Raw genomic sequence first — 44,619 nt, 5'->3', positions numbered from 1 at the left:
AAATCTGCCGCAACGGTGCCACTGGATGCGAATTATATTGGAGTAGACGGCACTCAATACAACGGATCGGTTACATTACAACCCTATACTTCTAAAGTGCTGATTAAAAATGGCGCTTCAACTGTTACTGCAACCCCGTTAGCGGCCACTTCATCTGCCGGACCTATTGCCTGTTATGGTGGAACAGCTAATGTAGTTGTAAGTGCTAGTGGCGGTACGGCGCCATATACGGGAACGGGAAATTTTTCCGCTACCGCAGGCTCACAGACTTATACGGTTAAAGATGCGGCAGGCAATACGGCCACCACGACCATACTGGTAACACAACCTGCTGCTCCATTGCAAATCCAGGTGACTGCCGGTACGATATCCACGACTGGTGGTACCACTGATGTTGTGGTATCTGCTTCTGGCGGAACCGCACCATATGTAGGCGCAACAACTTATTATGGTATTGTTGCCGGAACCTACACATACTATGTTAATGACGCCAAAGGGTGCTCAGTTTCTTCAACAATTACAATAAGTAGCCCAACTCCCGTAGTTTCGCCAATTGTTTCGCCTATCGTTTCGCCAGTTGTATCTCCTGTCGTTTCTTCTCCGAGCCCAACGGTTGTCAATGGCAACACGGTGGTCAATGGAAGCAATCCTTATGGAACGCTCCAAAGCACCGCTACAACTACAGCCATCCGGTGTTTTGGAGATTATTCATCTGTCACAGTAACGGGTACAGGAGGAACAGCTCCTCTTAGCACTGTTGGTACATATAATCTTTATGCTGGTAAAGGCTCATTAAAAGTAGATTTTCCTTCAGCTGTAGATAATTATACTTCTATTTATTCAGGTATGGGAGCAGTGAGTTCATCCAAATACTACGTATTACGCTTTACTACATTAGGCACCACCGAGCAAGGATTATTGAGGGTGTATATTGGTGATATGACAAGTATTCTAACCAATGAGCCAAGCGCATCATTCGGAACCTCAAGAGTGGATCATCAATTCATTTTCTCCCCAACAGCTAATAGTTCGGCGGCACATGTTGAAATAGAAGTGAATCAAAATTCTGGAACTACTTATATTGATAATATTGCAGTATTCGAATGTACTGCTACAGGTACCTTAATTGGTGCCAATCTAATCAGTGGGGGTCAGTTTGAATCGGGGATTGATAACTTTACAGTTTGGAGTCCAAATCAAAATCATGTAGCCAGCTGGGACCAGACTGCAAAGATTAATGGCACCCACTATATTACTACGTATGATGCTGTTGGTTTGACGTCTACAACGATTATAACACTAAGCCAACCCGCTCAATTAGTGGCGCTCTCAGAAGCATTACCTATTAGTACACCAGGCGGATTTACTACGATAGGAGTTAATGCTGTCGGCGGTACTGCTCCGTATACCGGAACGGGCTGGTTTTATGTCAATGCTGGAACATATACTTATACGGTAACTGATGCCAATGGTTGTAGCGCATCTACAACTTACACAACAACTCAGTCAGGAGCCAGAATTGCGTCGGGTACCACAAGTGTCGGCACTACTGCTGTAGCTTCAGCCCAGCCACTTTCAAGCACTACCCTCTCGGTGACCACATTCCCTAATCCTACTACAAGTGAATTTGGATTGTTGGTTCAAGGTGGAACAAATGAGCCTGTTGAAATAACAGTGACTTCAAGTGATGGTAAGGTTCTCTTAAAAAGAAAGGGCACTTCTAACCAAAAATACCATTTTGGTAACGACTATTTACCAGGAATGTACTTTATCCAGGTAATTCAGGGTAAGACTTCCAAAACTTTAAAAGCAATTAAAACCCGGTCTTTTTAATGTATTGAATACTCGTTGAATAGGATGAGGGTTTTTAAATTATTCCCGGTTGCCTCAGGCAGCCGGGATTTTTTGTATGTGTACTTTATTTGATTTTTTCATATTTAACGATAAATACGGCCTACGGTGGTTCTAAAGTTCGACGGCTGCTGCTGCTAATTGATTAGCTTGTTGTCTTGTAGAGATTACGGTCCCCGATTCAAATTTGTCTTTTAATATTCTGTTCATTCTTTCTGCTGGGGCATTTTCATAAGGGTCCCATTGTCAGTCATACTAATAAAGATATTGTTATCAGTTAATTGATTTACATAGTCACCGTTGCAATTTTGAGCGCTGCAGTCAGAATTTGAACAGCCTATTTTTTACCTCTGGTCATAGGCAATATGTTATGCCGACGATAACTGAATTTATTACACTTCTTTGCAATGCTGTCTTGCGTTGTTGTTCTATGCAAGGTATCCCGACAGCCAGCCACATCTTACAGGCGTTGATGGCTGACTAATACCTCACCGTCAAAATTATTTTAGATGGAAGCAAACACAAACCCGGGATCAGCATTTTGCAATGATGGCCCTAAGGACGCAAAGTGAACAAAGTCAAAAAGCAATTCTGCCTGCAAAATAATATTGTCTTCCATTTGTTTCATTACTGGTATAAGGTGGCCATGAGCAGTAATCTGCCTGCAGTTTTTTTTGTTGCGCTAAACCTTGCACCAGCACATCAGGATATTGACCTACACCTAACCCTTGGCAGGCGGATTATTTTCATCAAACGGTGAGTACTGATTTTTAAAAGCATTTTTCTAAATTTTGCCGCATTTAGATTCGTGTGTTCAATATTGCTTTGTCAACGAGAGCTAACATTACAAAAACACCAGCTAAAGCATATTTGCAAAAAAAAATCCCGGATGCCTTGGGCAACCGGGAATAATATAAAACCTGTTAATCTATTTTATTTAGGACTACTTAACTCACTGAAACTTTTCTTAAAGCAATTAAAATTAACCTGCCCATACAAATAACTTATTTAAACCAGACATATAAAGTATCAGCAACTAACCTGGCGATATGTTTAAAAAACCGTCCTGGTGCGTATCTCAGGATGCTCCCGCCAAAATTGCCCAATAGCCAGGGGTAATATTTCATGTATACTTTTCTCTCGTTTTTTCCCCTAACACGCTGAATGTCACTTATACCATTACTTGTGGTGTAATATTTACGTAAAGCCTTATTGTAACAAATGACATCGTACTTTTTACTGAGTGTAAACCAAACATAGTTTTCAGGGTAATTGGAATGACGTACTTCGGGAAATGGATGCTTTTTCAACAAATCCAGTTTAATACATCCCCACTTTTCCCCCTGGAGGTTTAATTGATACTCTAACTTAAAGTTATTTGTCACGTATCCGTCTTCAGGATATAAGTCTCCAACTATGTTTTCGGAATCATTGTCTAGACATTGAACGTTGATACCACTGATTTTATCGAGCTGTTCAGGGCTAAACAAAGTAATCTTTTTATAAAAGAATTCCAGCGCTTCCGGTAAAAAACCATCGTCGGCATCGGCAGGTACAAAAAATTTACCTCTACCCAGCTTCACTCCTCTATTCCAGACACTGTGTTTCCCCCGATTTTCGAATTCCTGAAAAATGATATTAATGTCGGGAGGACCTTCGGTTTTAATTAGATTTTTTATAACTTCTGAAGAGTTGTCCTTAGATCCATCGTTGATAATTATCCACTCAAAATTCCTGAAAGTCTGTTTCGCCACACTTGAAAAAACACGCTGAATTGTATTTTCGCAGTTATATGCGGGTGTAAATACCGTAAAGAAAGGATTTTCCATAGACTAAAAAAAAATGATCATTATTAGTTATAATTATTGAAGTTGAGCAAAATATTACAGTTTCAATTACCCTCCATATCTTTCAACTTCTCACACCTTTCGCTCACCATTTGAAAGATCTAATACCGATTGAAATAGCTTTTACATAATGACCAGATCACTTGTAATCATTTCTTTCACAAGCCCTGCTAAATCGTACTTAGGTTGCCATCCTAATTTAGTTTTAGCTTTCGATGGGTCTCCTATCAATAGTTCAACTTCAGTAGGTCTGAAATACTCAGGATCAACAGCTACTACAATCTTACCTTCCGGCAATTGGTATAATGAATTGGAACAAGTCTTCACAACACCAACTTCATTCACTCCATCTCCTGTGAAATTCAGTTCGATACCTGTTTCATTAAACGCAAGTTTTATAAAGTCGCGAACAGTGGTGGTAACCCCGGTTGCAATTACGTAATCCTCGGCTACTTCTTGTTGCAAAATTCTCCACATGGCTTCCACATAGTCTTTTGCATGTCCCCAATCCCGTCGGGCATCGAGGTTTCCTAGGTATAGCCGGTCCTGTTTTCCTTTTACAATTGACGCGACCCCCCTTGTAATTTTCCTCGTAACAAAAGTTTCGCCCCTGAGTGGACTTTCATGATTAAAAAGAATACCATTACAGGCAAACATATTATAAGCCTCCCTGTAATTCACGGTAATCCAGTAAGCATAAAGCTTTGCAACTGCATACGGACTTCGTGGATAGAATGGAGTCGATTCACTTTGTGGAACGGCTTGTACCAATCCATATAGTTCAGATGTGCTGGCCTGGTATATTCTCGTCTTGTTTTCCAATTTCAAAATGCGAATTGCTTCCAGAAGCCGGAGAGTACCAATTCCATCGGCATTTGCGGTATACTCAGGTTCATCAAAACTTACTTTTACGTGGCTCATTGCCGCCAGATTATAAATTTCATCAGGCTGGGTCTCCTGAATAATTCTGATCAGGTTGGAACTATCAGTCATATCGCCATAATGTAGTTGAAAACGCACATTCTTTTCATGCGGATCCTGATATAAATGATCAATTCTTTGAGTGTTGATTAACGAAGAACGCCGTTTGATACCATGTACGATATACCCTTTTTCCAATAATAGATCGGCCAGGTAAGCCCCGTCCTGGCCTGTAATGCCAGTAATCAGTGCAGTTTTGCCGGAGATGTTGGTTGTTGTATTCATTTTTGATTTGAATTGTTATCTGTGGGTTATTAGTTGAAATGATAAATAACAGTCGGGCGCAAACATATTTGCAGCCTGGCAGTTTTGTATTTACATTACTGTTTACTCAGGAAATCCCTGTACGCGAGCCTTACACCTTCTTCAAGTTCAATTGTATGTTTCCAGCCAAGTGAATGTAATAAGGAAACGTCCATTAGTTTTCTTGGAGTTCCATCAGGTTTCGAGGTATCAAATACCAATTTACCTGGAAATCCAATTGTACTTTTTACTAAAGTAGCTAATTCGGCAATGCTAAGATCATGGCCTGTGCCGACATTTACAAGTTGCTCCTTATCATAGTTTTCCATCAGGAAATAGCAAGCGTTTGCGAGGTCATCCGCAAAAAGAAATTCACGTTTAGGCGTGCCGGTACCCCATACAACCACTTCTGGCTTGTTGGCAAGCTTGGCTTCATGCACCTTCCTGATCAGCGCCGGCAATACATGACTATTGTTTAAATCGTAATTATCGCCAATACCATAAAGGTTGGTGGGCATTATACTTATAAAATTGCAGCCATATTGGCTTCGATAAGCTTCACAAAGTTTGATACCAGCTATTTTTGCAATGGCATAAGGCTCATTTGTTTCTTCCAGTAACCCGGTGAGTAAATATTCTTCCTTTAATGGCTGAGGAGCCATTTTGGGATAAATACACGAGCTTCCTAAAAACATTAACTTACTGGCACCGTTTTTCCAGGCAGCGTGAATAACATTGGTTTCCATCATCAGATTGTCATAAAGAAACTCCGCTCTAAAAGTATTATTGGCATAAATACCTCCCACTTTTGCAGCAGCCAGAAATACATAGGCAGGTTTTTCTGTAAAAAAGAAATCATTCACGGCCTGTTGATTTCTAAGATCTAATTCACCTGATGTTCTCGTTATAATATTTGAGTACCCTTTTGCGGCTAAATTCCTAAATATTGCGCTACCGACCATTCCACGATGTCCCGCTATATAAATTTTGCTGTCTTTTTCCATATTATACTTAATACATTTTTAATATCACCTTCCAAAAAATCTTTCGTTTTAAGACACCATGCAACCCATTCAAAAAATACCAAAGGTAATGACGATTTATTTAATATCTTGAAGAGCGGGTTTTGACGCCACGTATTGAAAAGCCTTCAATGCCTTTATTCTTGTAATAACATTTGCTGTAAAAATTTGTGCACCGTCGTCATTCATATGCCGCACATCTTTAAAATAATTTCTATTATTTAAATAGGTCGTATCATTTATGTAATTCCAGAATGGAATTTGATTCTTTTCTGAAATCCTTTGCAATGTCTCAGTTGTTGGATTATATCCACCTTTATATACTTTATAGGCGGGAGAAACAATAACTACCAGGTTGATATTATTCTCCCGGGTTAACTTTATAATTTCTTCGAACGCTTTGATTCTGACTGAATCCAGCAGCTGACCATGACTTTCTATTGTTTTAATTGTACCATTCCATTTTTCAGTTAAAGGCACATATCCTGCATATTTTTTTTCACTTTCTTTGCGGTTATTAAGGTCAATTGAACCAGACAAAGCGGGAAGTAACACTGTATTAAATGAATAAAGAGTTGACATCAATTTATATTTCTCAAAAGGGCTCTTTAATTCTACAATGTCCCTGATTTCCGGATGCCGCTGATAGTAAGGAAAAAGAATTGACAGTCTATCCTCGGTTTTATAGGTATTTTTTTCAAACTCATCATCGTTTAAATCAAGCAGAAGTAATTTCGGAATGTATTTCCTCTTTAGCATGCATCGCAAGCTGGCCTCTTGATAGAGTATGAAATAACCATCTTCTCCAGCATTAAAGCAACTATGTTTCAAACTGTCCGTAATCATTTTTGAAACATAATGGTGTGATGCTTTTGAAGCCCCAAGGATAATTATGTCAGGGGTTGCCTTTTCAAAAACGTAAGTCGTACGATAATAGTAACCATGGTCCTGACTAAAATAAATTTTTTCAATAAAATATCCGATGCCTTTATCTAAAATTATCAACAGAATCAGAAAAATTCCCAACTTGACGAATAGCTCTTTTAACATGAATTAACTGTGCGGTTGCAATTGGTTTTAAAATTGAAAGTATATAAATTGGCCGCCATCAAAAACGCCCAATAACAGAATTAAGATAGAAACTGCAAGGTAAGCTGAATACCGTACGATTATATTTTGATGACTGAAATAACCCCAGGCAGAATGACTTCTATTTTCCATCCACTCAACAAACAACATGATGCCTATACCAAACAAGGGATAAAGCACCATATATTGTTCAGGAATAAAAAGACTTCCCTTGAAGTGGCAAATACCTTTGATTATATCAAGTGCGGCAGTAACACTGTTTGCCCTAAAGAAAATCAGGGAAAACGCAAAATAACAGAATGTGAAAATCACTCCCAAAGTATTATTTACGGCTCCTGGAATTTTTTTACGCAGATTTTTTCTGATTTTTTTTGTGAGAAACTCAATCGTTAAGATAGCACCCTGTAAAAATCCAAAAACTATGAAAGTCCAGTTAGCTCCATGCCAAAATCCAAGTACAATAAAAGTGATGAATGAGGCGTAAATAACCGCCCACTGTCCCCAATCCCTTTTTGCAATTGCAATAGGATTATAAAAATAATCTCCGAACCAGGTAGAAAGCGAAATGTGCCATTTTCTCCAGAATTCGGTAACAGATTTCGCCGCCAAGGGACGATTGAAATTCGGCATTAAGTCTAAGCCCAGTAATTTTGAAAATCCCAATGCCATATCTGTATAGCCCGAAAAGTCAGCATACATCTGGAAGACATAGAAAATAGCACACAATGCCAGTGTATATCCTGAATGCATAGCGGTATTGTCAAATACAGTACTTATATAAATGGATAGCCGGTCTGCAATCACTAATTTCTTAAAAAGACCCCAAAGAATTTGTTTCAATCCCGCAGAAACACCTGCAAAATCCAGTTTCTTTTGGAGGGTAAATTGAGGGAGGAAATGGTGCGCCCTTTCAACAGGGCCTGCTATAACTTTTGGAAAATACAGTAAATAAGTAGCAAAGTACCCAATATTTTTTTCTGCTAACTGATTGCCTCTTTTTATTTCAATTAAATACCCAATTGCCTGAAAAGTAATATAGGAAATTCCCAGAGGTGCGAAAATACTGATCAAAAAAATATTGTGAACAGAAGCCTCCACATGCAAAAGGTTTTGCCGGATATAATTGGCAAAATCAACCAGCATATTTGTAAAAAAATTCGTGTATTTGAAAAAGACAAGCGTTCCAACATTTAAAATTATACAGGTTAAATAAAATATCCTCCTTTTTGAAGCAGATGCAGCTTTTTCAATTTGAATCCCTCCGAAGTACGTTACAGCAATAATAAAAATTGGCACAAGTATATACAAAGGCGCAACATACATGTAAAAAAAAATGCTTGCGGCCAAAATCCAAATCCATCGCAGGGCTGCGGGCAGTATATAATTAAGACTTGCAACTATTACAAAAAATATAATAAAAGCAATTGAATTAAAAATCATTGTGGCTAATTTTTTCCAAAATTTTTACTGAACAATAAGGCATTCAATTTTAATATTAAATGAATCAGGGCTTAATATTATTTTATTTTACCTTCAATACTTGTAATAAGTTCTCCTACATTTTTCCATGTTTGAATCTCTTTTGAAGTAAACCGGATCTTGAATTTTTTTTCAATTGCAACCACCAGTTGAATATGCGTCAACGAATCCCATCCATTTACATCAGCGGCGGTTGTTCCTTCCGTTAATATTACATCTTCATCACTGTCTAAAGCATCTGTAAAAACCGTGTTGAGCGTTTTCAGTATTTCAATCCTGTCCATATTTTATTTTGTTTTTATGTAACAATTTCTATTTGTATAATTAACTACATTCAGTAGCCAGGTGTCGCCCGCTTTTTCAAAATCAAGCATTTCATAGTGTGTTTTTACCATTTCGTTTTTGGCGGTTGGCAAATATTCCCCTTTCAAATAGGTATACCCTTTCTCTTTTGCAAAATTTGCAATGGTATTAAGCACAAAATTTTCCATACCTCTTTTTAAAACCCGGCAACTCATAAACCAGGTATCTATAAATAGTGTATCGTTGTCTTCCTTTTTCAGAATTATTACACAAATCATCCCATTGTCACCAAATTTATCTTCCAGGGTAAAAGTAAAGGTAAAACACCCTTCTTCTGACCAAAGTAGTTCAATGTCAGCCTCCGTATATCTTACCGTTCTTAAATTGAATTGATTAGAGCGTTGTGATAATTGTGCTACTCTTGGAGTATTAAACTTGTTGAAAGGCTCTACCAGAGATTGCATATTGAGACTGCGTAAGAATTCATCCTCGTTAGTAAAGTTTTTCTTCAGAACTGCGCGCTGTGCTTCCACCTGATATAGTTTGGTACGTTCAGCATCCTCATTTGAAAATGAAATTGTTTCAAATAAATTTAAAGGATAAAGAAATTCAAGGTAATCGGCAGGATCTTCCGGCAGTTCCGGAACATATATTCCAGGAACATTTTCCCTTACAATATTTCTTTCAAAAGGATTATCATCTAAAAAAACCATTGAATCAAAACCAATATTGAGTATGTGTTGAATCTGACGAATATTATCCGCCTTATTTTCCCAGTTGGCGATAAACACGGCGATGTCTTCAAGACGCAAAACCATATCAGGGTGCTTTTCAAAAGGTTCTTTTGCAATTGATTCAGTATTTTTGCTGCATACAGCCAAAATAATCCCTCTCTGTTTTAATTTTTTAATCCAATACTGAAATTCAGTGAAAGCTTTACCAATCCCCAGGCCGCCTATCTGAATGTTTTCAAGTCCATCATCGCCAATCACCCCACCCCACAGCGTATTATCTAAATCCAGTACAAGGCATTTTTTAATTTTCCCATACATAGATGCTATTAATGAAACGGTTTTGTATGCAACTTCAGGCAAGATATCGATGCTCAAAACCATTTCAGTGTTGATGTATACAGACGGTTGGAAAAAATTAGTTTTTCCGAATTGGTTTTGAACAGAGGATAAATCACAGCAATAGAAGTTCACCTGTCTGGCACTATATAACATTAACTCATAATTAAGTTTTCTTAACTGGTATAGAAAGGATGAAACAATTCTGTTGGCCAAACTTCCAAAAACAGAATCGTCTATTTCTGTGTAGTTGAACCAAATAATTTTTGTTTTAAGTAAATTATTAATAGTTGAAACAACGGAGTCTGTCTGCTCAAGATGTTTATCGGCAAAACTGCTTTGCTGCCCCGGGTCCAACTTATTGTATTTCCCAAGCAACTTGTGAGAGGAATAAAATACGATAATAATTTCCGGATTAAATTCATAAAGCTCCGAGGAGGGATCAAATACCTGCCTTTCAATCTGGTTAAAATCCGCCTCCCACACATCCAAATTTAAACCTGCCTCATAACCTGCACCCCGAACTGCCTGTGACAGGAATTGCGTGGCAGAATCACCCAACAAGGCAATTTTAATTTTAGTAAATCCGCTAAAATCTTTTTTCAAATTTCTTTTTAATTCGCTAAATGTCTGCATAGTTACTTCTTGCTGTCAAATTGATGTATATAATTTGCTGTGCTGACAATATTTGGTTTTGATGATGCGCCAAATAATATTGACTCAATATTGGGCAAAGAACAAACATATTCAATTGCCTCCCCTGGATGAATGGCACCACCTCCCAATACCTGCATGGCAATCACCCTTACTTTTTGATTTTTGAGCGTTTCTTCGTAAACCTCTTTTCCTCCGCTCATGCGGAAACCAACTTTGTTGATTGACGTGCAAATGATAGGATTCTCAACACCACCTTCCTGGAGAGCTTTTAATAACTTTGGCATATTCATCGTTATAAAACCCGCATCGGCATTGTGCTTCTTCCTGATATAATGGTGAAACGCCACGAGCATATCAGTGGCCCTTAATCCCAGCAACAAATCAGTTATAACGTTTTGTAAAAAAATCACCGGGGTGTGTATATCCTTAAACATTTTCATTTCCGCATCAATCATCAACTCCATAATTGATTCAAAGTCTTTGGTTATGTACGCCATTCCGCCCTTAAACAGCGATCCAAAGAAATTACCCGGAACATATTGTTTCAGGGTTCCGGCTATACCCAGTTCCGTAACCGCATTGGCATATTTGTGTGCATAAGGCATGCATGGAAAAATTTTAAAATCTTTGTATTTTTCCGGATCCGCCCTGATGATGTCGCAAATAGCACCTATGCGATCATGTGTAGTACACATGAAAGTGTTAATGCCAGCTGCCCTTGCATCATCCAGCACCTTTATGATGGCCGAATCATCTTTAAATTTAATTGACTGAGCCCTTGATTTATCATCCGAAATATGGTTAACAGCAAAAAACTGATTGTCTCCAAAAAGAATTCTTTCCATCTTATTTAAATTGAACTTTTTTTAATGATTGAAATGGCTTTGTCTGTATTTGCTGCACTGGCAAAACTGTTAATTGTATTAGGGACTTTGCCTTCTGCCGCTTTTATAAAATAATCGAGCTGTGCCGAATATTCTTCGCCCCTTAAATAAAAGTCAACTCCCTCCTGCAAATCCGTAATGTACTTGACGTTCCAACCTTTGCTGTAACCATTCAAAGAATTGTCATCTTTCAAAAATAATTTTAATTCATTGGCATCAGAGATCAATTTGCCTTTGGTGCCAACCAATGTTATTGACGTAGACATTTTCCGGTATGTATCGTCACTCCAGTTTACGGAGAGCACTCCAGACTGCCCGGATTGCAGTTCAAGCAAAGAATATACTGCATCTTCTACCTGGCCTGAATAAATCGATTTTAACAAAGTTCCCTTGCTGCTTTGCACCGGGGATAAAATGTCACTTAATAAATCAATTACATGGGAGGCATAATCCATCAAACAGCCCCCACCTTCTGCAGGATCAGAGCGCCATGTATCCGATTTCTTTTTTACCACTACAGGCCCGTAAGATTCTCCAATAAAATGATAGATATCACCCAGGGCACCACTTTGTGCAATGCGCTTAACTTCCTTAAAGGTCCCGATGAATTTATTATGATAGCCGACCTGGTTAACCAGTTTTTTTACTGAAGCAAGCTTTACTAGTTCTTCGCTCTGTTCGTAGGTGAGACAAAAAGGCTTTTCTGCAAAAACATGAATATTCTTTTCCAGTAAATCCTTTATGATACTATAATGAAATTTGGTCGGTACAGCCACAACTACTGCATCCGGTTTGGTTTCAGCAATCATTTTATTGTAATCCGAGAAACAATTAAATCTGCCATGTTTGGTTAAAAAATCGGTAACCATTTTAGACGTATCGCATACCCCAACAATATCAGCGTTAGCATATCCACCAAGAATAGACAGATGCGATATTCCCATTTTACCTGCTCCTATTAATGCAACTTTTAGCATAGTTTTTTCTTCTTTATTTTTTTAATAATTCAATATATTGGTCTGTAATAACATCCCAGTTAAACCGGTTTTTTATATCCTTTTCTCCTTCTGCCGCCTTGTCTGCTATACTCAATGGATTATTTAATGCCTCTTCGATTTTTTGTGCAAGACTGCTGGATTCGCCGGAAATAAAAGTAGTTGCATTGTCGCCACAAATAAATTTGTTTTCTACGATGTCGGAACAAATTAGCGGGGTGCCGAGTGCCATTACTGTAAGAATAACGGGAGACAAACCTTCTATCAAAGAAGGCTGTACATAAGCATATGCATTTTTCATCAAAATATTTGTGTCATCTCCATATACATATCCAGGAAAAATAATCCTTGTGTCATCTGTCTTTTTAATAGCTGATTCATACTCGCCGGGATTCGGTGATCCGCCTACCAATACGAGCCTCTTGTTCGTATGCAGCGTTTTAAAAGCTTCTACTAAAAGATGTAAACCCTTGTCTGGAATAAATCTTCCTACAAATAAAAAATATTCTCCTTTGGCAACACCTATTTTATTAAGAATATCAATATTGGCAGGGGGCGTTTTTACTTCTGAGCCGTACGGAATAAATTCATATTTACGATGGAACCTTTTTTCAAAATACTCTTTCGTAAAAACGTTATCAAATGCAACGGCATTGGGACAATAGGCTGTGAGATAATTGGAAATTAAATAAAACAGCTTGCCATACCATGGCCATTTATCTCTCTTCCAGTCCATTGCAAACTGGCTCACAATAACTCTTTTTCCTGCAAGCCTTAAAAACATGGCCCAAATGCTATTTGCCCCACTGTGCAAATGAACAACATCCGCGGTATTGTGGAAAATAACATCAAAAGTTGCCTTGGCAGAATGAACCAAAGTATCAAATCCTGCCTTTTTTACCGTTTTAAAATATTTGATTTTTACACCTTCGTATTCATAGTGAAGGACGTCTTTATCATTCGGATAGATCCTGCTGTAAGCCAGCAGCGAGTGCCCTTTTGCAACTATTCTCGGGTAAAGTTCAAATGCAAATTTGTCTGAACCAGCTGCACCAGCTTTAGGAGGAATTGATCTAAATCCGCCAAATGCTGCAATTCTTAATTTTTCCATTGGTTAATCTAAATAGCCTTGGTAATACTTATCCAAATATTGTTTTAAAGCTACTTTCCAGTCTTGCATCAGGTTTAATTTTCTAAGTTCCAGCTTCCTGTTTACAAGTCGCTCGCATGGAGGTCTTTCAGCAAAATATATTTCTTTAAAATAGTCTGACTTTACAGTGGTAATTTTTACTTTTTCAGAAAGATTAAGCATCACCAATAATTCATTGGCTACCTCCAACCTGCTTGTTTGCCCACCGCATACCATATTGTACAAGCCCCAATATTCATTTTGAATGAGCGCCTTTACATTCCTGGCAAAGTCGTGGGTGTAAGTTGGTGTGCCGTCTTTATCATCTACAATAAATAATTCTTTTTTCCCGTCTTTTAATTGTTTCATTAACTTTTGAATGAATTTCTTGTCTTTCTTTGGTCCGGCCCCCATCATCCACCCGGCGCGGCATACCAAAAATCGCTTTGCATTTTCTGCAACATATCTTTCCCCCATGTACTTCGATCTTGCATATACCCCCAATGGATTGGGCAGGTCCCAATCATCGTATAAATCTTTTTCTCCGTCGAAAATGCCCGCAGTACTTATATATAAAAGCGGAATATCGTGCGCATTTGCAATATATACGGCATTTTCAACAGACATAGTATTAGTTGCGTAAGTATCTTCTGCATTTTGCTCACAAAATTCCAAATCAGTATAAGCTCCTAAATGAAACAAATAGTCTGGTTTAAAATCAGCCACATCTTTTTTATATGCATTCAAATCTCTGAAGTCTAAAAAACTGAGCCAGGATTCATTTACGTCTTTATCTGAACATTTTATTTCATACTCATCTTTAAATTGATGATAGAATGCCTCGCCAAGCATTCCGCCAGATCCGGCGATGTAGATTTTTTTTTTCATGCTACTTTTATTTGATTACTATTTTTTCTCTGATTAAAAAACTTTTCAATTCACGATTAAGCATATCATATCCTGCCCGGTTTAGATGCAAATCATCTGCCTGGTATTGTTTCAATAAAACTCCTTTTCCATCACTTAACGTGGAATAAGTATCAAATATTGATACATTTTTTGATTTACAAAAATCCGACACGATTTTGTTGACATAGGCAACTTTATCTTTTATTTCGCTGGTCCAAACGGGTCTCCGAAATAGCTGAACATCGCCCGGGGGAATGATGGTGCAAAATACAGGATGTATATTACATTTAATGCACGTATCTATTAACAATTCGATATTTTTAATGCATTCGGCGATAATGAAGTCCTTTTTCTCCGGAAAAACACCAATCGCTTTTATATCATTGATTCCGGCTTGCAGAAATAGAAATTCCGGAGTTCCCTGCTGTAAGTGCAGGCCGAGCCTGTATAATACCTGTGCAGTAGTTTGGGCGTTCACACCTAAATTAGCATAGTTAGCAGCGGGTATTATGGTATCAGGTATATTCCATTGATATATCCTTGAGTCCCCCAAAAACCAACACGTAGTTTTTTTTACGGAAAGCGATTGATTTTCCGTTAACGGCGACAGCCTGAGACTTAACTCCCTTGTATAAAATCTCTTAAATAAAAAAAACGACAACGATGCTGCTACACAAACAAATAGCGCAAAAAAGATAAAAAAATATTTCGCCATCATTTACTTTAAAACCACCCCTTTTCGATCGACCAATTCATCAGTTCTGCAGCACTGTTCATCCTGATTTCCTCTCTTATAACCCGTGCCGGGTTACCTGCCACAATACAATTGTCGGGCACGTCTTTCGTAACTACAGATCCAGCTCCTACAATTACGCCGTTGCCAATTTTTACTCCCGGAAGTATGATAGCTCCTACTGCAATAAAGCAATTTCGTCCAATGTAGGTGTCAGCCAGTAATGGCTGATTGTTCACCCTTTTGCAATGATCGTGCGAAAGGATCGTGGTTCCGGAAGCTATTAAACAATTTTCTTTTATATGGATGCCAGCGGGATAAAGTCTGTCAAGGTGTAACTTTCTTTCGAAAATTACACTTGGATGAACGTCGTAACCTTTAATCCTGTACCGCAGATTTCTTGCATATTGAATTTTTTTTGCAAAAAAAGTTCTGATTGCAAATTTGATATACAGTTTTTTATTACTCATTTCCTTAGTCGTGGATTTAGCATATTATTTTGAACATTACAAACAATACCATTACTTTTTAGCAGTTTTTATATGTTCACCAACAGGGGGAGCCTGGCTAAATTAATGCAGCTTGGCTGACTGTTGCAGATCTGTAAATGGACATCAATTTTTCGTAATGAACTTCGTCGGAGAAATTATCCTGAGCGAATTGTCTTGCATTGACAGAGAATTCCTCAAAACAATCCGGTGTGATATTATTTGCAGTTGATATTACCTCAGCCAGCTCTACATGATTACCCATTTCATATTGGTAGCCGGTTTTACCGTGCTCAATTAATTCAGGAATACCCCCCACCCGGCTGCCAATCACGGGTTTCCCATATGAATAACCTTCCACGATTGTCATTGGGTTATTTTCATAACACTCAGATGAAACAATGATGAAAGAACAATTTGCTATCAGCGTTTCGAGTTCCTTTCCGGTTTTGTACCCCAACATTTCGATATTCGAAATATCCTCCGTCAACAGCCGTTGCTTCAATTCTTCTTCCATAGGGCCAGTTCCTGCAACTTTTATTTTAATTGATTTGTCCAATAATTTAGCTGCATTGAACAATGTTGTTAAACCTTTCTCTACGGATAACCTGCCAAAAAACAAAAAGTAATTGCCTTTGCCCGTTCCAGGCAAGTTGGCATGCATTCCCGGGAAAAAATTGTATAACTGCACCAGTTTGGGCGCTAAATTATTTTTTAAAAGGTGTTTATTGAAATTAAATTTGCTGACAGAAATAATTTTATCGAAATAATCTTCGGGCTTATACAAATTGTTGTTGAGATTATACTCCAAAAAACTCATTGTACTAAAAAAAAGATTTTTCCTGTTGCAGCGTTTAATTATGCAATTAAATGTTGAAGAAGTAATACATTTTTCGCAAATTTTATTATCTCCGTCCAATAAAAGATTGCGTGGACAAAGTAAGCTAAAATCGTGCAGGGTTATCACCACAGGTATTTTATACTTTTTTAACACAGGAAGGATGGAAACTGTAAGAATTCCCTTATAAAGGTGAATATGTGCAATATCGGGCCTGGTCTTTTCAATCAGATCTGCCAGTTTTTTTCTTGCCTCGTCTGAATACAGCAATCTTGGAGATTGTTGTATTTTTTGAACAAAAGAAAGATTTAGTACATCATAAGTTTCAACAAAATTACCTGCAAATTCAGTTTCTTCATTCTTATCAGACAATTGCGAAAATTCAACTACCTGCTGGCCGTTTGCTTTTAGCAAACCAATCGTGTTAAGGTATACAACGTCTGCCCCTCCCCTCCGGTAATGGCAATTATTTATTTGTAAAATTTTCATGATAATGCGTGGAGCTGATAATTCTGGAGTTGTGACTATTTTTTTGTTATAGGATCCAGGCTGATGCCCCCCTTAATAATTATATTTAGATAGAGAAATTATTTATTGACAAACATCTTTAAAAAGTCACAATTTTAAAAGAAATTCCTTTAATGCAATACCCTGCTGCAAATAATTGAAATTAGCCATGCCTATTGCATTGCCTTTCAACCCGATTTCGTCCAGCGTTGTTTGGGAATGTATGGTTTCCCCAATCTTTTCTGCATAGGAGTTTAGTGAATATTCATCAGCTAGTAAAGCAGATATTCCATCTGTAAAATAGTGCTTCAGCTCACCTGTGTTTGTTGACACTATAGGTCTCCTGGACGCCGTATACTCACCAATTTTATGAGGAAAGCGGGCATTGTCCTGTACTGTATCTCTTAGTGGAATAAGTAATGCAGCTGCGCCTTTATATAAACTCAGCAAATCCTTATAGGCTATATCATGCTTAAGAATAACATCGGTTTCGCAGGGTGAGTGCTTAAGATAAGAATGTAATTTTTCACGATTTTCCTTGTGATCGCCGGATACAACCAGAATTAATTTTCCATTGTATTGTTCATTTTTTTTAAGCAATTCAAAAGTTGAAATGATCATTTCAATCACCTCCAGGTAATAAATGGAACCGCAATACATCAGGTATGTTTCGGAATCTGATATCCTGAATGGTTCAACATTATCGAATTCGTTAAAATCACAGACGGCCGGGAGTTTAATACAGGGCAATAATGGCGCTTTTTGATTTACGTGGCGCACCAAAAAGTCGCTTATAGCAATTACACCATCACAATAGCGTGGAAACTGCTGATCAAGAAAACTGTCATTCATTTTAGTAAAAAATGAACTTCTGCCGGGAATAGCAGAAAAAAATTCTACATATTGTATTACAATTTTAAAACCAAATATTTTGGAAAGTAACCAGTAATAAGGAAGTTCCAAAAAGTAATTGGAATATAAAATGGCTATACTTATTTTTTTCCGTTTTTTAATAAAGAACAAAAGCTCACCGAAATAACCCGATACCTTATTAATATTCCTGGTTATAAAAGAGTCTGGCTTATAAAGTAAGTACGGTGTATTTACATATGGAATACCTCCCGAACGATTCACTCTCTTTTCAGTATTTTTAGCATGATGGCTGATTTTATTAATAATCAACGGGGCCATACCCGCCGCTTTCAATCCTTTAAAATGTAACCGGACTCTTTGTACCGAAGCATTCCCTTTTGGAAAACCGGAAAATCCAAGATGAATAATAAACATGCGCTTTAGCTGGAGATTTTTACTTACTTAAAAAGTTAACCGGGTACCTTACAGTAGCAGGATTTTACCTGGAAATATGGTTTTGTTGTTGGCTGGATTGCTAAATAAGCCAGTTAAAGAGGTCTTACTACCCTGCATGGATTACCACCTGCAATTACATTTGCAGGAATACTTTTTGTTACCACGCTATTGGCGCCGATCACAGAATTTTCACCGATGGTAACCCCTTTTAAGATAGTGCTTCCGTAACCAATAAAAACATTGTTACCAATAATTACTTCCTTTGATTCCCCAAGACTATTTAGCCTTTTGTCCGGAGCAATTCCATGCCAGTCGAAATCTGTTATAAGTGTATTTGCTCCGCATAACACATCGTTACCAATACTAATTTTTTTTAAGGCGCCAATTACTGTACCACTGAATCCACAATTTTGACCTATAATAATAGCAGCCCCCGGACCGTGTGTTGCTACAATGCAGGAAGCCTTAATTCCGATCAAATTGGAATGAGGTGATGAGCGGAAACAGGTATTATCATCCACAGAAATAAATGAATCGGCAGTACGGCTAAAAATAGCCAACCCATAAAACTTTACATTATTTCCTACGCCAACCTTTTTTATTTTTAATTTGACTGACATTAATAAGGAAGAAAAAAAACAATTTACAGCAAGCCTGAAAATTCCTATCCTGAAATTTATTTTGCCATTGAAATCACGCATTGCAAATAGAGTTATAGATATGATTTACTGTTTTCAATATTTCATCCGGGGAATGCCGTTTTAATGCGGTTTCTCTTGCCTTATTTGCTGCGTCCAGAGCAACAGCATAATTGTTGATTAAACTGCAAAGTAAGCCCGCCAAATCATACCGGTCATAAGGGTTAAACAGAAAGCCATCCACATTGTTGGTAACCAGTGTGGATATGCCTCCGACAGCAGAAGACAGTACGGGCATCCCTAGTAACTGGGCCTCACATACGCTGTTCGGACTGTTGTCGATATAGGAAGGATGCACAAAAAAATGACAGGTATTCAAAGCGTCAATTAACTCGTTGGCGCCAAGTGGGCCACAAAAGTTTATAGATTCGTTTTTGCGTCCTCTATTAACAATTCCTTTAACTACCTTGTTTAAAGGGTTATTTTCTTCAATGCCAAACACCTTCCAGCAAATCGTATAATCGCTTAACAACGGAATAACCTTGTAGATCAGATCAAGTCCTTTGTATATACTCGGGTTGATTGTTGTACCAATAACGACACGTTGCTTCAAGTCTAAACCCGTTGGTGCTGCCCATCGTCTTGCAAAAAATTCCGGTCTCAGCAGTTCTTCGCAATGAAAATAAGTTGACTGCGGATTTAATAATTTTATATAATTTTTGTCCCAGTGAGTTCGTCCCGAAAAATACTGCCACTGCTTTACAGTTTCCATTTCCCTTTTTGCACGATTTTTAAGATCTCTGTAGCCGTGAAAAAAGCTAAATCCTTTTATAAGGGTGTTTAAGCTACTGTACTTTAAAATACTTTGCCGGTTGAACCCCCTGGGGAAGTATACTTCAGTATAGGGCTTTAAAAGTCCCTGCATATGAAAAACCACCTTCTCGAATTTACCATTCAATATTTTTCCATAACCCGATTCTGTGCCAAACACGTGAATAACCTCAGGCTTGAAACGCTGTATCACTTCGTCCAGGTATTGGCTTTCCTCATCTGCAAGTTTAGATAGCTGCCTGCTTAAAATTCGCTGAATACCATTTTGCTTTTTAAGCGGCATAGCATAATAGGTTACACCATCCTGAACCAGTGTCTTAAAATCACTGCCTCCGTAAAAAAAACATATGGCTAGCTGATAGGTTTGCTCCTTGCATACCAATAGTTCCAATGCCGATATCCACCCTCCTCCTGCTCCGGTATATCCAAAAGTTTTAGATGCATTAGCCGGGGTATTTGTAAACCAAAGTACTCTCATTCTGATTCAATTTTCGTAAATGCTTCGGCAACCTCGGCATTGGTAAGTTGCCGCAGACTTTTTTTATAACATACGCCTACACCGATCCAAACCAAAATATATTCAAACAACAGACGCGGGAGGCCATAAATCGCCATGTCTACCAACCAAAGAAAAATGATAATTGCAAAGGACTTGACCAACTGATTTTTAGAAGTAAAAAAACCAATGATGGCTGCCGGAAGTGTCACCAGTATGAATAATACATCGTACACTATTCCGCCGTTTAAAAATAATTGCAGATAACCATTTTCAATTCCATTGCGATAGTCCTGGGAAATAAACACCACCCCTTCATCTTCGATTTCACCACCGGTCGGACTATAATATTCCCCGCGCATTCCTTTTCCAAAAACCATATGATCCTCCATATCTTTAAATAGATCAGTGAACACAACTGACCTTGAGTCTTCAGTTGCTCTTTCAGCAAGCCGGGAAGTTAAAGACTCCGGCAAATAGTCGATACCTATCGCAATGACTATAAAAATGCCGCAAAACAATGGAATTAATTTAAAAACCTGACTGCCTTTCAAACTTGTAACATTGATCAGCAATCCAAAAATCAACAAAGCGCCATAGGAAATAACGCCGTTCCGCCTGGCCAGATATGTGAGGGATAAAAATCCTACGACCAGAGCAAGAAATGCAACTATCCTTTTTCTACCTGAAATATATCTTGCATTCATTAATAACAAACCACAGGAAAAATCAAATGTATGAATGAATGGTTCTGCTGTATTACGGGTAGTGATCAGTGATGGGTTGGCCGCGGAAATTACAAGAAACGCAATGCCCAAAAAATAAATTGCATTCAATAAATACACGAACGAACTTAAACGCTTATCAAAGAAAACAAAGATGGGAATAATGAAGGGCCACAACAAAAAATCTTCCAAAACCAATTGCTTAAGGATGGTATAGCTAAAGCTGAAACCTCTTGCAATGAGTATTAATAAATAGATAACTAATAAGGTGAAAACAAGTTTAAAGTAACCACTTTCAAAGGTAAAATCATTAATCACTTTTGTTAAAAAGTAAATTCCTATAGCGGTAGCTCCCATGGTCAAAGCCGTCCAAAGCCCACCCCCGATCAAATGAAAGTTATTGAACAGTAAACTGAATATACTCAGTGATGTTAAACAGATAACGAAATAGCTGATGGGCTTTTTCAGCCCAATACTATCATCATTCGCAAAAAAATTTCGAAAGTATTGAAGAAGCATGGATGACTCTAATTAGGAGGTAATATACAGCCAGAACGCACTGACATCTACGGATGGGGTTAACAACTAACGGTGTCCGCTAATTTTTTTTAATAATTTTATAATAGAGAAATAGATTTTTGTGAACGGCATAAAAACAAATCGAATGCCATCGATAACAACTACGTCGTCAATCGAATTAATTGTGTGAATACCTATATCGTAATAAGAATTTTTTTCAGGTTCCAACCCAAGATATGGTTCTTCTTCAAATTCGTTCTCTGTTAAAGTTAACACTTTAAAAATAGTGATGGATCTACCATAAATTTTAGCGCAGTTCTGAGCCGGGCGATATATTTCGCCATCTACTATAATAAAACTACCTGCAGGCCGGCTACCATCCAGTCCCTCTTTTACCGGGTTTTTTTTGTGCGGAGTATAGTTACCAAAAAGGGAATCGGCATGATAAATATATAACTTACTATGGTCGTTGTTAGTGCCACCCAAAGTGCAAAACATCCAATATTTGTCATTAAATTTCAAGATAGTCGAATCTATAACAGGCAGGTTGTCAATCAATACTTTTCCATTGACAAGTGTGTTGGTGTTAAAATCAAATTCATAGGCGGAAACTTTATTATTACTGTATGACTCTGGTATGATATAGGTCTTCCCATTTTCGGTAAAAATAAAAGGGTAGGAAAGATGACTGTGAATATCCATTAACCTTCTATTTTCCAGTAGTTTAAAATCCTGATCCAGTACAGTAAGATCTATTTTTCCATAATTGCCGTATTGAGCCATTGAGAAGTTTTCATGAAGCAGGTTTATCTTACCATCTGGAGTCTTAAATATAAAAGGGTCGGCCAGTGATGTTGTTTTACCATTTTTAGGCAGCCATGTTATTTCAAAATTATATTCTTTATTGCGAATCATATTTTTTATGTCCGCCTTCGCAAGGCCAATACCCCACTGCATTATACAAAACTTTTCATAAAACTTAAGCAGGTTCTTATTCATTTTATTAACAGGCAATACCATTTTTTAATAGTGTAGGCTTGGGGCTCTCAGTTATAGAGAGATATAATTAGCGCGACAACCAGGTTATTGAGCCGAGGCAAGTAACCAAACAAAATTTCAGTTGAATTTCTGCGGGGAGTGTGTTGTCAAACTGCCCAATAAGATATTGTAAAAAATAACGACGATTAGTTTCCTTACCGGGCCTTTTGCTGTGCATCCCTTCACCACATAATTACTGCTGCCCTGTATAATTAAAAAATCGCTGACGTGTTTAATTTTGTATTTGGCCATCGCTTTATTCTGTCACTTTACATCACTTTATTCTGTCACTCTAAATGTATAGAACCCGGCAAAGCTATTTGGCAAATCTTGTTTTAGAACAATTCTTTTCTGTTATTCCTATTACCCTGATTCACTCATCTTGCCCACCTTTTGATTCGCTTTGTTCACCATTATATACTGATGCTTCATGCTTATTGTTCAATTAAAGACTTGTAAAATGAAATTGTTTTTTTTGCTACGTTTACGCAATTATAATTGCTAAGTGCTTTTTCTTTTGCTTTTTTTGAAATAGTAAATACCAGCTCATTGTTATCATGCAAATTACTTAAAATGTGCTCAAATTTTTCCTCATCTTCTATGTCATATAAAAACCCGTCTTCTTCGTCAATAATCATCTCGGGTATTCCTCCAATAGCCGAAGCTACTACTACCTTCCCGGCGGCCATCGCTTCTAAAATCACCATTGGCAGGGTTTCTTGTTTTGAACAAACCACCAGAACGTCACTTACTGCAAGTACCTCCATGACTTTTAACTGAGATACCCATCCATGAAACCTGACATATTGTGTTAACTGAAGCTGGTCTACCAGCGTCATGACAATTGTCCGGTAGTTATCGTGCAAAAAGTCCCCGAGAACATCCAATGTAAATATTTTGCCTTTGAGGATTAGCCTGTGCATCGTTTTTAAGACCAATATTATATTTTTTCGTTCGTCGATTGCCCCGACGTACACAAGTCTATTCTCAGAATTTTGTTTAAGCCCTATTTCAAAATAGGCTGGCTTAATGGCATTGGGAATAATTACATAGTTAATTTTGTTTATTTTACCTTTTATATTTTTTGAATAATTAGAAATATGAATAATGTTATTGGGCGTAAATAATACTTCGGCAGCCTCATTTACATAAATCGCTAACCTTTCCCTTAAATTTTTTATGAGTCTTGCCTCCAAAAAAGATATGCCATGGATAGTAACCAGTTGTTTCTTACCGTACAAACCAAACACCTTGGTAGCCAGGCAAATTCCGCCCATAGCGAAGTGAATTAAATCCGGGCGAAAGGTGCGGATGTGCTTTCTTATGATAAAAGAATTCCTGAACAAATAATTAAAAAGATGGAGACCTTTACTTTCCGGACAATATGTTATTTCAATATTACCGGAATAGTTAATCGTATGCTCAGTAGCAACGTGCCTTCCAAAAGTAATGACGCGGATATCCACCTCCTGCCCTGCGAAACCCTTCAATAAATTCGCCAAAGCTGACTGCACTCCTCCTTTAATATCTTCTAAATTCTCAGGAAAATCAGGGATAATAATTAAAACTTTCATGTTATAAAGTAATTGCAATTATGTGTAACTAGGGTTGAAAAAGATTGCATTAGCGCAATTTTTCACTTTATAGCAGACGGAATAGAATTGGTTTTCCATTATGGTACGTAACCATCGTTTATTTCGTTTTGACCTAACCCCAATATTAAACAGGGAAAGATTAACGCAGGTATTTGCAGTCAACTTATTGTGTTATAGAAATACCACAACAGCCTTGTATCTACCAGATTAGATCAAAAGTAAGTTAAAAGTGAGTCAAAAGTAAGGCCCCTGTGTAATATATTTTAGCATTATAATTTTATATTCATACAGTAGTGCGTGATTTTGACCATCAGCTGAAAAGTAAACACGTAAAATTGATCGCAGATTAAAATAGCAGGCCATGAAGCCAGACAGACCTACTAGTTGCGTCTTTGTTGTTACAGTCCAATGTGACGGCGGGATATGGCTTCGCCCTCCTCAGTCACATAATTCCTGAATAATTCAAATTCTTCCTATGTCCTAACCTTCAATATCGGCCTTCCCTAAATACTATCTTATATCGCCATTTATAGCTGTTTCCAGGCTAATCAAAATGCCTTTTCATCGCCTTTGAACACCTTATATACCGTAAGGAATATAATACGTATATCCAGCCATATATTCCAATTTTCCAGGTACCACAGGTCATTATTAACCCTCATTTTTAGCTGCGTCTGATCAGTAATTTCGCCTCTGTAACCGTTTATCTGGGCCCAACCTGTTATGCCAGGTTTTAAAAACTGTCTTATCATAAACTGATCGACAATTTTTGAATAATCATCGGTATGCTTTACCATATGTGGCCTTGGTCCGACCAGGCTCATTTCGCCTTTAAGCACATTAATAAACTGAGGAAATTCATCCAGACTGGTTTTTCTGATAAATCGACCAACCCTGGTAATGCGCTGATCATTTTTCGTTGCCTGCTTTAAATCAGAATCCTTATTCATCTTCATACTTCTGAACTTAAGGCAATGAAAGGTTTTATTATTTTTCCCCGTTCTCATTTGTGAAAAAAAGATAGGCCCCTTAGACTCTAAATAAATAAGTAATCCTAAAATCGGCACCAGCCAGGATAAAATAAATACAACAGCAAAAATGCTGACTGCCAGGTCAAGAATTCGCTTTTTAATCCTGTTACCAACATCATCCAAAGGTTCGCTTCTCATTGACAAAATCGGCATATCCCTGATATAGTCGATGTGTACGGGCTGATTAATAAACACGGAGAAATTTGGAACTACTTTAAAGCGTATGCAGGCTTTTTCAGCCTCCTCAATCATACTGTATAAAAAATTATTTTGTTCAGGAGTAATGGTGGAGAAAATTTCCTGAACTTCCATCTCTTTCGCTATGGCAATAGTATTTTTAATGGATGTTAATATGGGATAACGGGTTAGTTCGTACACATTCTTAGGATCTTCTGTGTAACCCAACAATTTGGAGGTAAGCCCTTCTTCTTCAAAAAAAGCCTCCAGTTTTTTCGCAGTTTCGTTGTACCCGATAATAAGCACTTTGTTTATCAGGTAATCCTTCGACTTAAAATGATAGTGAATGCCAAGGTATAAAAAACGATTGAATATCAGTCCGAAGGCAAATCCCGAAAGCATTACGAAAATAAAATACCGGGAAATTTCGAACATTCTTAAAAAGAACAGGTAAAATAAGACGGATATTACCCAAATGATGTAAACTTTTACCGTGCGTTTGATGAAAAAGTCAAAATTGATAATAATACTATCTGAGTAAGATCTTGTACCTAAAGTAAGAATAAACCAAAAAATATTAAAAATGCCCCAAATATGGACATAAGAGTTAAAATCGACTGAAATTATTTTGTTACCTACAATGACTTTTGATATAAAAAAAACAAAATTGAGAACAATGATATCCAGGGCAATAAGCGAGATCCGTAAATAGTATTTAAATTGTTTATTCATTGAGTTCCTTACTTGTTGGTTAAAAAATATTCATCGTTTTCATCCATTATAAATTTTGTAAGTCCTTGCCTTTGTCTTGCGAAATCTAAATTTAGTAAAACTGCCTACACACTTCTATTGAACATTTTTTTTAAGGTACATAATTGCTTTAGTCAGGGGGCTGAAAATCGGTTGGATATAATCTACTGCGATAATATTATCCCTTGCATTTATAGTATGTGCACCTGTCTTGAATAAGGCATGAGTACTTCCGTTAATATCCATATGATGAACTTCTTCAAAATCCCTTTCTGTAAGCCTGGATATGCGATGAATGGTCATTGATTTGCCATAGTATTCCGAAGAATTCTGAGATGGACGATAAATATTTCCATCTACTTCTATAAAGTTGCCAGCCGGCCTGGATCCATTCAAATTAGATTTCACAGGGTTATTGAAATGCGCTTTATAGGGACCTTTTAAGCTGTCCGCATAAAAAATATGTAAGTCTGCATTGTCATTCGTTCCATCTCCCATTGTAGCAAAAATCCAATACTTCTGATTATAGCGGAGCACCGTGACGTCAAGTAATGGCTGTTGAATAAGTAATTGTTTGTTTACCAAAATATCATTCGCCAAGTCATATTCATACAAATTCACATCTCCATCTTCATGCGATTCCGGTATAACATAAGTCGTGCCGTTTTCAGTAAAAACAAGTGGATAAGACAGATGACCGGAACTTTTGAGCAGTGTTTTCTGAGACAGAATTTTGAAATCAGAATCAATTGTTTTTAATATAATGATGCCTTTTTTGTTAAATGAAAACTCTTCATACAAAACTTTAATTAATCCCTCCTGAGTAAGGAAGATAAAGGGATCGGCCATAAATTGTGTTACGCGATGATTCGGCAGACTGGTAAAATGCAAACCAATTTTTTTTTCCCTTATGATCGTTGCGATGTCACCATGAGCAATTGCGATCCTCCACTGCATAACACTGCATTTCGCCAATACTTTACTTAACAAGCTCATGAATGGGTTTTAAGTGAACAAACCTGATTTTTTAACATTGCTATACTGTGCCATTTAAACCAAATAATTTAGCCGTTTTTCTCATCAGCCAGAAAGGAATAGAATAATAGTCCTTGCACTCAACCACCGTTCCCCCAAATTTTAATTTGTAGTTATTGATGCCTAACAGGCTGGGATCAGTTGTGTTAGCTGCATAACCGCCGAAATCAAAAATCTTATACCCTTCCTCTTTAAACCGCATAATATTGGTTACCAATAAAAATTTATTTGCATATCCTACAAAATTTTTATTCAAAGAATCATCAAAGCGTTTATTGGCTGTTTGATAGTGCCGGATTATTTTTTTATCCTCATCAACAAGAAAGCTTTGCGCCGCAATTACACTATTTTGATGTTTCGCAAAACTCATCTGCAAATAATTTTTTTTTTCGAGTATGCGTTGTCTGGAGGTTGAATAGGTACCTTTTTTACTGGCAAATTCATTAAAAAAAGCTACGAATTCTTCGATATTGCTGGTACTTTCTACAGTGATACCTTCCTCCTCTGCCTTTCGGATCTGCTGCCTGTATGCTTTGGAAAAATTAGCAAGGATCTGTTCCTTTTCCTGCTCAAGATCAAGTTCCAGGGTGTGGGTTGTTTCCTTTATTCCCCAGAAAGAAGGACTGTTCTTATTATGGTAGATAACTTTAAGAGAAAATAAATCTTTGAAGGTTATTGCTCCGTCAAACCAACATTCTTCTATTTGCAGAAAGGATTTTTTTTTATAATATTTTATCATTTTTTTACTTCAATTGCCAAAATTTTAAAATCAACCAGATACAAGAATTGAAATAAATGGCTTTTAATATGATACTTGTTCTTCTCTTTAACCAGGTGCATCAAATAATAATTACACTTGCATGCTTTTGCTCAGCCTGCCGTACTATTCTTACACTTGAGGTTAATAGCCTATAGAATGCGAGCGTTTTTTTAGCTACGCTGTCACAATGATAAGTTAACATGGCTTTTTCTTTTGCCGCCAGCTCAATCCGGTGCACCAGTTCATCATTATTATAAAGGCTTTTCAATATGGGTAATACATTTTCCACTTTGTTGATATTGAATAGAAAGCCATCAACCCCGTGCGTGATCATTTCAGGTACGCCGCCTATTGAAGACGCCACAACTACTTTACCGGCACTCATAGCTTCTGCTATTACCATTGGCAGTGATTCCTGTTTTGATGATACCACTAGTATGTCTGCATCAGCAATTATTGATTGCAGTTGTGATTGCGAAACCCAGCCATAAAATTTAATGTATTTTTCAAGACTGTTGTCTTTTATATAACCAAGCACCTGCGACTCATAAGCCTTGTCGGAAAAGCCCCCCAGGATGTCAAGGGTAAAATAAAATTCATTTTCCACTAAATTTTTAAGGGCTTTCAACAAAAATAAAATGTTTTTATTGGCATCTATATTGCCGACATATATAAGTTTATTGTTTGTTTCCTTCTTCAGGGGAATGTCAAAATAAATTGGATTAATTGCATTTGGAATTATTGTGATTGTCCTGTTTTGGCTTTTTCCGTACTGGCTGACCGAATAATCAGACAGGTGTATAATATTTGTGGGGCGTAGCAACAATTCAACAATCCCATTTGAATATAATACAAGTTTTTCTTTCAACTTTTCTTTTTGCCTTGCCTCCGGAAATGCAATGCCATGTATAGTCACAATTTGCTTTTTATTTGAAAGTCCCAGTACCCTCGTCAATAAAATATAACCACTCATCACGTAGTGAACGATTGCCGGATCAAACTCCTGAATGTGCTTTTTTAATACAGTAGCCCCTTTCAACACATAGTTAAAAACATGCGGAAGTCTCCCTTCAGCGGTATAGTATATCGCAATGTTAGGAGCGTAATTAATTACAACATTTTCAGAAATTTCCCTGTTGAACGATATTACCCTAACAGAAACATCGCAGTTTTTATACCCATTTAAAAGATTTGACAAGGCTGAGCACACGCCACCTTTTATTTCTCCTACATTCAAGGGAAATCCAGGGATCACTAAAAGTATTTTCATTTTTGTTAATATTGGACCGCAGTTGATGCAAAATACAAATGCTACAACGTACGTTTATGACACTTTTTCAAAGGCAACCATATTCTAAAAAACTAAGACACTAAATTACTTTGATTGTTGGCGGCAACAAAGTCGAACACATTGGAAGTTGAACTTTTTACATTGGCTGTAATCGCATACCCCAGAGAAGGCAACATCATTTTGACCATTGTATAGTTTACCGTTGTTTTATTCAAGTCCATTTCTTTGTGAGAAGAACTTATTACCTGAATATCTTCCAATGGATTTACTCTGATCCTCTCCAGTTTTAAACCTGAATAATCATTGGTGAAACGTTCGATGCTTTCAATTTCAGCAGTGCTGATGACCGCGGGTGCTCCCAACCAATATAAAAAATTAAGTACATCACTTGTCCCTTTAACAACCTCCATTTCCAGTTCCGTAACGTGTACAAAAAGCAACGATTGAAATAATGGAATCACATTCCATTTTCTTTTAAACCCCGTATTAGAAGTTATATTGTTTACCGGACAAAAATTTTCTATTTTTTTTCTGCTTAACTGAGCCGAGACTTTAAGTTCACAATTTACCCTCGTATAAATTGCATACCAATTTTTTTTCATCTGTAATTTTTTTATTTAAAAAAATGCAGATTTCCAAAGGTTTAGACTTATTGATTTTGAAAAGGGATATTGGTATGTACTTCAACGTATTTTGTCACGCATTCTTAACTATGCCTTCATAGTTTTCCGGTTATCATAGCTATATACATAATTGTAACCATAACCATAATTATTTTTAAAAAACCCCCGTGTATTCACACTATTAAAAATAATGCCGGGATTTTTGATCGGGTTAATTACCATATTGCCGTCCATTCTTTTTACCAGCATCTTAGGTGTAAATTTATGTCTCACCACAAAAAGTGTAGCATCACAGAGCGATGACAGCAGATAAGCATCCGTAATTAAAACAACCGGTGCAGTATCAATAACAATCATATCAAAATTCTCATCCAGTCTGGATATCAGTTCACCTATTTTTCCGTTTTCCAACAGTTCGGAAGCATCCTGCTCCAGTTCACCGCAAGGAATATAAAACAGGTGATTATTATCTGGTACAGCGTGGATAATACTGTCAAGCGAAGCTTTACCCATCAAATATTCACTTACTCCGGGTTGTTCCCTGATATTAATAATTCTGCCCAGCCCGGGGTTATGCAGGTCTAAATCCAGCAATATCACTTTCTTCCCCGTTAACGCAATGCTATGTGCCAGGTTTGCAGCAATGAAGCTCTTTCCTTCCCCAGAGATATTAGATGTAACCAGTATTTTTTTATGATCAGCATTGATGCCCAGCGATAAAAGGGACACCCGCACTTTTCTGAATTCTTCGGCAATTACTGTTCGTACGCCCTTTTGCACTACGATTGGCTGCTTTGATTTGCTCTTCGAGATTTCGCCGATAACGGGCACTTCAGTTAAGGTTTCAATTTCACTCCGGTACAATATTTTAGGACTTAAGGCATCCTTCGCTGTAATTATTGCAATGGGAAAACCAAGTGCTATGGCAAAAGCGATGGCATAGATCATCATCCTGTTCGGGCTTACAGGCGAATTTGACACAACTGCATAATTGATCACTTTGCTGTCTGCGATATTAGACGCATACGACAATTGACTTTCTTCCCTTTTTTGGAGCAGGAATGCATAGATGCCATTCTTGATATTTTGATCCCTTGTAATTTCTACCAACTCCCTTTCTTTTTGCGGAATTGCCGACAATACTGCATTATCGGACCCTTTTGTAGCATATAAATTGTCCCTGCTTTTTTCAAGGCTTCTTTGCTGACTTTCAATATTTGTCAGAATAGTCGGTTTTATTTGATTGATTTGTTCCTTTAATGAAAGCAAAACCGGATTGTTTTCTGCAACAGTTGTTTTTAGATTGTCGTACTCTGATTGTAGTGAACTCAATTTATTCACCTGGTTAATCAGTGCAGGATCGGAAACACCGAGGGTGGAAGGCAATACACCAACATTTCCCGGGGTTGTTGCCGATTTTTTCAGTTGATTCATAATATCAACCTGCATATTTAAATCAGAGATCCTTTTATCATTTGCACTCACATTTTCCAGGTAAAGTTGTCCCTGCCTGCCAATGTCAACAGCGCCTTTCCCTGCCTTATAGTGTTGCAGTTTCGATTCAATTGAATCCAGGTCTTTAGCCACAATATTCAATCTGTCTTCAATACTTACCAGCGTATTTTTAGCCAGACTGTTTTTTTCACGCAAGGCCGCTTCTCCGTAAGCAATAATCAGCTGGTTAAGCACGTCAGCCGCAAGCACCGGAGACTCATCCCTGAATGATAAATTTATCACACTTGACTGCTTGCTGGACGCACTTACTTTTAATTTCGACAGTAACCACGAAGCCATATTATCAACCGGAACCAGCGAAAAATAATAGGGTGCTTTGATACCAAGCGGAACATATTTATCATTGTGAACAAATTTCAGTGTTCCGTAAGGCGTTTTTAACCATTCATCTATTGCACCTTTAAAAGTTTTATTCAACAATACCGTGTTGTTTTTTTCGTCCACCTCCAGCATTATCTTTTTTGAAGGCTGCAACGAGTCCGGGTTGCTTACTTCCACCTTTACCGGCGAAAGCTGGTAACCCGACATAGCTTTTATTTTTCCTTCCTGCGAAACAGGGGCATACAACCGAAGATTTTTAACCACGTCACTCATCAGCGATCTGGATTGCAGTACTTCCACTTCGTTCTCAATAATTTTGCTTGAGTTCACCAGATTCAGTGACTGGACCAACCTCGAGTCAGTTTCGCCCTTTTTTTCATCCTTGATTATAATTGTAGCACGGGATTCGTACTGCGGTCTTGTATAACGGAGGTATAAAAATGCACCCAAACCGGAAAGGAATAAAAAAATAATAAAAAGCGGCCAGTAGGGAACATAAGATAACAGTGTAAGAATGAATGAAGTTTCCTGTTTTTGACCTGCAGCCTTGGGTTGTTGTTGTTGCATTGTATTTTATCAGTGTAATACTATTTTTTTAATAATTGCAGCGTAATCAATACCACAGATAGCGCCGACAATAATGTCGGAAGCGTTTGCCTGAACGAACTTGCTGAAGCCACCTTTTCTTTATTCGCTTCTACATACACCAAATCGTTGGGTTGCAGGTAATAATAGGGAGAGGTAAGAAAACTGGCTTCGTTCAAATTAACGCGTTTAACTACCCGCTTTCCACTTATTTCGCGTATCAGCAGCACATTGTCTTTTTTTCCAAAAATGGTAATATCACCCGCTAAGCCAATAGCCTTTAAAAGCGATATTTTTTCACTGGGAACATTTATCACAGCTGGCTTACCAACTTCACCTAATACAGTTACTTCATAATTTAAATGCCTGATGTTGACGATAGGGTCCAACAACAATTTCTTATCAGTCAGCATATCTATAATTATATTTTTCACCTCATTGCTGGTCCGTCCTGCAACTTTTATTGCTCCAAGGCCCGGTACCTGGATATATCCTTCGGAGTTAACCAGATACCCGGCCCCACTCTGGCCATTGGTGCTGGTTACTGTGCTGCTGTTGAAAGAGCTGTTGGGCAAATTAAATAAAGCAGATGCCTTTTCATTGGGACTGGTAATAGTAATGCTCAGGATATCATTTTTTTGAATGATTGGCATTATTGTATCCGACAAATTAGGAACAATAACAGCATCCTGGGCGTTATTGAAATAAGTTGTCTTCTTTGTATTGGTGCAGGCTACCATAAAAAGCATAGAACCAGCCAGCAGCCAAAAGTTTACATATTTTCTGTACATCATTTTTTATTATTATTTCCAAACGAAATAAGTATCATTTTATTGGGAACGCCAACCAACTATCAATATTACATATGGCTCATCAAGACCATTAATGGGGATATTCGTAGGAATCAGGGTAACACATGAAGCAATGCGGTAGTAACCGGTCTTTAGGTAAGATTTGGATCAGAGTGTAATTAAGTAAGTGTTCATTACTATTGGTCAAAAATAGTAATAATTGATCAACATTCCAAAAACCCCATATTTATTAATTGTTACCGAATGTTACGACCATACCACAACTATAAGTCGCACGATGTTCAGAAAAAACCGGACCGGTTCCTTATAAACATCCCCAATTACCACTTATGCGGGAGCAATAGCCAACATCGTACCAGAAGTTGAACTAACTATATAGCAGCGTATAATATTACCATTTGTCCACTTCTTCCGTACTGCCATTATCAAGCGGAGGCTGTTCTGTTACCGGGGCTGTCACAGCAACTGGTTCACTGTCTGTAACTGCAAGGGGCGCTGCTGTCGTGGCGGGTTCATTTTCAGCAGCAAAGGTGGAAGGTTGTCCATCCTCGCCTTCGTAAGGTGTATCATGATTAAAGGCATCAAAGTCAAAATCAGGCATCAACTCTGTTTTAACATGGTCAATGGCTTCTGCCAACCCTTTAATAAATTTATTGAAGTCTTCTTTGTAAAGAAAAATTTTATGCCTGTCATACCCGTCGGAGTCAAAACGTTTGCGGCTTTCTGTAATAGTGAGATAATAGTCACTTCCCCTGGTTTCTCTAACATCAAAAAAATAGGTTCTTCTTTTGCCAGCCCTGATACGTTTGCTATAAACGCTTTCCATTTTTTTGTCATTGTTGTCGTACGCCACAGTTATAAAATTTTTTATTAAAAGATGTTACTAAATAATCAGATACTCAGCAAAGATAAAATTGTTTTCCAAATAGCAAAATAAACCTGCAAAAGGGCATTTATAGAATGTTGCAGTATAGTAAGTGAAGCTATTCACAAAGGCTTTCATCTATATGTTGGTCGCAACAAGTTTAAAGCTGAATTACCAAAACTGCAATCACCATACACAAGCTACCCGGCAGCAACCGGCTGGATTTGTTGCTGCCTTGACTTTTTTTTCAAGAAAAAAGTAAACAGGTGAATACTATTAAATAAGAAAGCAGAAGTTTAAAAATAAAAGGCGATTATCTATACTTTGTCGGTAACAATCCTGACAGTAGAATTACCAAAGCTGAAATTACCATGTACAAAAGTTTAACAAAGCTACCCGGCAGCAACGGGCTGTATTCGTTGCTGCCTTCACTTTTTTTTGTTACTTTTTTTGTGTTCAAGACAAAAAAAGTAAAGAAGAATTATTGATCAAATGAAAGACTTTCGATCCCAATATCCAATCTATACAAATCAAAAAAACTAAAAAAATAGCTTCTGGATTACACTAATAATAATAAGACTTTTATTTATACTTCGGCCGTAACAATCCTAACAGTAGAATTACCAAAGCTGAAATTACCATGTACAAAAGTTTAACAAAGCTACCCGGCAGCAATGGGCTGTATTCATTGCTGCCTTCACTTTTTTTTGTTACTTTTTTTGTGTTCAAGACAAAAAAGTAAAGAAGAATCATTGATCAAATAAAAGACTTTCGATCCCAATATCCATCTATACAAATCAAAAAAACTAAAAAAATAGCTTCTGGATTACACTAATAATAATAAGACTTTTATTTATACTTCGGCCGTAACAATTCTAACAGTAGAATTCCCAAAGCTGAAATTACTATGCACAAAAGCCCAACAAAGCTACCCGGCAGCAACGGGCTGTATTCGTTGCTGCCTTGACTTTTTTTTGTTACTTTTTTTGTGTTCAAGACAAAAAAAGTAAAGAAGAATCATTGATCAAATAAAAGACTTGCGATCCCAATATCCAATCTATACAAATCAAAAAAACTAAAAAAATAGCTTCTGGATTACACTAATAATAATCAGACTTTTATTTATACTTCGGCCGTAACAATCCTGACAGTAGAATTACCAAAGCTGAAATCACTATGCACAAAAGCCCAACAAAGCTGTATGGCAGCAATGGGCTGTATTCATTGCTGACTTGACTTTTTTTTGTTACTTTTTTTGTGTCAAAGACAAAAAAAGTAAAGAGAGAAACAACAATTAATTCAATGAAACTGCGATCTGACTGCTCAATCTTTACAAACAGAATGAGGCAGTAATTCTTAAGAGATCTGCGATTTAAATATTTTATGCAGTCTCCACAATCACAACAACGCATCAATGATGTGCCTGTTGCTGTTGCCGGGCGTACATTTCTGCATAGTAGCCTTTCTGCTGCAGCAAGGTTTCATGCTTTCCCTGCTCCACAATCCTGCCGTCATCCAATACAATGATTGTATCAAAATCAAAGAGCGAAAAAATACGGTGCGTAATAATAATAGCCGTTTTATCCCGGAGGTAGATGTTCAGGTTGTTGAGCACCGCTTTTTCTGTTTTAGCATCTACGGCACTGAGGCAGTCATCAAAAATCACAATGGAAGGATCTTTAATAAGTGCCCTTGCGATGGATATCCGTTGTTTTTGCCCGCCACTCAGGGTTACACCCCGCTCCCCTATCATGGTTTCGTATCCGGCCGGAAACTGTTCTATTTCTGTTGCAATATGTGCCTGGCGGGCTGCCTGTACAACCTGCTGATTTGTTGCAGCCGCTACACCAAAACCGATATTGTTTTCAATGGTTTCACTGAACAAAAAAACATCCTGCGGCACATAACTGATATTGCTGCGCAGGTAGGCTGTATCTATCCGGGATATCGGTACCCCGCCATAGGTAATCAGGCCACTGTCGGCGTCGTACATACGCAGCAGCAATTGTGCTACGGTAGATTTACCGGAACCTGTTTTACCAATGATGGCAATTTTTTCTCCGGCATTGATGCGCAGTGAAAAATCTTTTAACGCCTGAATGCCCGTGTGCTGGTAAGTGAAATTTACCTTATCCAGCAGGATGGATGTATTCAGCGGAGGCCGGGCTGCATTACCAGGTAATTGTATATCAGCCTTCGTGTCTAAAAATTCGTTGATGCGTTTTTGGGATGCGGCTGCCCGTTGCGTCATACTGGCCGTCCAGCCGATGGCGCTTACGGGGAAAGTAAGCATCTGTATATACATCACAAATTCGGCGATGGTACCAACCGTGTTATGTGCAGGATCTTTGATCACATCCAGCGCGCCTACCAGGATAGTGATCAAGGTACTCACGCCAATCAGCAATGCCATACTGGGAAAATAAATGGCTTCCGTTTTGGCCAGGCTGAGCGCATTTTTTTTATATGCTTCACTGTTTTTGGCAAAGAAACCAAGCATGGCTTTTTCCTGTACAAATGATTTAATCACCCTGATGCCGCTGTAAGACTCCTGAGCATTGGTGGTAAGGTCGCTTAACAGCGCCTGTATCCGTTCGCTCTTTTTATGGATGATTGTATTTACAAAATAAATAGTAATGGCCAGTATGGGCAGTGGCGAAAGTGCAACCAGCGTTAATTTAGGGCTTGATTTCAGCATAAAAAAAATACTGAACCCCAGCACCGCTGCCAGGTTGATAAAATACATAATGGCCGGGCCTACATACATTCTCACCCTGCTTACGTCTTCAGATATACGGTTCATCAGGTCGCCCGTGCTGTGGGTTTTATAAAAACTGCTGTCCAGTTGCTGGTAATGGGTAAACACCTGGTTCTTCTGGTCATACTCAATCAGCCTGCTCATTACGATGATGGTTTGCCGCATAAAAAACATAAACACACCACTGATGATGGCCATTACCAGTAAGGTGATACCGCACCATAAAAATTGTTGTCCAAAACTCTTTGAATCAAGTACTGTGATGATTTTATATACAATGAAATCGTATTTTTTTTGCTCCCCGGCAAGACGTGCCGCCTCACCACCCGCTTTTTGCACTACTGTATTTACCACATACCCGGTAAGCTGGGGGGCGAGTATTTTAAAATAGTTACTGAGGATAATAAACAAGATGCCCAGTAGTAGCCGCACACGGTATTTCCAAAAATACGGATTAAGAGATGCCAGGTATTTCATTGTGTAAAATTAAAGAAAACGGGACGGAAAATTGTGAGTGGTGAGTGGCGAGTGGTGAATAGTCAATGGTCAATAGTGAATGGTGAGTGCCCACTGGTCGATAGTCTATTGTCTATTGACTATTGCCTATTGACCATTGCCTATTGCCTATTGACCATTGCCTATTGACCATTCACTATTCACCATTGCCCATCCTCATATCTCCGCCAGGTTATTCCACTTCTTTTTACCCAACAGTTCATTCAGTGTTTGCAGGTTCTTTTTGTCTTTCAGCATATCCAGGTGACGTGTATGGTGCATATCAGTACCTACCAGGTCGGCCAGGTTATTTTCAACAAGGTACCTGGCTGCTTTAGCCACCGGTTTGCCGTAATACCCGGTGAGGGACAGCAGGTTTACCTGTAATAAAAAGCCAATGTCTTTTAGCGTGCCATAAGCACTGTAATCATCATGGTAAAAATGATACCGCTCCGGATGCGCCATAATGGGGCGATAGCCCGAGGTAACAATTTCAAAGGCAATACGGTGAACGTTGGGTGATGGCGATGCAAAAGGTTGCTCGGTTAAAATAATATTGTTATAAATGGTGAGCAGCGGTGCCGGGCCTTTTAACAATTGCACAAAATAATCATCCAGCATGTATTCGGCCGCAGCGGTTATTTTTATATCCATGCTGTTGCGGGCACAGGCCGCAGTCAATTGTGCAAGCGCATTGTGAATCGTGTCGGGCGTATTGCGGTATAAATCGCAAATAACGTGCGGCGTCGCCACCGTTTCCCTGATGCCCAGCTCATAAATACCCCTTACCAGTTGCAGCGATGTATCGATATCCGGAGATCCGTCATCAATGCCCGGCAGAATATGGGAATGGATGTCTGTTGTAAAAGGCAGCGTGTCATAAACAGTACGCTTATTGGCAGACTTAAAAAAATCGAACATAGTATAGAAAGAGAATCAGAAAAAACGTGACTAAATATTTTTACGAAAAAAAGTATAATAATACTGGTGCAGTTTGATGATCGGTTTTAAAATAGACGCCGTTAAAGGAAAAGGTATTTTATTTTTTTTCATGGCCAGGTAATCCCGCCTGTTGGCCCTCAGCCGGATGGCAAGGGTTTTATTGCTTTGCCCTCCGCTCCGCATCTTTACAATCAGTTTGGGCAGGTACCGGGCATTAATACGAAACCGGTACAGGTAGCGGGCCATAAATTCATAATCTGCTGCCGTATAATAATGCGATTCATATCCTCCAAGGTCTGCAATCAGGCTCGTTCGTACATAAAAAGTGGGATGTGCCGGCATCCAGCCATAATTAAACCGGTATCGTTTATAACTAAACCCTTTCCAGTACCGCAGCACGCGGGAGGTGTTCTTTTTTTCTACATATACCAGGTCACCATATACCGCATCCACGTGCTGATCAGTAAAACAATGAACAATATCACTTATCACGTCAGGCGCCGCCAGTTTGTCGTCACTGTTGAGTATACCAATGATACCACCGGTAGCCATTGTAATTCCCTTGTTGATGGCATCATACATACCATTGTCTTTTTCAGAAACCCATTGCGCAATGTGGCCATTGTATTTCCGGATAATTTCCAGTGTGCCATCGGTTGAAGCTGCATCTACAATAATATGTTCAATGTCGGGATGTGTTTGTCCTATGACAGAATTGATACATTCTTCCAGGTAGTTTTCAGAATTATACGTTACTGTAAGCAGTGTGACTTTCATTGCAGATTTACCCTCTTTAATAAGAGATAAATTTTAATTTGTCACCAAATTTAAACAATAGGCAGAGAAAACATTTATTTATCGATACAAATATTTAAAGCAATATAATATGCATGTTAGCGAAGCACCGGAAGAAATGCTGAGTAGTTCATGAGATGGAATTGTATAAGTGCGACTTACACTACACTGCATCATTCAAACACAAATTTCAGCTTCATGTAAAGATTGTATTCCTTTCTTTTACCAGGGCAGCGATGGTATTTCACAGACTTGCATGAAAACTGTCCATAATGGAATTTTTACAAATTCTGCAGGGTTTCAACTGGCGTTGCAACCTCATCCGCCCGCGGGGCACCTTCTCCTGAAGGAGAAGGACGATTTGCAGCTTATTAGTTTATCAACCGCGTTTGATTGGGGTGGCTCCGCTTGCCAGGAGCCGATTTTTTCCTCCTGGCACTTCTACCAATAAATCAGCAAGAGTTTATTTATACTCCGGCTGTAACAAAACTAAGAGTAGAATTACCCAAGCCGAAATTACTATGCACAAGAGCTCAATAAAGCTATACGTCAGCAACGGGCTGTATTCCTTGCTGACGTGACTTTTTTTGTTCCTCTTTTTATGTCAAGATAAAAAAAGGAAAGAATGGTCTGCGGTTAAATAAAAGAACTGCTGACCTACACACAACACGCAGAACTTGCACCAATAAACAGAAAAACAGTTATCTATACCCGGGCTGTAACAATCCTAACAATAGAATTACCAAAGCTGAAATCACCATGCACAAAAGTTCAACAAAGCTATACGGCAGCAACGGGCTGTATTCGTTGCTGCCTTGACTTTTTTTTGTTACTTTTTTTGTGTCAAGACAAAAAAAGTAAAGACTAGTCTGCAATTAAAGAAAAGAGTTGTTGACCTGAAAACAATGCATAAAACTGAAATAATAAACAGAAAACAGTTATCTACACCTGGGCTGTAACAACCCTAACAATAGAATTACCAAGCTGAAATTACCACACACAAAAGTTCAACAAAGCTATACGGCAGCAACGGGCGGTATTCGTTGCTGCCTTGACTTTTTTTGTTACTTTTTTTGTGTCAAGACAAAAAAAGCAAAGAATGGTTAAATAAAAGAACTGCTGACCTACACACAACACGCAGAACTTGCACCAATAAACAGAAAAACAGTTATCTATACCCGGGCTGTAACAATCCTAACAATAGAATTACCAAAGCTGAAACTACTATGCACAAGAGCTCAACAAAGCTACACGGCAGCAACGGGCTGTATTCGTTGCTGCCTTGACTTTTTTTTGTTACTTTTTTTGTGTCCAAGACAAAAAAAGTAAAGAGAGGTCTGCGATTAAATAAGACAACTGCGAACCTAACAATGAAAAGAAAACTGCCTCCTACCTCGAATTCACAATAATATTCTCCATCACCAGCATATCCATACTGGTTCTAAGGTAACAATTCAACGCCTCTTCCGGTTGATTTACAATCGGTTCGTTTTCGTTAAAAGAAGTATTCAATAAAATGGGGATGCCCGTTTTTTGCCGGAAGGCTTCAATGAGGGCGTAATAGCGTGGACTGATATTTTTATCTACAGTCTGCAACCTGCCCGTACCATCCGCATGCGTAACCGCGGGTATGAGGGATTGTTTGTCTGTTTTTATACGGAACACTTTTTCCATAAAAGGCACTTCTTCTGTTTTTTCAAAAAACTCAGCTACATACTCTTTTAGAATGGAGGGTGCAAACGGGCGAAAACTTTCCCTGCGTTTTATTTTGGTGTTCAGTATCGCTTTGGCGTCAGCCCTGCGGGGGTCCGCAATAATCGACCGTCCTCCAAGTGCCCTCGGTCCAAATTCTGCCCGGCCGCTAAACCACCCTACTACCCCGCCGTTAACCAGGCAGTTGGAGATGGTGTCATAGAGGTCAGCATCAGAGTATTCTGTAAAAGCAATCCCCCTGCCGGTTAATAACTGTTTAATCTGTTCGTTGGTAAAATGGCTGCCGGTGTAGGCGCTCATAATGGCGGGTTGCCGGGACATTTTTTCCAGCTGGTGCTGTACATACAAGGCAGCACCCATCGAAATACCGGCATCATGACCTGCCGAAGGAATGTACACGTTTTTGAAACCGGTATTGCTGGTAATCTTTCCGTTGGCCACACTGTTTTGTGCAACTCCCCCGGCAATACATACGTTCTCCAAACCAGTTCTTTTGTGCAGGCTTTCCAGGATATGAAAAATCACTGTTTCGGTAGTCCGTTGTACCGAAGCGGCCAGGTCTTTATGATATTGTGTCAGCGGCTCCTCCGGCTTACGTGGCTCGCCAAACAAATCCACCATTTTTTCGCTGTACATGGACGCTACTACCGGCACGTTATTATCTCCATAACTAATCACACCCTGTACAGCGCTCCTGAAATAACTAAGGTCAAGTTTAAATAAACCATTATCTGTAAGCTGAATTACTTTTGTTAATTGTTCCGTGTGTAACGGTTGCCCATACGGCGCCATGCCCATTACCTTATACTCATCACCATAATGCGGAAAGCCGAGCAGTTGCGTAAAAGCGGTATAAAAAATACCCAGCGAATGCGGAAAGTCTACAGAATCCAATATGGTAATATCATTGCCATTACCGGTGCCGATCATAGTGGTGGTAAAATCGCCTGACCCATCAATGCTGCAGCAGGCTGCTTTATCAAAGGGTGATGCAAAAAAAGCGGAGGCTATATGACTGCGGTGATGCTCTACCTGCCTGATCTTTCCGGCAAAAAAGGCTTCCGGCTTGCCTGAAATACTGGCCAGTTCTGTTTCGATTGAAGCTACTTTTTTGCTGTTGGCAAAACGGTCTTTAACCACACCAATACTACCCGAAGGATGCTTCGCCAGGTACAGTAACTTTTTCAACAACTTGGCTTTGGGGTCACGGCCGATGGCAAAATAATTGACCTGGTCGAACCCGATGCCTGCTTCCTGTAAGCAAAATTGTATAGATAATGCCGGAAAGCCGGCCCAATGTTTTACTCTTGTAAACCGCTCTTCTTCGATGGCTGCAATCAGTTGGCCGTTTACAAAAATGGCCGCCGATGCATCCGCATGGTAAGCGTTGATTCCGATAATGATCATTTAATTTATTTATCCGGGTTAGTAGCTTCAGTTAAATTTTGGGAGGTAATATTGTTGGTAGTATTATTCTTTTTGTCATAAAACCAGATCATGCAAAATATCAGCACGTAGGAGGCGATGTTAAACCAGGTATGGTGATCCAAGCCAAGGGGCATTGGCCAGTTGTGGTTGTGGGCAATTAAAAACGCAGTTATCCTGGCAACGTTTATCAGCCATAAGGCTGCAGTGCCTGACAGCATCCAGGCTAATTTTGTCTTTACACCTGAGCTGTTGGCAAAAACAAAAGCGATCCAAAAACTGATTACGCCATAGCCTAGACAATCATAAGCAATCATGACTCCTTTGCCACCTCTTATGAAAAGATAATTTGGGGGTAAAATATCAACTGTATAGCCGGACAACTTTGATAAAAATTTTGAACCGTATAAAAGAGACTCCCGCAGCCAACGGTAATAAGCAAAATAGTGATCAATAAGAGGAATGTAATGATTGCCGGGAGTGGCCAACCCTATAACAGCAATGGTTCCATAATATAAAATACAGAAAGCGACCAGGAATTTGGCTGCATACCTTAGAAAACTTTTATCCCTTATCAGCACCATGTTCTTATAAATGATTTAATCCTGTTGAACTTGTATCAGAACATTTTTCGTAAATAAAAAAATCACATGCGCCCGGCAAGTGGAGGGGTTCAATTTTCTGTTTTAAGAACCAAGCTGTTTGATGTTTCGATATCCATTTTGTAAATTCCTGGTGCTTTACGTGAAAGTTTTGTTTGCCTTTTACATCCCAGGCGTAAATAATTACAAACCTTGTTGAACATGCAAACAGGTGGTGCATATATTCTTCAAAAACCTTTGCTTCAACCAGATGATAAATTACATCCAATGATAACACCAATTCAGACCTGAATAAGTCTAGCTGGCTTAGAAAAACACCCGGATTATATAGAACAAATGTTTTAGTGGAATCAGCCTTGAAAAGATCGGTACATTTTTTTAAAGCTGTTGCAGAAACATCCAGCCCGATATAACGCGGAAATTGAAAGTACTGTAACTGGTTGCCATCGCCACAACCAAAATCAGTCACCTGTTCAATATGATGTTCGCTTATAAATTGGTTAATGATGTTCGCTTTATAAACAGCACTGTCGCCATAAGACCCGTTACCGGATGTGCCTTGATTGAAATACCTTTTTTCCCAATAACCGGCTGCATTGACAAATTTATTTTTGAAACGGATATTATTGAAGGTTCGTCCAATGGCAGTTTTACCAAAAGCAGCAAGCATCTTTTTTGTTAATTTACTCATGCTTCACCGGTGTACCGACCACTGATTGTTTTTGTTTTGACCATTCACTATTGTCCCTCACTGTTCACCGAACTAAACATCAGTTCCTTGCTGAAACATGATGGAATACGCTTCCTGTATTTTGTCAAGATCAATTGCTTTTGCAGCATATACTGCCGAACCAGTGGACCATTGCTGATACTCCTTATTATTCAATGCTGCAAAAAAATTGATGGCATTGGTAATTGGTTCAATTTCCAGGGAAACATTTTTACCCGCCATCGCAGCTTCAAGGCCATTCCAGGGGGTATTGTGACTGGTAATGACCGGTGTGCCTGAACTAAGCGCTTCATAAATCGCATGACCGAAATTTTCGCTCTTACTTGGTAGAATGAATACCTGGTAGGCCGATAACATAGCCTCCACTTTTGACGGCTGTATATCTCCTTTATGAAGCACTTTGATGTTTGCTGGTAACCTGTTTATTACATTCAAACAACTTTGCCAATACAATTCATCTTTAACTGACCCATAAATGTGGTATTCAATAGCTACTTTACAAGCTGCCATTGCTTGTAATACCAACAGGTAATTTTTCATGGCACTGACAATGCCAACTGACACGAGGGTTAAATGGCCAACCTCTTTTTTCGCAGGAGTCTTCAGATTAAATGATCTTGGGAAATTTTCGGCTATAAATATTTTAGTCTTATTTCCAAACTGTTTTTGTATAAACCCTTTCTCCTCTTCGTTGGTTGCGTGAAACTGGTACCTGCGGTGAATACCCAACAACTTCCAGCCCAGCAGCCACGCCTTTTTCTTCAATGCTTTCTGGTTCAAAGCTCCGGAATGCAACATCCCCCGCACAGAAATTATTTTACGGGGTGCCTTACAAAAAAGCAATGGTACCATAGTAAAATGCACGCCGTATATTCCATTAATGAACAGCATATCCGGTTTCACCTGGTCAACCAGCAGTTGTATTATTTCCCGCTTTTTAGATGATGTATACCAAACCTGAGTATGCTGATTGTAACTAACCCATTCATCAAAAGCAACTCCGTTTAGTACATTGCCATCAAGATCTGTGTTGCCGCAGTAAATATAGAATTTTATACCAGGGGCAGCGTATTCGTTAACAAGGTTTGCAACAGACTGTACCGGACCTCCTGCTTTGTAAGCGGGATGAAACCAGGGTATAGTAATGAAGATGGTTATCAATAATTTCTCTTTGTTAAGTTATGCGGGCCTTGCCCAAATCATGGTTTGACCAAACACT

Annotated in this window: 37 protein-coding genes (1 of these 37 running past the window's edge); 1 reads left to right on the top strand and 36 read right to left on the bottom strand. The window is 38.5% G+C overall.

Annotation, left to right across the window (positions count from 1 at the left end):
* Nucleotides 1-1,833: T9SS type A sorting domain-containing protein (locus JWR61_RS25710; RefSeq protein ID WP_301930529.1), on the top strand; the 1,833-nt coding region annotated here is incomplete at its 5' end.
* A 1,022-nt stretch (nucleotides 1,834-2,855) separates the two neighbouring features.
* On the opposite strand, the gene JWR61_RS25705 is transcribed toward JWR61_RS25710, so the two are convergent.
* The 36 genes from JWR61_RS25705 to JWR61_RS25530 form a co-directional block, all read right to left on the bottom strand.
* Entirely contained in the window at nucleotides 2,856-3,680 is an 825-nt protein-coding gene (locus JWR61_RS25705) for a glycosyltransferase family 2 protein (RefSeq protein WP_301930528.1), read from the bottom strand.
* Nucleotides 3,681-3,821: 141 nt separating this feature from the next.
* On the bottom strand, nucleotides 3,822-4,904 hold the full coding sequence (gmd, locus tag JWR61_RS25700; RefSeq protein WP_301930527.1) for a GDP-mannose 4,6-dehydratase: 1,083 nt from the start codon (nucleotides 4,902-4,904) through the stop codon (nucleotides 3,822-3,824).
* 95 nt (nucleotides 4,905-4,999) lie between these two features.
* Nucleotides 5,000-5,926, bottom strand: a complete 927-nt coding sequence (locus JWR61_RS25695; protein WP_301930526.1) for a GDP-L-fucose synthase — start codon at nucleotides 5,924-5,926, stop codon at nucleotides 5,000-5,002.
* Between the two features lie 96 nt (nucleotides 5,927-6,022).
* Nucleotides 6,023-6,994, bottom strand: a complete 972-nt coding sequence (locus JWR61_RS25690; RefSeq protein WP_301930525.1) for a hypothetical protein — start codon at nucleotides 6,992-6,994, stop codon at nucleotides 6,023-6,025.
* 27 nt (nucleotides 6,995-7,021) lie between these two features.
* Nucleotides 7,022-8,176, bottom strand: a complete 1,155-nt coding sequence (locus JWR61_RS25685) for an MBOAT family protein (protein WP_367881824.1) — start codon at nucleotides 8,174-8,176, stop codon at nucleotides 7,022-7,024.
* Nucleotides 8,177-8,550: 374 nt separating this feature from the next.
* Entirely contained in the window at nucleotides 8,551-8,796 is a 246-nt protein-coding gene (locus tag JWR61_RS25680) for an acyl carrier protein (RefSeq protein WP_301930524.1), read from the bottom strand.
* 3 nt (nucleotides 8,797-8,799) lie between these two features.
* Nucleotides 8,800-10,491 carry an HAD family hydrolase gene (locus JWR61_RS25675; RefSeq protein ID WP_301930523.1) on the bottom strand — a complete coding sequence of 564 codons (1,692 nt, stop codon included), beginning with the start codon at nucleotides 10,489-10,491 and terminating at the stop codon, nucleotides 8,800-8,802.
* 32 nt (nucleotides 10,492-10,523) lie between these two features.
* On the bottom strand, nucleotides 10,524-11,387 hold the full coding sequence (locus JWR61_RS25670) for a hypothetical protein (protein WP_301930522.1): 864 nt from the start codon (nucleotides 11,385-11,387) through the stop codon (nucleotides 10,524-10,526).
* Nucleotides 11,388-11,392: 5 nt separating this feature from the next.
* A complete protein-coding gene (locus tag JWR61_RS25665; RefSeq protein ID WP_301930521.1) occupies nucleotides 11,393-12,403 on the bottom strand; it encodes a Gfo/Idh/MocA family protein in 1,011 nt (336 codons plus the stop codon).
* Between the two features lie 13 nt (nucleotides 12,404-12,416).
* The gene (locus tag JWR61_RS25660) at nucleotides 12,417-13,532 is read right to left on the bottom strand and encodes a glycosyltransferase family 4 protein (protein ID WP_301930520.1); all 1,116 of its coding nucleotides are present in this window, start codon (nucleotides 13,530-13,532) and stop codon (nucleotides 12,417-12,419) included.
* A 3-nt stretch (nucleotides 13,533-13,535) separates the two neighbouring features.
* Nucleotides 13,536-14,438: an NAD(P)-dependent oxidoreductase gene (locus JWR61_RS25655; RefSeq protein ID WP_301930519.1), complete on the bottom strand. Its 903-nt coding sequence runs from the start codon at nucleotides 14,436-14,438 to the stop codon at nucleotides 13,536-13,538.
* Nucleotides 14,439-14,445: 7 nt separating this feature from the next.
* Nucleotides 14,446-15,012 (bottom strand): GDSL-type esterase/lipase family protein, encoded by a 567-nt coding sequence (locus JWR61_RS25650; RefSeq protein WP_301930518.1) that lies wholly within the window; start codon nucleotides 15,010-15,012, stop codon nucleotides 14,446-14,448.
* A gap of 170 nt (nucleotides 15,013-15,182) precedes the next feature.
* On the bottom strand, nucleotides 15,183-15,662 hold the full coding sequence (locus JWR61_RS25645; RefSeq protein WP_301930517.1) for a DapH/DapD/GlmU-related protein: 480 nt from the start codon (nucleotides 15,660-15,662) through the stop codon (nucleotides 15,183-15,185).
* Between the two features lie 97 nt (nucleotides 15,663-15,759).
* Nucleotides 15,760-17,007, bottom strand: a complete 1,248-nt coding sequence (locus JWR61_RS25640; protein ID WP_301930516.1) for a glycosyltransferase — start codon at nucleotides 17,005-17,007, stop codon at nucleotides 15,760-15,762.
* A 126-nt stretch (nucleotides 17,008-17,133) separates the two neighbouring features.
* Nucleotides 17,134-18,312 (bottom strand): glycosyltransferase, encoded by a 1,179-nt coding sequence (locus JWR61_RS25635; protein WP_301930515.1) that lies wholly within the window; start codon nucleotides 18,310-18,312, stop codon nucleotides 17,134-17,136.
* Nucleotides 18,313-18,425: 113 nt separating this feature from the next.
* Nucleotides 18,426-19,034, bottom strand: a complete 609-nt coding sequence (locus JWR61_RS25630) for an acyltransferase (protein ID WP_301930514.1) — start codon at nucleotides 19,032-19,034, stop codon at nucleotides 18,426-18,428.
* Nucleotides 19,027-20,280: a glycosyltransferase gene (locus JWR61_RS25625; protein WP_301930513.1), complete on the bottom strand. Its 1,254-nt coding sequence runs from the start codon at nucleotides 20,278-20,280 to the stop codon at nucleotides 19,027-19,029. The genes JWR61_RS25630 and JWR61_RS25625 overlap by 8 nt, the downstream gene beginning before the upstream one ends.
* Nucleotides 20,277-21,005, bottom strand: coding sequence for an O-antigen ligase family protein (locus JWR61_RS25620; RefSeq protein ID WP_301930512.1), 729 nt, complete (start codon nucleotides 21,003-21,005; stop codon nucleotides 20,277-20,279). The genes JWR61_RS25625 and JWR61_RS25620 overlap by 4 nt, the downstream gene beginning before the upstream one ends.
* A gap of 603 nt (nucleotides 21,006-21,608) precedes the next feature.
* Nucleotides 21,609-22,541, bottom strand: a complete 933-nt coding sequence (locus JWR61_RS25615; RefSeq protein WP_301930511.1) for a hypothetical protein — start codon at nucleotides 22,539-22,541, stop codon at nucleotides 21,609-21,611.
* Between the two features lie 473 nt (nucleotides 22,542-23,014).
* Nucleotides 23,015-24,154 carry a glycosyltransferase family 4 protein gene (locus JWR61_RS25610; protein ID WP_301930510.1) on the bottom strand — a complete coding sequence of 380 codons (1,140 nt, stop codon included), beginning with the start codon at nucleotides 24,152-24,154 and terminating at the stop codon, nucleotides 23,015-23,017.
* Nucleotides 24,155-24,723: 569 nt separating this feature from the next.
* Nucleotides 24,724-26,115 (bottom strand): exopolysaccharide biosynthesis polyprenyl glycosylphosphotransferase, encoded by a 1,392-nt coding sequence (locus tag JWR61_RS25605; RefSeq protein WP_301930509.1) that lies wholly within the window; start codon nucleotides 26,113-26,115, stop codon nucleotides 24,724-24,726.
* Nucleotides 26,116-26,229: 114 nt separating this feature from the next.
* The gene (locus JWR61_RS25600; RefSeq protein WP_301930508.1) at nucleotides 26,230-27,129 is read right to left on the bottom strand and encodes a hypothetical protein; all 900 of its coding nucleotides are present in this window, start codon (nucleotides 27,127-27,129) and stop codon (nucleotides 26,230-26,232) included.
* A 40-nt stretch (nucleotides 27,130-27,169) separates the two neighbouring features.
* Nucleotides 27,170-27,907 carry a peptidoglycan bridge formation glycyltransferase FemA/FemB family protein gene (locus tag JWR61_RS25595; protein ID WP_301930507.1) on the bottom strand — a complete coding sequence of 246 codons (738 nt, stop codon included), beginning with the start codon at nucleotides 27,905-27,907 and terminating at the stop codon, nucleotides 27,170-27,172.
* 100 nt (nucleotides 27,908-28,007) lie between these two features.
* Nucleotides 28,008-29,198, bottom strand: coding sequence for a glycosyltransferase family 4 protein (locus tag JWR61_RS25590; RefSeq protein WP_301930506.1), 1,191 nt, complete (start codon nucleotides 29,196-29,198; stop codon nucleotides 28,008-28,010).
* Nucleotides 29,199-29,290: 92 nt separating this feature from the next.
* The gene (locus JWR61_RS25585) at nucleotides 29,291-29,821 is read right to left on the bottom strand and encodes a transcription termination/antitermination NusG family protein (RefSeq protein ID WP_301930505.1); all 531 of its coding nucleotides are present in this window, start codon (nucleotides 29,819-29,821) and stop codon (nucleotides 29,291-29,293) included.
* A gap of 108 nt (nucleotides 29,822-29,929) precedes the next feature.
* On the bottom strand, nucleotides 29,930-32,245 hold the full coding sequence (locus tag JWR61_RS25580) for a polysaccharide biosynthesis tyrosine autokinase (RefSeq protein ID WP_301930504.1): 2,316 nt from the start codon (nucleotides 32,243-32,245) through the stop codon (nucleotides 29,930-29,932).
* Nucleotides 32,246-32,265: 20 nt separating this feature from the next.
* Nucleotides 32,266-33,057: a polysaccharide biosynthesis/export family protein gene (locus JWR61_RS25575; RefSeq protein WP_301930503.1), complete on the bottom strand. Its 792-nt coding sequence runs from the start codon at nucleotides 33,055-33,057 to the stop codon at nucleotides 32,266-32,268.
* A gap of 409 nt (nucleotides 33,058-33,466) precedes the next feature.
* Nucleotides 33,467-33,928, bottom strand: coding sequence for a DUF3276 family protein (locus JWR61_RS25570; RefSeq protein WP_290337150.1), 462 nt, complete (start codon nucleotides 33,926-33,928; stop codon nucleotides 33,467-33,469).
* A 1,423-nt stretch (nucleotides 33,929-35,351) separates the two neighbouring features.
* A complete protein-coding gene (locus tag JWR61_RS25565) occupies nucleotides 35,352-37,175 on the bottom strand; it encodes an ABC transporter ATP-binding protein (protein WP_301930501.1) in 1,824 nt (607 codons plus the stop codon).
* Between the two features lie 195 nt (nucleotides 37,176-37,370).
* Nucleotides 37,371-38,114 carry a tyrosine-protein phosphatase gene (locus tag JWR61_RS25560; protein ID WP_301930500.1) on the bottom strand — a complete coding sequence of 248 codons (744 nt, stop codon included), beginning with the start codon at nucleotides 38,112-38,114 and terminating at the stop codon, nucleotides 37,371-37,373.
* A gap of 30 nt (nucleotides 38,115-38,144) precedes the next feature.
* The gene (locus JWR61_RS25555) at nucleotides 38,145-38,912 is read right to left on the bottom strand and encodes a glycosyltransferase family 2 protein (RefSeq protein ID WP_301930499.1); all 768 of its coding nucleotides are present in this window, start codon (nucleotides 38,910-38,912) and stop codon (nucleotides 38,145-38,147) included.
* Nucleotides 38,913-40,319: 1,407 nt separating this feature from the next.
* The gene (locus tag JWR61_RS25550; RefSeq protein ID WP_301930498.1) at nucleotides 40,320-42,050 is read right to left on the bottom strand and encodes a carbamoyltransferase C-terminal domain-containing protein; all 1,731 of its coding nucleotides are present in this window, start codon (nucleotides 42,048-42,050) and stop codon (nucleotides 40,320-40,322) included.
* A gap of 5 nt (nucleotides 42,051-42,055) precedes the next feature.
* Nucleotides 42,056-42,652, bottom strand: a complete 597-nt coding sequence (locus tag JWR61_RS25545; protein WP_301930497.1) for a hypothetical protein — start codon at nucleotides 42,650-42,652, stop codon at nucleotides 42,056-42,058.
* Nucleotides 42,653-42,656: 4 nt separating this feature from the next.
* A complete protein-coding gene (locus JWR61_RS25540) occupies nucleotides 42,657-43,361 on the bottom strand; it encodes a hypothetical protein (protein ID WP_301930496.1) in 705 nt (234 codons plus the stop codon).
* Nucleotides 43,362-43,433: 72 nt separating this feature from the next.
* A complete protein-coding gene (locus tag JWR61_RS25535; RefSeq protein ID WP_301930495.1) occupies nucleotides 43,434-44,561 on the bottom strand; it encodes a glycosyltransferase in 1,128 nt (375 codons plus the stop codon).
* 18 nt (nucleotides 44,562-44,579) lie between these two features.
* Nucleotides 44,580-44,619 carry the end of an FkbM family methyltransferase gene (locus JWR61_RS25530; protein ID WP_301930494.1) on the bottom strand. The gene runs 776 nt beyond the window's last position, so only the last 40 of its 816 coding nucleotides appear in the window; its start codon lies off the right edge, out of view — the gene reads right to left on this strand; the stop codon is at nucleotides 44,580-44,582.

This window comes from Ferruginibacter sp. (genome assembly GCF_028288465.1).
GTDB lineage: Bacteria > Bacteroidota > Bacteroidia > Chitinophagales > Chitinophagaceae > Ferruginibacter.
This window is presented reverse-complemented; position numbering and strand designations above follow the sequence as displayed.

Coding starts and splice junctions, on each gene's coding strand:
- JWR61_RS25610 (WP_301930510.1), bottom strand. CDS start 24,154: ATGAAAGTTTTAATTATTATCCCTGATTTTCCTGAGAATTTAGAAGAT.
- JWR61_RS25685 (WP_367881824.1), bottom strand. CDS start 8,176: ATGCTGGTTGATTTTGCCAATTATATCCGGCAAAACCTTTTGCATGTG.
- JWR61_RS25625 (WP_301930513.1), bottom strand. CDS start 20,280: ATGAGAGTACTTTGGTTTACAAATACCCCGGCTAATGCATCTAAAACT.
- JWR61_RS25660 (WP_301930520.1), bottom strand. CDS start 13,532: ATGGAAAAATTAAGAATTGCAGCATTTGGCGGATTTAGATCAATTCCT.
- JWR61_RS25590 (WP_301930506.1), bottom strand. CDS start 29,198: ATGAAAATACTTTTAGTGATCCCTGGATTTCCCTTGAATGTAGGAGAA.
- JWR61_RS25680 (WP_301930524.1), bottom strand. CDS start 8,796: ATGGACAGGATTGAAATACTGAAAACGCTCAACACGGTTTTTACAGAT.
- JWR61_RS25600 (WP_301930508.1), bottom strand. CDS start 27,129: ATGAGCTTGTTAAGTAAAGTATTGGCGAAATGCAGTGTTATGCAGTGG.
- JWR61_RS25645 (WP_301930517.1), bottom strand. CDS start 15,662: ATGAGTAATAAAAAACTGTATATCAAATTTGCAATCAGAACTTTTTTT.
- JWR61_RS25635 (WP_301930515.1), bottom strand. CDS start 18,312: ATGTTTATTATTCATCTTGGATTTTCCGGTTTTCCAAAAGGGAATGCT.
- JWR61_RS25605 (WP_301930509.1), bottom strand. CDS start 26,115: ATGAATAAACAATTTAAATACTATTTACGGATCTCGCTTATTGCCCTG.
- JWR61_RS25655 (WP_301930519.1), bottom strand. CDS start 14,438: ATGAAAAAAAAAATCTACATCGCCGGATCTGGCGGAATGCTTGGCGAG.
- JWR61_RS25550 (WP_301930498.1), bottom strand. CDS start 42,050: ATGATCATTATCGGAATCAACGCTTACCATGCGGATGCATCGGCGGCC.
- JWR61_RS25615 (WP_301930511.1), bottom strand. CDS start 22,541: ATGAATAAGAACCTGCTTAAGTTTTATGAAAAGTTTTGTATAATGCAG.
- gmd (WP_301930527.1), bottom strand. CDS start 4,904: ATGAATACAACAACCAACATCTCCGGCAAAACTGCACTGATTACTGGC.
- JWR61_RS25585 (WP_301930505.1), bottom strand. CDS start 29,821: ATGAAAAAAAATTGGTATGCAATTTATACGAGGGTAAATTGTGAACTT.
- JWR61_RS25665 (WP_301930521.1), bottom strand. CDS start 12,403: ATGCTAAAAGTTGCATTAATAGGAGCAGGTAAAATGGGAATATCGCAT.
- JWR61_RS25555 (WP_301930499.1), bottom strand. CDS start 38,912: ATGAAAGTCACACTGCTTACAGTAACGTATAATTCTGAAAACTACCTG.
- JWR61_RS25545 (WP_301930497.1), bottom strand. CDS start 42,652: ATGGTGCTGATAAGGGATAAAAGTTTTCTAAGGTATGCAGCCAAATTC.
- JWR61_RS25690 (WP_301930525.1), bottom strand. CDS start 6,994: ATGTTAAAAGAGCTATTCGTCAAGTTGGGAATTTTTCTGATTCTGTTG.
- JWR61_RS25540 (WP_301930496.1), bottom strand. CDS start 43,361: ATGAGTAAATTAACAAAAAAGATGCTTGCTGCTTTTGGTAAAACTGCC.
- JWR61_RS25595 (WP_301930507.1), bottom strand. CDS start 27,907: ATGATAAAATATTATAAAAAAAAATCCTTTCTGCAAATAGAAGAATGT.
- JWR61_RS25575 (WP_301930503.1), bottom strand. CDS start 33,057: ATGATGTACAGAAAATATGTAAACTTTTGGCTGCTGGCTGGTTCTATG.
- JWR61_RS25695 (WP_301930526.1), bottom strand. CDS start 5,926: ATGGAAAAAGACAGCAAAATTTATATAGCGGGACATCGTGGAATGGTC.
- JWR61_RS25705 (WP_301930528.1), bottom strand. CDS start 3,680: ATGGAAAATCCTTTCTTTACGGTATTTACACCCGCATATAACTGCGAA.
- JWR61_RS25640 (WP_301930516.1), bottom strand. CDS start 17,007: ATGAAAATTTTACAAATAAATAATTGCCATTACCGGAGGGGAGGGGCA.
- JWR61_RS25565 (WP_301930501.1), bottom strand. CDS start 37,175: ATGAAATACCTGGCATCTCTTAATCCGTATTTTTGGAAATACCGTGTG.
- JWR61_RS25630 (WP_301930514.1), bottom strand. CDS start 19,034: ATGCGTGATTTCAATGGCAAAATAAATTTCAGGATAGGAATTTTCAGG.
- JWR61_RS25670 (WP_301930522.1), bottom strand. CDS start 11,387: ATGGAAAGAATTCTTTTTGGAGACAATCAGTTTTTTGCTGTTAACCAT.
- JWR61_RS25620 (WP_301930512.1), bottom strand. CDS start 21,005: ATGAATGCAAGATATATTTCAGGTAGAAAAAGGATAGTTGCATTTCTT.
- JWR61_RS25560 (WP_301930500.1), bottom strand. CDS start 38,114: ATGTTCGATTTTTTTAAGTCTGCCAATAAGCGTACTGTTTATGACACG.
- JWR61_RS25580 (WP_301930504.1), bottom strand. CDS start 32,245: ATGCAACAACAACAACCCAAGGCTGCAGGTCAAAAACAGGAAACTTCA.